The sequence below is a fragment of the Vibrio sp. ArtGut-C1 genome, from assembly GCF_002105475.1.
In the GTDB taxonomy this organism is placed as follows: Bacteria; Pseudomonadota; Gammaproteobacteria; order Enterobacterales; family Vibrionaceae; genus Vibrio; species Vibrio diabolicus.
The window spans coordinates 1-54453 of the sequence record NZ_NCTH01000031.1 but is presented as its reverse complement, the minus strand read 5'-3'; the positions used below and the strand labels follow the sequence as shown (position 1 = coordinate 54453).

Below are 54453 nucleotides of genomic sequence, written 5' to 3'. Positions count from 1 at the left end.
TTCGTATCATTGAAACCTAATTTGATACCGAGGTATCTAATTGGATTATCATCAACGAGTGCCCACACAGATTGATAGGTCTATATTTTTAAAGAACTTTTCTAACTTATCCAGCAACTCAGTTGCTCGTCGTTAGGGGTGCATATCTTACTCCGCACCGTGAGAGAGTCAAGCATTTTTTCAAATTTCTTTTTCTCTCACTTCCGACTCGCTGTGTGACTTTCGTCTCACTCCGTGTCGGTGGATGCGCAGTATAGGGAGTTGAGAAATTAGTACAAGCGTTTTTTGCAAAAAAACTTTCAACAGGTCATTAGTTAGCCAAAAGCGTGATATTTGCATATTTCTTCGTCACATTTGAGACATATCACAGCAATTGGTTGGAAAAACACCAACCATATACGTAAGATTCATGTGTCTATTCTGTTAATGGACAATCGATCTCTTTATCACTATGTGTAGTAATTAAAATGACGTCTAAAAAAAATCTGATTTTATGTGCTGGGCTGGCCGTCGTTGGGGGAATCGTCTTCTCTCAAGTCACCATCCCACCAGCCTTGAGTTTTCTCATTGGTGTTATCGCTACTGCTTTTTTATTTTCATTTTCTAGCCAGACACCTTCTATTCAATCAACAGACTCGGATCCATCAACTAAAACTCTGTATGTCGGCAACCTTCCTTATAAGGCCAATGAGAGTCACGTTCGCGATTTGTTTGCTGAATATGGACAGGTCTATGCAGTACGCTTAATGAAAGATAAGCGCACTGGAAAAAGAAGAGGGTTTGGTTTTGTCGTGATGGCTGCGGCAGATGCCAAGCCAGCTATCGATAAACTTAATGAAAAGGAATATATGGAGAGAACGCTAAAAGTGAGAATTGCGAACGATCCTAAACACCCGGATGGTGGTAAACCAGAACAGGATTAAAACCTAGCTCCTTTAAACAAATGTTCAGTGCATCTTCCTGCCAAGGAGTTGCACTGGCATAAATCGACTTACTTCCCTCTTCCGTATCCTCAATTTCATCACTTAATAGTAATGCTTTTACTCGACGTGCAATGGCTGCACCCGAATCAATTAAAGTAACGTCCTCACCCAAAGCTTGATGAATTTCCTCTTTGATTAAAGGGAAGTGAGTACAACCGAGCACCGCAACGTCTACTTTATCGCGAAGCGGAAGCAGGATTTTTGTCAGTTCGTCTAGAGAAACGCTGTTGCCTCGCAACTTCTCTTCGGCCATATCCACCAAGCGAGTTGATCCCAACAGCTCAACTGGTTTGCCTTGCGCAAAGTCTCGTATTAACTCGTGAGTATATTGGCGTGTTACTGTCGCCGGAGTGGCGATCAGCCCTACCCCTTTTGATGCCAAAAGCGATGCGGGTTTAATCGCAGGGACAACACCAACAACGGGAATCGATAGATTTTCACGTAAGGAAGGAAGCACTATGGTGCTTGCCGTATTACAAGCAATGACAACAATGTCGACTTGGTGTTCTTCGACTAATGAAGAGACCAGTTGGTTAACTCGTGAAATGAGTACCGCCTGATCGAGTTCACCATAAGGGTAAGCCTGATTATCGAATAAGTATAAGTAGTCAAGATGCGGCAATAGGCGATGTATCTCTTGGAATACAGAAAGACCACCAACACCGGAGTCAAAAACTAGGACTTTTTTCTTACTTGCTACTCGCACGAGCCTTACCTAAAGAACAGAAACGTTGCGATCATACTGCTTAGATTTGTTTTGGCAATGCTTTAGCATGGTATCTTTGATGGCTGAATCTATCTCCAGATTCTACATCTCGCTTCGTTAGCTCGATATGCCCTTGAAAAGACGGCGAAGACGTGACCAGTGTGTGAAATTCACCATTTTCCCCACAGGGATCAATTTGACTTGGTAATGACTCTATTAGGACTTTGTCATACCAGCGACCACACCACTCTGGAGGGAGAACACTTCCGTCGATGGTGATCAACATCGTTTGAATACCACGCTCTATGATTTCCATCGCTAGTTTGTCGCTGCTCTCCCCTAATAGCGGAAAGACGCACTCCCAGCCAGCAGGTTCAATATAGCTGCGTCGGTACTCGGCAATGCCATTGCAAAACATATCGCCAAATGCGACAGCTTCTATATTCAGACCACTACTTTGTAATGCATTAACGATGGTCGATTGATAAATGTCGTTACTCGGAAAGACTTCAGGCAGTTCGATAGTAATGAGCGGAAGCGCAAGTAAGTCTGCTTGCATTTGTACAACCTCAAGCGGAGTTGCTTGGAAAGGGACTTCTTTCCCTACGTAAGTCGTGTACAAACCGACAACTTGATAATTTGGATTCTCGTTAAGGCGCTCAAGCGTTAATGTCGAATCTTTACCGCTGGACCAACTGATCACCACTTGCTTAGGTTTCGTCATTCGATTTTCCATCACAAAAATATTAAAAACCGCCCGAAGGCGGTTTGTGTTCATTCACGATTAGAATTCGTAGCCGACGTTTAGATAGTACGCTCGCTCCGCGGCAGGGTAACCTTTTGCCATCTCATACTCTTCATCAAATAGATTATCGATACGAGCGCTAATAGAGGTCGACTCATTCGGATAGTAAGTCACAGCCGTATCAACCAACGAGTAAGAAGAAAGCGTGATATCTTGTGAAGGCCAAGTGCTGTAATCCACATCTGGACGCTTACCTACATACTGATAGCTAACCGACCAGTCCACTTTATCGAAGCTCACTAAAGCGTTCCACTTATACATTTCTTTAGCGCGGCGCTGCAATTGATGCCCTTTATCGTCTTCAGCATCTTTGTAATCCGCACTCAACTGGTGCTGCACAATCCCTGTATCAAACTCAGCAACAAGCTCCACACCTTGGATATGTGTTTCACCATCGACATTCAAATATTTGTATGTGGTTGGATGGTAATCGATAAGATTCGTGATTTTATAGTCATAACCCGTTACGGACCAAAAAACTCCTTGGACATCACCGCTGAATGCTAGCTCCCAAGCATCTGACTCTTCCGGCTTAAGATCTTTCTCACCGTACGTTGGGTCATACTGTTGATATAGGTTTGGAGCCTTAAACGCAGTACCAAAAGAAGCTTTAACCCCAAACTCTGGCACAAACTGGTAACCAGCCGCTAAACTGTAAGTGAACTCACTACCGTATTCTTCGTTATCATCCAAGCGAGCACTGCCCTCAAGCATTGCTTTATCAATACTAGTTGTTGCCATACCAAACAGAGCGCCATTGGTACGATCAAACGTTTTATTCGCACTCTTGTCTTTATAAGACTCATTACGCCAGTCAATACCACCAGCCAACGTCGTATTGTTGTTTAGCAAGTAACTGTTGGTCCACTGGACATTTTGCTGCTCAAGTTCATCTTCAGTACCTGAGTGTTTGCCTTTTGCTTGCTCATAGTTCCAAGACTTCTGTTTCTGTGCCGTTACTTGTAGTTCTGACATCACATTGTCAGACTGATACTTACCGCCCAGAGTGGCAGAAAGGTCGTCTTTTTCTGCTTCGTAATAACCGCGACGGCCGTAGCTGCTGTCATATTGATAAACATTTTCGTAAGCACGTAGGTTACCAAATACAGACCACTGGTCATTGAAGTTATGCACGTAACCTAGCAGACCATTCTTTGTATCAAAGCCATGGCGATCGCCGTCATTAACTCCCGGTACAGGGCGAACGTTATAACCATCATCACTTTCACTACCAAGCGCGATATTCAGCTGGCCGCTCTCTGTGACTTTAATGCCAGATGCCACACTCAATTCTTGGTAATCTAAGCTACCTAAACCTGCGCTTAACTTCGTTCCTTCTTCGTCAGCACGTGCAATGGTGATGATGTTGATCACGCCACCAATCGCTTCTGAACCATAAAGTGACGCACGCGCACCACGCACGTACTCAATCCGTTGAACGTAAGTCAGTGGGATTTGGTTAAAGTCCACAGCGCCCTTAGCTGCACGCGCAAAACGTACGCCATCAACCAGTACTAGAACTTGGTCGGAACTGGTACCACGAACAAATAAAGACGCTAACTGACCACGACCACCATTTTGTGAAACTTGAATACCCGTAAGACGGCGCAACACATCTGGTAGGGTTTTCGCTTGAATGCGATCAATGTCTTGTCGAGTAACCACTTCGACATCTGCCAACGTACGGCTTTCGGCTTGCTCAAAACGGTTTGCAGTAACAACGATGGTTTCGTCAGTGGAGGTTTCTTGGGCCTGTAGATAAGAGACAGGTGAAAGCAGCGATGCCAAAGTGATCGCCAGTGCGGATTTTCTCATTGTATTGTCCTAAATCGCGTAATTCCTTCCGAGCCCTGTCGTCATGACAGTCCAGTGCTGTGGCTCAGTTGTTGGCAGGTATTCGGACTCAAGAGCACGGGTGTACCGCCTACTTGCTCGACTTCCCACATAAACTAATGCAGTGTCTGATGAGCGTTCGTTCTCTTTTACCGCTGCGCGTCAGTTCTGGATTCACACCAGATTCCCATTTCAGCCATCTAGATTGCTAGATAGCACCAACTTGAGGCAAATATTATTCAGCTATTGATTATTTGTCCAGCCAATATTGTCCTTAGAAGTTGTAACGTTTTGATTGATTTTGCTTTCTACTCTGTCTGTACGCACTATCTTTAAATCAATTCCAGTACAAAACTGGACATCCTATTGAGATTGAATAAAATCTGCGCTCTTAAATTGAATGCACCATAAAAGGTAAGATCATGGCTACTCTTGATGTAAACCCACAACGCTACCAAGAACAACTGGCTGAAAAAGTCGAACGTCTCACGGATATGTTCGCGCCATACAACATGCCAGAACTGGAAGTGTTTGAATCACCAGAGCAGCACTACCGCATGCGTGCTGAGTTCCGTGTTTGGCATGAAGGCGAAGATCTTTACTACATCATGTTCAACCAAGAAACTCGTGAGAAATACCGAGTTGACCAATTCCCTGCAGCAAGCCGTCTGATCAACGACCTGATGCCGCTATTAGTTGAAGCGATGAAAGACAACGACTCGCTACGTCGTAAACTGTTCCAGGTGGATTTCCTATCGACGCTAAGTGGTGAGATTCTGGTTTCACTGCTTTACCATCGCCAACTTGATGAAGAGTGGATTGAAAACGCGAAAGCCCTTAAACAGCGTTTAAATGATGAAGGCTTCAATCTAAACATCATTGGTCGTGCTCGTAAGATGAAGATTGTCCTAGACCGCGACTACGTGATCGAGAAGCTCGATGTAAATGGTCAAAGCTACATCTACCAACAAGTAGAGAACAGCTTCACTCAGCCGAACGGCAAAGTCGCAGAGAAGATGCTGGAATGGGCTGTCGACTGTACCCAAGAAAGCACTGGTGACCTACTAGAACTTTACTGTGGTAACGGTAACTTCTCGCTGGCCTTGGCACAGAATTTCGACCGCGTCCTGGCAACTGAGCTAGCCAAACCATCGGTTGTATCTGCACAGTACAACATCGCCGCCAATAAGATTGATAACGTACAAATCTTACGTCTATCAGCAGAGGAGTTTACTCAAGCGATCGAGGGTAAGCGTGAATTCCGTCGTCTACAAGATGCAGGTGTGGATCTGAAGAGCTACAACTGCAACACGATTTTTGTCGACCCACCACGTGCTGGGATGGATGTCGATACGTGCAAAATGGTGCAAGGTTACGAGCGCATCATGTACATCTCTTGTAACCCTGAGACTCTAAAAGAGAACTTGGACATTCTATGCGAAACACACAACGTGACGCGTTTTGCTCTGTTTGACCAATTCCCTTATACCCACCATATGGAAGCGGGCGTGCTATTGGAACGCAAAGCGTAACCCACGGCGTCAAATACAAAAAAGCGAGCTCAATGGCTCGCTTTTTTTGTATTTGATTCGTTTTGCTTATTCCGCAGAAGTCTTCTTGCTGACAAACCCTAGCTTCTTACCAATCCATGCGAGTAAGATCATTGAAACCATGATCGCAAAGAAGTTTGAGCCTGCTTCTGGGTATTGCGCTTTAATAAACGCAGAGTGGCCAAACGCACCTACGAAGAAACACGCCAAGCCAACTAATGGGATATCTTCTGATACCGGATTATTTAGGTACTCTTGGTAAAGAGCTTGTACAGCCAGTACGAGTGCAATCAATGGGAAGATTGAAAACGATACTTCACTCATGGTCAACCATGACAACAAAGCATCACCACACATACCTGCAACCAGTGCCAAAATCAGCGTTTTCTTTTCAGATTTATTTCCATTCGACATTATTCTATCCCGCCTTTTAATCGGTTACGTTCACGTTCTTTGCGATACCAATAGGCCCCTTTGGCTATCATTCGCAATTGCATGATCAATCGCTCGGCGAGTTCATCGCGCTCACGTCGATCTAAATCTAAAGCTTCAGCCCCCGAACTGAAAACCAAAGTCACAGACGCTTCTGCTTGAGTATACGCCTCTTCTCTGGTCACGCCGGTGCTCATTAAATACTCGGTTAATTCTGCCGCAAAATGCTGGATTTCTCGAGCAACAGCGGTACGAAATTCAGCAGAAGTGCCGGAGCGCTCACGCAACAACAAACGAAAAACGTTCGGACTACTTTCAATGAATTCCATAAAGGTTTCGACCGAGGTACGAATTACGCTACCTTCTTTCACAATACGTTGACGCGCCTGACGCATCAGTTGACGTAGTAGCAAACCGCCTTCATCAACCATGGTTAAGCCTAGCTCATCCATATCTTTGAAGTGACGGTAAAAAGAAGTCGGTGCAATCCCTGCCTCTCGGGCGACTTCTCGCAAGCTAAGGCTGGAAAAGCTGCGATCCGCACTTAATTGACTAAATGCCGCATCGATCAATGATCGACGTGTCTTCTCTTTTTGCTGTGCGCGGATTCCCATCGATTTCATTCTTAACTTGCTCTTTTTCTGTAGGGTACAAGAGCCTCAATATAACGCAATTTGCTCCTACGGAGAAAGATATGTTACTTCGCTCGCTCTGAGCGCGGAGAACGTTACTATTGGCATGCATCTAATTGCAATGTTCTCGATGCAATTTATAGACATACAACATACCAAATCATCCTTTTGTTCGATTCTGCGTGATCACTTCCACTCTCTAACAGGCATTACGTGTACCAATAGAGTAAATGAGTTAAAATCGCGCTAAAGCAATGTTAAGCAAATATAACAAGGAAGGCATAATGGCGCATGTTAATCACTATGACGTGATCGTAATCGGTAGTGGCCCTGGCGGAGAAGGGGCTGCAATGGGATTAACCAAAGCGGGACTGAATGTTGCCATTGTCGAGAAAGAAAGCAGTGTCGGCGGCGGTTGTACTCACTGGGGTACCATTCCATCAAAAGCTCTGCGTCATGCCGTTAGCCGCATCATCGAATTTAATAGCAACCCGCTATTTTGTCGAAACAACACCAGCGTTCATGCAACATTTTCTGACATTTTAGGTCATGCTAAATCGGTCATTGATAAGCAAACTCGACTTCGTCAGGGCTTTTATGACCGTAACTCATGCACACTTTTGTTCGGGACCGCACGATTTATCGATAACTACTCTATTGCAGTGATGCAAAGCGATGGTACAGAAGAAATCTATTCTGCGGATAAGTTTGTCATCGCGACGGGTTCTCGTCCGTATCAGCCTAACGACGTAGATTTCTTGCATGAGCGCATCTACGACAGTGATTCCATTTTGAGCCTGAAGCACGATCCTCGCCATATCATCATTTACGGTGCGGGCGTTATCGGTTGTGAATACGCTTCTATCTTCCGCGGACTTGGAGTGAAGACAGACCTTATCAATACCCGCGACCGCTTGTTGGAGTTTTTGGATAACGAAGTGTCAGATGCACTGTCTTACCACTTCTGGAACAGCGGTGTGGTAATTCGTAATGATGAAACCTATGAAAAAATCGAAGGCACAGAAGATGGCGTGATTATTCACCTACAATCTGGCAAGAAGATGAAGGCGGACTGTTTGTTGTATGCGAATGGTCGAACAGGTAACACCGATAAGTTGAATTTGGGTGCAGTGGGTCTGGAAGCGGATTCTCGCGGACAACTAAAAGTAAACCGTAACTACCAAACCGATATTGAGCACATTTACGCTGTAGGCGATGTCATCGGTTACCCTAGCCTTGCAAGCGCCGCTTATGACCAAGGGCGATTTGTCGCACAAGCCATTACGAAAGGTCAGGCAGAAAACTATCTGATTGATGATATTCCAACAGGTATCTACACCATCCCAGAGATTAGCTCTGTGGGTAAAACCGAGCAAGAGCTAACAGCTGCGAAAGTACCGTATGAAGTAGGACGCTCTTCGTTCAAGCATCTAGCTCGTGCACAGATCGCAGGGAAAGACATCGGCAGCTTGAAGATATTGTTCCATCGTGAAACCAAAGAAATTTTAGGGATTCACTGCTTTGGCGAACGTGCCGCGGAAATTATCCACATCGGTCAAGCCATTATGGAGCAAAAAGGCTCAGCGAATACCATCGAGTATTTCGTCAATACCACCTTCAACTATCCGACGATGGCCGAAGCGTATCGTGTCGCTGCATTGAATGGTTTGAACCGCTTGTTCTAATCTATGCTTCTTGATAGCAGACGGAAAAACAGCAGGCTTGGACCTGCTGTTTTTATATCAACATTGTGCGAGGAAGGTATCCTTGCGCCATTGGTAGAGAAAGATAACCCCTAAACCAACCCCCCGCATCAACATAAAGCTCGTCATTGCAAACCACAGCGCGTGATTTTCCCACTCGGCGAATAAGTAAAAGACGACGAAGAAACTGCTGGTCGCGACAAACATACTATTGCGCATGTCTTTGCCTTTGGTTGCACCGACAAAAATGCCATCCAATAGAAAGCACCACATCGACGCAAGTGGCATCACCACCAGCCACGGTAGATACACCGCAGCTTGCTGTTGTACTGCCTCAATTGAAGTGATCATGGCGATCAACTGCGATCCCGCCAAACCAAAGAGCGCGGTCAGCCCCAAACAAATAACCAAACTCCAAAAGAAAGTGCCGACAAGCGATGCACTCAATTGTTGCCTATCTTTGGCACCAATCGCCTTCCCGACCATGGCCTCCATTGCGTAAGCAAAGCCATCCATGCCATACGAGATAATCATCAGGAAGCTCATCAGAACCGCATTTGCAGCGACAACCTCATCACCAAAGCTCGCACCTTGGAACGTCATAAAGCTAAAAGCCGCTTGCAGACACAAAGAGCGCAAGAAAATATCGCGATTCAATTTCACGAAGCGCCCTAAACCGTGATGAGTGCTGGCTAGCAACTTTTGAGGTGATGGTAATTGTCTCTCTCGCCAGGTTTTCCAGACACACATGAGACCAAAGCCCATGCCTGAGTAGTCAGCAATCACCGATGCCAACGCAGCGCCTTCTACTTTCCACCCCAAACCCATCACAAACAACAAATCGAGGGCAATATTAGTCACGTTGGTGATGATCACCATCCACATTGGTGCTTTGGAATTTTGCGTTCCGAGCAGCCACCCCAACAACACAAAGTTCATTAGCGCTGCGGGGGCACTCCACACTCGGATAGAGAAATATTGCATGCCGTAGTGCTTCACTTCAGCACTGGCGTCACTCCAACCAAAGATCAAATCAGCAATCGGGTTATGGGCAATAAGAAAGACTAACGCAAACAGTAGCGCCATGAGTGAGCCTTGCATAAACACCAAGGCAAGTTGTTTTCGGTCTTCACCGCCATAGGACTGCGCCGCCAACCCAGTAGTCGACATACGCAAAAAACCAAGCAGCCAAAATGTCACGCTGATCATGGTACTGCCCAACGCAACACCGCCCAAATACCAAGCGTGGTCTAGATGACCAATCACCGCAGCATCGACCAAACCGAGCAATGGAACAGTAATATTCGACAGCACCATAGGTATCGCTAAAGCTAAGACTTGGCGATGAACTTTTGGGTTAGATAAAGGAGAGAAGATTGAATTTGTCACAGGCACCTCATCAGTAAGATCGACGAGTGTACCTGAGCGCTTAACGACTAGCCAATTACCACTTGATGTGAACGAGGACTGGCGTGAGGCGATGCTTCAACATTGGAATCTTATTAAGCCAACGCTGCCAAGCTTTCCAACGAGAACAGAATCGATCGAATGGCGAAAAAGCTTTCACCCACTGTGCCCATGGTAACCATTGCAATATCTGTTCTGCGGGCGCTTCAAAGCCATGTGCATAGCGATCAGAGCCAAGCTTTTGTCCCCACTTGGTTTCCGTTAAATCTCCTGCCAGCACCATACACAGTTCAGCAGAGACAAAATGTCGACCCAAGGTTTGAATAAATTTCGCGACTTGGCGCTCTGTGCAATCGAGCAGTGCCATTTCACATAAAATGAGTACTGGTGCTTGCTCTGGAATGGCTAACGTCTCTAGCCACGACATTTCATCCACACTGCCACAGCGATGTTCATAACGTTCATTTTTGTGGAACAAGCGCTGACGCCATACCAAATTTTCCGTCACATCCAGCTCTATCCAATGGCAGCGTCCATTATCCAAACGATAAAAGCGGGTATCCAGCCCAGATCCAACATTGATTATCCAAGCATCGGGATACTGCTGTAAGAAGTGACTAACCTGCTGGTCACAAAGCTGAGTCAGCGTCACGTGCAGCAATTGCTTCTGCGCAATATCACCACTCAAACAATCCGGCGCCATCTTACAACTCAAACACGCTTTAGCAGCTATCGGATCGTACACCAAGCCATTGTCGACCATGCTTTCACGGCTACGCAATAACAGTGGCTTTAATAGATGGTTAGGAACTTGATGTTTAGACTGAGACATGGGCATTTCCTGCGCCAGAGAGAAAACATAGACATTAATAAAGATGATAATGAATATCAATTACATTATCAAGCTTATAAATTGCTCAAAACAAACAAGGTCAAGATGATAAGCAAGCTTTTTGGAGGAAGTAGAAAAAGAGAAGAGAAAAGAAAAGAAGAGAAAAGACAAAACAGCCCAGATGAACTGGGCTGCTTAAACACACTTACATCCAATCGGTATTGCGAATAATACCAACGGCTAAGCCTTCAATCGTAAGATGCTGAGACGTTAAGTCCACTTGAATTGGGGCAAACTCTTCATTCTCAGCATGAAGTAATATGGTTGAACCTTTGCGCTCCAAACGCTTCACAGTCACATCATCATCAACGCGCGCAACGACAACTTGACCATCTCTCACGTCTTGGGTCTTATGCACCGCGAGCAAGTCACCATCCATAATCCCGATGTCTTTCATACTTTCGCCATTTACACGAAGTAAGAAATCCGCTTGCGGTTTGAACATCGCAGGATCGACTTGGTAATGCGCTTCTACGTGTTCCTGAGCCAATATGGGCTCACCCGCAGCAACTTGACCAATCAAAGGCAAGCCCTGTTCGTCATTAGCGGCAGAGTCATCAAGTAGGATACGAATCCCACGCGATGCACCTGGGATAATTTCAATTGCTTGCTTACGAGCAAGCGCTTTTAGGTGTTCCTCTGCGGCATTCGCAGAGCGGAAGCCAAGCTCACGCGCAATCTCTGCACGAGTTGGTGGCATTCCGGTGTCATCGATTTTACTTTTGATCAAATCGAAGACTTGTTGTTGGCGTGGCGTTAACGGCTTCATGTCTCACCTGTCTTTTTATACAGTTAACTGTGAGTATATCCAGTAAATGCTCAAATGAAAACCCAATTGGTTGTTTTTTAATTTATTTGTGGAGTGCACTTCGTTTGCTGACTAAGTTCATTATTCATGCGTTTAAAACACCGCCTTTTCAGTTAATCAAAGTAAAGCAACAACTTAGGAGTTCGACCAATTTACAGCCAATAAAATTAAAAGGTTTGACCAGTTTCTGGTATCCTTGCTGCGCTTAAATTTTATCGCCTAGGCTTATTTCTTTTGCCGTACTCATTTCTTTTTCTATAGAAGACATGCAAAGCGGACACTGAAATAAGGTTAGGCCTGTTTGAATACCTATTGAGGCTGTGAACTTTATGTCTTCTGGACAATCATTTTCACGTTCATTACTAAAACTACCTTTATCGGTACTGGTAAAGGGCACCACAATCCCGTCGAACCCGATTGAAGATCTGAATATCGACCTCGCTAAGCCGATTGTATATGCCCTACCGTTCCGCTCGAACGTGGATTTGCTGACACTGCAAAAACAAGCCATGAGCCTTGGTCTACCCGACCCGCTCAGTCCGCTGGAAATCAATGGCAAAACGCTGAACCGTTTCGTCTTTATCGCTGCGCGTCCAACTGTGATGAACAACGATAATGATGTCCCAACCGACTCTGTCTCTCTGTTCACAGACTTGCTGGAACTGCATAAACTGGACAGTGAATTGGACGTTCAAATGATCCCTGCAACCGTGCTTTGGGGTCGTAAACCAGGTAAAGAAGAAAACCAAAAGCCTTACCTTCAGCCAATGAATGGCCCGCAAAAGGCGAAAGCGGTAATGGCGGCAGGACGCGACTGCTTGGTTCGCTTTAGTCCCGTGGTATCTCTGCGTTATATGGCAGACTCTCACGGTACCGACAGCGCAATTGCGCACAAATTGGCTCGCGTGGCGCGTATCCACTTCTCTCGCCAAAAACTTGCGGCTTCAGGCCCAAACCTGCCACAACGCCAAGTGTTGTTTGCTCGTTTATTAAAATCCCCAGCTATTGAACTGGCGATCGCTGACGAAGCCAAAAGCAAAAACATCTCGATTGATAAGGCACGTAAAGAAGCCCATGACATCATGGATGAAATCGCCGCCGACTTCTCCTACGGTCTAGTGAAAAACGGCGACCGCATCCTGAGTTGGCTATGGACAAAGCTGTACCAAGGGTTGCACATCAATAACGCCTCAACGGTGCGCCGTTTAGCTCAAGACGGCCACGAAATTGTGTACGTTCCGTGTCACCGTAGTCACATGGACTACCTACTATTGTCTTATGTTTTATACCATGAAGGCATGGTGCCTCCGCACATTGCGGCAGGCATTAACCTGAACTTCTTCCCGGCCGGTCCTCTTTTCCGTCGTGGTGGGGCTTTCTTTATTCGTCGTAGTTTTAAAGGCAACAAGCTGTACTCAACCATTTTCCGTGAGTATCTAGCCGAGCTGTTTGCCAAAGGCTATTCAGTCGAGTACTTCAGTGAGGGGGGGCGTTCACGTACAGGTCGCTTGCTGCAAGCGAAAACGGGTATGCTGGCTATGACCATCCAAGCAATGCTACGTGGTCTAAACCGCCCAGTAACGCTAGTGCCGGTCTACATCGGCTACGAGCACGTGATGGAAGTGGGCACTTACGCGAAAGAGCTGCGTGGCAAACGCAAAGAGAAAGAAAACGCAGGGCTTGTACTGCGTACTCTGCGTAAACTGCGTAACTTTGGTTTGGGCTATGTGAACTTCGGTGAGCCAATTCAGCTCAACCAATACTTGAACGAGCACGCTCCTGAATGGACGAAAGACATCGACAGCATGGGTGGTAACAAACCACAATGGATGAATCCTGTGGTCAATGACCTTGCTAACAAGATGATGACGCACATCAACGATGCGGCGGCGGCAAACGCGTTGACCTTATGTGCAACCGCACTGCTTGCCTCTCGTCAACGTGCACTTTCTCGTGACTCGCTGATCAACCAGATTGAGTGTTACTTAAAGCTACTCAAAAACAATCCTTACTCAAGCACCTCCACTATCCCTACCGAAAGTGCCGAGGAGTTGGTCGATCATGCGATTTCACTTGATAAGTTCGTGATTGAAACCGATAGCATGGGTGACATCATTTCGCTGGATCGTAGCCAATCGATCCTGATGACCTACTACCGCAACAACATCATCCACTTGTTTGCTCTGCCATCATTAATTGCTCAGATGATCATTCGTCAGCGCAACCTTTCGGTAGAAAAGATTCAAGCGAATGTGGCGCAAATCTACCCATTCTTGAAGAAAGAGTTGTTCTTAAGCTATCAAGAAGACGAGTTGGATGAATTGGTCGTTAAAACACTGCATGAGTTTGCCGATCAGAAAATGATTAGCCTCGATGGTGATAAGCTGGAGATCAATCAGTCGAACAACCAGCCTTTGGTTCTGTTAGGTCGTACAATCACGGAAACACTGCAGCGCTACTCTATCGCGATGAACTTGCTTGTTGCTTACCCTGAGCTCGGTAAATCGGACCTAGAACAGAAGAGCCAAGATATTGCTCAACGTTTAGGACGCTTACACGGTATTAATGCGCCAGAATTCTTCGATAAAGGTGTGTTTACCGCTATGTTCAATACGCTCAAACAGCAAAAATACCTCGATAACGATGGTAACTGTGACACGAAGAAAACGCAGCAATTTGCACGATTACTATTCACTCTGCTTTATCCAGAAGTGAAACTGACGATCGAAGAGAGTATTCATCAACTTCAGTCGTAACCGTTTTACCTTCTTCCAAAATAAGAAAAAAGGCATCCAATCGGATGCCTTTTTGCTATTTCTTCGCTTACCAAAATGCGACCAATAACCCTATCGCTATCACCATGCCAACATAGTTGTTGTTGAGGAAAGCCTTAAAGCACAACTCCCGCTCACGGTGACGAATTAAGTGCTGCTGATAAACAAACAACGACGCTGCAATCAAAAGGGTCCAGTAGTAACTTTGCCCCAATTGGTAGAACTGCCCTAACCAAACCAACATCGCGAGCGTAATCAGTTGCAACACACCAATAATAAGCTTGTCATGACGACCAAACAAAATTGCCGTCGATTTAATGCCAATCTTTAAATCATCATCGCGATCGACCATCGCATACTGAGTATCATAAGCAATGGTCCATAAAGCGTTAATCAGAAACACAAACCAAACTATCAGTGGTAGCTCCCCGGTTTGTGCAGCCCACGCCATTGGAATTGCCCAGCTAAAAGCTAAGCCTAAAAAGAGTTGTGGAATATGAGTATAACGCTTCATAAATGGATAAATGAACGCCAACACGATGCCAGCGAAGGATAGCTGAATCGTCAACGGGTTCATGGTCAGCACTAACAAGAATGAGCTGATACCCAAAACCAAAAATAATCCAATCGCTTCTTTTGCTGTCACTTTCCCTGATGGCAGTGGGCGTTGTTTGGTACGTTTTACATGGCCGTCGACTTTGCGGTCAGCAAAATCATTAATCACGCACCCCGCGCTACGCATTAGGAATACACCCAATACAAACACGATAAATACATCCCAACTCGGCATCCCTTGGGCTGAGATAATTAGCGCCCAAATCGTTGGCCACATAAGTAACAGTGAACCAATCGGGCGATCCATGCGCATCAGTTGCCAATATGCTTTGGCTTTTTCTGCGGACATTTACACTGTCTCCTTAGCGTAAACTGGTGAATTAGATAAGAATAACTCGGCGACCAGCATCGGTTTGTGATTCATCCACAACCTTGAGCGTCGCGCTAACAAACGTCCTTCTGGTACGGCTACCCATCCCATTTGCAAAGAGTCTCGCTCAACGTTGTCTGCGCTGAACACTGTTAGTCCTAATGGGATATCCCCTTGTTGAGCCAAATCATACTGCTGATCAACTAAGGTTGAGCGAGGAATTAATGTCCGTCCGATAACCCAGTTATCATTGTCACCACACAAAATTACCTCTCGCAGTAAGCAATCTTGTTCGGACAATAACTGGCTTTCGTCCTGTTTTAACGTCGCCGCAGTGACGATCTGATTTTGTAGCAATTCTACCGTTAATGCTTGGCAGTGTTGCTTTAAACGACGTGACAAAGACCCTTGCTCTTCAAGCCAGTGCTTGGCAAATTCATTTGGAAATTCGAATTCGTCGGGGTTTTGCCACTCTACTTCCAATAAAGAAGCAAGATAGAGTGATGTTGGCTGATTCATACTAGTATTCAATTGGAGGCTTTATGCGTACAATAAAGCAACAACTTACCGTCCATAGTAATGTATGTAACCGTAAGTTCCGTTATTTGTTATAGACGGCCCATTGTATCAAGACTGAAGCGATTCGAATATCGCGATCCAGAGAAAGAAAAGTTAGAAATATGTACAAACGTTATATAGCCCAAATTATTTTTGCGTTAACCATACTGTTCGCCGCACCAAGTTGGGCTGAAACGGAAGAAGCTGGACCTAAGTTGGCATACTTTACCCTTGAGCCTGATCTGACTACTAACTTTTACACCAAAGGCAAAAAGTTAGGTTATGTGCAAGTGCGCATCGACATCATGGTAATGAGCCAACAAGATTTATCGATTGTTGAGCATCACCAACCTTTGATTCGCGATGCAGTGATTGAATTACTGGGTAAGCAAACAGAAGATACTATTAAGTCCCTTTCTGGCCGAGAAGATCTGCGCAAAACCTTAGTGACGACCCTCAACGAAACACTTTTGCCCGAAACAGGTAAAACCATCATTGCCGATTTGTTGTTTACAAAATACCTTTACCAATAAACCCAAATCGTTTTGAACATAAAAAAGACCGCTCTTGAGCGGTCTTTTCATTTCAGCTTTAGGCTTGCTGTTGGTATTTCATCTTGCCTGAATCAAACAGCGCAATCGCCATCCCCGACAGTAAACCCACTAAGTGAGCGGTGTTTGCAATCGCCATGAACGGCTGCACAAAACCAAGAACTAACCATACCAACATAAAAACGATGATTGGCTTGGGTAGCGTAAGGCCTAAATGTGGCAAGCGGTACCCCAATATCCACAAATAGCCAAGCAGTGCATAGACCACGCCAGACAAGCCACCGAAGTTTGCCCCTTCAACATAGAATTGGCCAGCCCCAGAAAGCGCTGCCGACACCACAAAGAGTTGCAATAGCTTACCGGAACCGAGACGACGTTCGATGTCGCCCCCCAACTGCCACCACCATAGTAAGTTGAACACGATGTGAGTCACTGAAAAGTGCAGTAACGCATGGCTTAGCCATCGCCACACTTGCCATTGTTGTCCCTCAAAGGCTGGGAAGTGCAACAACTTAAACACGCCATTGCCAAAGCCAAACATTTGTAACAAGTAGATGATGGTACACACCGTCATGATCAGCAAAGTCATTGGGCCGGCTTTTGCTTTGACCATGCTCATGATACTCGGGCTAGAATAATGAAAGGTGCTCTTGCGAGTATCGGCAACGTCCCACGAGGCGGCGCTGTATTTTGAATCAGACGGGTTAGCAAGGAACTGCTTAAGTTCGGCTTCCGCTTCTATTTCATGCTGGCTATCAGTCAGCCACAGCGCAAATTGCCCGTCTCCTTCTGGCATCATTTCGATGTCAATTTGGCGAGAGGCCATATAATCAATAAAGGCTTGCGCCATACGTGGATTATTTAACGTTACCAATCTCTTCATTAACTTCTCACTATCGGTAGTTCTGCTCGATGCCAGGCTTCAAAGCCACCATCCACACTGTACACCTGTTCAAAGCCTTGGTTAACTAAATATTGCGCCGCACCTTGGCTACTAATGCCGTGGTAACACATCACCAGAATGGGTTGTTCGAACTCCACTTCATCCATAAACGCAACGATCGTATCGTTAGTTAAATGATACGCGGACTCCGCATGCGCAACGGCAAACGATTGAGGGTCACGGATATCTACAAGCTTCGCATCACCCTGCTCGAGCAGCGCTTGCGCACCTTGTACATCGATATGCTTAAACTGATCCATTTACTTTCTCATTCTCTTATTAATATACCCAAGCAACCTCGAACCTAACGTGCTAATCAGCACCCGTGGTACAGCATAAAATCTATATTTGAAGCCGCTTGGGTATACTGCCGCTATTGTAACCTATCCAACGGCAAACTTAGACACATGGATAATCAGGGTTTTCAAAAGTGTACACATTCCAACCATTTGTGGATAAAGCTGTGAATTGCGTTGATAAAGTGTATTTGGATCTTTTGATCCACAATATGTAGTGATGATCCTGATCTAACTGTGTGTATATCTATAACTATCCCCAGATGGAAAAGTGCTTGAATCCCTTATTTTGTCCGGGTTTCGAACAGTTGATAAATAATTACTTCACAGAGTTATACACAGGTAGCACATAAAATCCGGATCGCAAACGCTATCGATTTTCGATCGACAATAAAAAAGCCGAGATCACATGATCTCGGCTTTCTATGAAAATCTTACTTTCAATTAGCAGTGGAAATTAAAATTCACCCACGGCCAATTTTAGTTTCTTCATTGCGTTTTTTTCTAGCTGACGAATACGCTCGGCAGAAACACCGAACTCATCAGCTAAGTCTTGCAATGTTGCTTTCTCATCATCTAACCAACGAGAACGCACGATGCGCTGACTACGCTCATCCAAACTCGCTAATGCATGACCCAAGCGGTTGTTGGTGTGCATTTCCCAGTTTGCAGCTTCGATGTTGTCAGCCACATCAGACGATTTGTCTTCTAGGTACAGCATTGGCGCTGTGTAAGCGTTTGAGCTGTCGTCTTCGTCAGTTGGCATATCAAAGGTCGAATCCACCGCCGCTAAGCGTGATTCCATCTCGCGAACTTCAGAAGGTTCAACACCTAACTCACGCGCAACGGTTTCGACTTCACCGTTGTTAAACCAACCCAAGCGCTTTTTCGACTTACGCAAGTTGAAGAACAACTTACGTTGCGCTTTCGTGGTCGCAATTTTCACGATACGCCAGTTACGTAGCACGTATTCGTGGATCTCTGCTTTGATCCAGTGGACAGCGAAAGACACCAAGCGAACCCCTACTTCTGGGTTAAAACGCTTAACGGCTTTCATTAGACCGATGTTACCCTCTTGCACAAGGTCCGCCATTGGCAAACCGTAGCCAGAGTAACCACGAGCAACGTGAACAACGAATCGTAGGTGCGAAAGAATTAGACCTTTTGCAGCCTCAATCTCACCTTTGTAGTGTAATCGTTCTGCCAGCTCACGCTCTTCGTCTGCAGTCAGCATTGGGTAGCTGTTTACTGAGCGAATATAGCTATCAAGGCTATCTTGCGTGACTAGAGCCATCGGATACGCTTCTTTTGTCATTCAATTCCTCATCAATCTCTGATCTGGAGCATTACATTGCAAATTTAGCTTCGATATCTTGAACTCAAAATGAACAAGTTTCAAGAAGGGGAAGCAATTATCCATAAACATTCGGTCTAAACAAGGGATCCAGATTAGCTAGTGCTAATAAAATCCAAGTAGTAAGACCTTCATCACTTAAACTGGTTCAATTTCTTTTAAATGTCGTTGCGCAGAAAAGCGCGCCGCAATGCATCCCAAAAGACTACCAATGATGATTAATAGCAAAGATTCATCCCAGCTTAGACCAATCAGGCGAAACTGGCTGTCGTACAACGCAGCAAGATCTTCCACCGCACTATTCATAACAATGGTCACTAAAGCCGTTACCAACCACGCGATGGTGGCACCTAATACGCCAAACCACATACCCGTGTACAAATAAGGGCGCAGAATAAAACTGTCCGTCGCACCGATCAGTTTCATGGTTTGAATCTCTTCTTTATTCGCCAGCACATTAAATCGCAACGTGTTGCCAACGATTAAAAATACCGCACCGAGCATCAACACTGTCAGAGTAATGACAATAATACTCGCGAGAGTTTTGATCGCATCAAGACGCGCCAGCCAGTCTTCGTCAAGTCTCACATCGGTCACATCTTGTTGCTCTCGAACGTTTTTGGCTAATGACTGAATATCACTTTTTAGCTCCGAGTCTGGCGTAATCACCAACACACCGGGTAGCGCATAGCCACTTAAAAGGCTGATAGCCTGATCGAATCCTGCATATTGGCTCAAATCAGACAAACCTTGCTGTGGAGAAATATATTCTACTTCTTTTACCAAAGGCCAAGTTTCAATTTGATCTTTGAGAACCATCACACGTGCATCCGGCATGCCTTCTACTAAGTAAGCACTAACTTGCGAGGGAGATGCCACATCTTCCGCGGCACCCGCGACGTTTTTCCCCAGTAGATACAAACAAGCTGGCATAGCGAGAGCCATTGAAATCACGGCTAGGGTCAGGATATTACCTAAAGGTCGTTGCCATAAGGCGCTAAAAGAGGATTTTGCTTGTTTTGCGTGGACAGAGAAAAAACCATCGGTATTTGCACGCTTGGCACTGCGGCCCTTCTTTTGGGAGTGCTTGTTACCTGCCATAGTCTTCTACCTCACTTAGGAAGCCCTGGTTTAATTCAAAATGACGATACTGTGGGCGAGTGTTTACTAACCCCACATCGTGCGTGGCGAGTAAGATGGTCACTCCCGCACGATTAAATTCTTCGAACAAACGCAATACACGATTGGATAGTTCGGGATCGAGGTTACCTGTCGGCTCATCAGCCACCAGCAACGTTGGTCGATTGACCACAGCACGGGCAATACCGACGCGTTGTTGCTCACCACCAGAGAGTTGGCTCGGCAGGCAACGAGCCTTATCAAGCAAGCCCGTTTTATCTAACGCCGCAGAAACGCGGCGTTTGATTTCGTTTTCAGAAATCGATTCGATACGCATTGGCAGAGCGACATTGTCGTACACACTGCGATCCATCAACAGGCGATGATCTTGAAAAACAATCCCAATATTGCGGCGCAAAAAAGGGATGTCTTTGCTTGGAATACGCGTGATGTCGTGGCCATTAAAATGGATTTTCCCATCGGTCGGGCGCTCTATCGCACAAATCAATTTCAGCAAGGTACTTTTACCAGCCCCGGAATGCCCGCCTAAAAACGCCATTTCACCGCGCCTCAGGTGAAAATCGACTTTTTGCAGTGCTTGTCGACCACCTCGGTAAGCTTTGCTCACTTGCTGAAATTTGATCACCGTTGATTTCCTCTAACTCTTTTTATTCTTCACGACTAAACAGTGCGTCAATAAACTCTTGAGTTTCAAATGGACGCAAGTCTTCGATACCTTCACCCACACCAATGTAACGAATTGGAATACCGAACTGATCAGCAATAGCGAAAATTACTCCGCCCTTGGCTGTACCATCCAGCTTAGTCAAGGTAATCCCGGTTAGAGGGGCAACATCACTGAAAAGTTTCGCTTGGCTAATGGCATTTTGCCCTGTACCTGCGTCTAGCGTTAGCATGATCTCGTGTGGTGCTGAGTCATCAATTTTCTTCATCACACGTACAATCTTACGCAGCTCTTCCATTAGGTTCGCTTTGTTCTGTAGACGACCCGCTGTATCAGCAATCACAACATCCACACCACGTGCTTTTGCCGCTTCAATCGCATCATAGATAACAGAAGCACTGTCTGCGCCAGTATGTTGAGCAATCACAGGAACATTATTACGTTCACCCCACACTTGTAGCTGCTCAACCGCTGCGGCACGGAAAGTATCGCCCGCTGCAAGCATCACTTTTTTACCTTGAGTTTGGAACTGCTTGGCAAGCTTACCGATGGTCGTGGTTTTACCCACGCCATTTACACCCACCATTAAGATAACGTAAGGCGTTTTGTTGCTATCGATTTCTAGTGGCTGCTCGACTTTAGAAAGAATCTCAGCCATTTCTTCTTTCAACAAACCATAAAGGGCTTCGCCGTCTTTTAGATCGCCACGTGTGGCTTTTTCTGTCAGGTTGTTGATGATTTTTGTTGTGGTATTCATGCCCACATCAGCAATAAGCAGTTGCTCTTCTAGCTCTTCAAATAAGTCCTCATCGATTTTCTTACCGCTGAATAGACCGAAGAAGCCAGCACCAATATTTGCTTTTGTTCGGCTTAGGCTACGTTTAAGACGAGCAAAAAAGCTTTCTGTTGGCTTTTCTTGTTCTTGAACACGAGGCGCGGCCGATACGACTTCTGGCTCCTCTGCTTCTGCTTCTGCTTCTGCTTCTGCTTCTGCTTCTGCTGGGGCAGCCTCCGCTTTTTTCGATTCTTCTTCAAGTTCTGGCGTTGCTTCCGCTTGCTCAGCAGCCGCGTCGGTTTGCTGCTCTTCAGAAGGCGCTTCCACTGCTTCTTCTTTTACTGTTTCTTCAGTTTTTGGTTTTGGGCTTTGTTCTTCGTCACCAAAACCTAGCCACGAAAGTAATCCGCGCTTCTTTTTTTCCGTCATCTGGGGCTATCCTAGATTGTTCTTTTATCTATTAATGACTCTTTTTTGACAAGATTATTATCTGTCTAAAAAAGGCTAATGACAAAGTTCTGAAAACTTTCCGATTAGGTAATTCTAATCTTATTAGTGTTACACTCTGTCATCTTGAATATTCTGGGCTGTATCCAAGCTCCAAGCTCACTGCTTGGGCGATTAGATATAGTATCACTTTATTAGCGGTCAAAAAATCTATGGTAAGACGTCGCCAGCAAAACTCATCACAAAAAAAGCCAACAACGGGCTTTGTTCGCATTATTAGTGGCTTATGGAGAGGCAGAAAACTTCCTGTACACGATGCTGAAGGCTTACGCCCCACGACAGATCGCGTCAAAGAAACGCTATTTAACTGGTTGGCACAAGATGTGCCGCAGGCAAAATGTCTCGACTTATTTGCCGGCTCCGGCGGCTTAGGCTTTGAGTCGGCTTCGCGCCAAGCAGAGCAAGTGACCATGGTCGAGCTGAACCCACAAGCTTTCCAACAGTTACAGAAGAATGTGGCGTCTCTTAACGCGAACAACATCCAAGTAGTGAATACCGACGCACTGAGCTTTTTAAAACAGCCGGGTACTACGCACCATGTGGTGTTTATTGACCCACCGTTTCGTAAGGGACTATTGGATGAAACAGTGGCTCTGCTAGAACAAAATGGCTGGCTCGCGGAAGACGCGATGATTTATATTGAAACAGAAAAAGAACTCAATATTGCCGACTTACCAGAAAACTGGCAGTTACATCGAGAAAAAACAGCAGGCCAAGTGAGTTACCGTCTGTATGAACGTACCTCCGCATAACGCCTCGATTTAAAAGGACACTTAAATGAAAGCATTAATTCTGCTGGCCAAAGCGGCTATCGCCTTTGTTTGGTTAGTATTGATCCTCAATATCTTTATGCCGTTTCCCGGTAATGCCGCAATTGCGCTGTACATCATGACCGCTTTTTTGTTCATCATGCACGGTTTACAAATGGCCATCTTCATTGGCGCATTTGGCGACAAAATTAAAATGAGCAGTTGGGAAAAATATTCAATCCTGATCTTTGGTATTTTTGCCCTGCTCGATATTCGTCGAAAACACATGATGTAATCGCCCAAATACTAAAAAGCCGCTCACAAGAGCGGCTTTTTTATTACGTTTATTCCATCACCCAAGATAGCTCTTAACACCATCCAAAAACATTTGAGTAGAGATCATCACCAGCAACAAGCCCATTAAACGCTCTACCGCTTTTAAGCCACGCTCGCCCAACAAACGATTAAAGAAGCCATAAAACATTAGAATAAAAAATGTTGCGCCCCACGCAATCACAACTGATGCGGACATTTCCAACATTTTTTCTGGATGCTGTGAAGATAGCAAAAGCAATGCTGCAATCACGGAAGGGCCGGCGATCATAGGAATGGCCACCGGAACAATAAAGGGCTCCTCGCCTGCCGCCAGTCCAGTGATGCTGCCAGCGCTCGGAAAAATCATCTTAATCGCGATAATGAAGAGAATAATGCCACCTGAAATACTGAGCGTTTCTGGCTGGACATGCAAAAAACTTAAGATGCTTTGTCCTGCAAACAGAAACAACATTAAGATTAGTAAGGCAAACAGTAGTTCACGAATCAATACCTTACGGCGACGCTTAGGATCGATGTGCTTGAGAATAGACAACACAATCGGCAAATTACCGAGAGGGTCCATGATTAGAAACAGCATGGTCGCTGCAGAAAGAATGTCCATATTCTGGCCTCACCTAAAAAATGGCGGCCAGTGTATAGCAAACTGACAACGTGAGTACATGGCTGAGGGCGAAAACAGCATATTCACCCTCGCATTATAGCCGCCGCTTAGTGATTGCAGACACGCGCCATATTGACCACAAACTTACCTTCAAGCTCACGGATTTTGTCGCGCTTGAGCAAAAATGCTAGCAATGCATCTAAGTCTAGATCATTCAGTTTACAGGTGTGAAAGCGAACGGTGTTGCCAAAGTGCTGTGCCAGCGCTTCGCGATCCATTGGCGTTTCTCGAAGTAGGTTTAGCAGCTCGTGGGCATGGATTTCACTCATTATTGACTCCAGTCATCAAGAACAATACGTCCAGTTTACTGAAATCTTCGTGAGCTGCTTTGACTTAAATTAGTAAATGATAGAGGCAACAATGAGGGCGTGGGCAAAGAAGTAGCTGCCACTTACCCACAGATAGGCGTGTTTCATCGGTTTTCGGTAACCGTGTATCGCATACGCCAACGCCGAATAGATCAAAACTAGGGTTCCGCTGAAACCGATAGCATTGGCATAGCTCGGGGCCTGCAACCAAACTTCACCCGCCGCCCAAGCAAGCTGAACCAGCATCATCCCCATGATCACAACGGGAAACACCAGAGAGTCGAGTTGAGGTAGCAACAAAAAGAACGCCACGATACTCGCTGCGAGCAGTAGGGCCAACAGCCACCAGACAATCTCACCATTAAGCTGTACCCAAAATGACTTGCTGTAGCACACCTGAGCAAGCAAATACGCAGCAAAGTAAATTAGCTTGCGAGTTTTAAACGAGTGCAGCGTATCTGCCACCATAGACACAATAAGTCCACCCGCAATCCAGTAGGTATATGTTGCGGATGCGCCTTGAGTTAACACCAACACAAGAAGAAGTAGCAGAGTAAAGATTTTAAACACGAGGGATTGTGTCGGGTTAGCTTGTTTTGCTCCCAACACGGAATACACACCTGATAGCCCTATCGCCAGCCAACTCCACATGCCGTATACACCTTTTACTTAAACTCGCCGCTAGTCTAGGTAGACCAGTTTTGATGTAAAGACACAATCTGCGAAAGTTGGATCTCGCTAGCGATTCGAAACATTTTGTAACCCTCAGTCTGCACAACAATTAAGTCGATGAGCCTTAATGACGGCCATAAATATGGGGCAGAGCCCTATCCCATGAGCCAAGGTCATCAAATCACACGGCACAATAACCCGCGCTAAGTCAGGCCATTTAACTAAAAAGCAGCCCAATGGCCTTGGTAACCCATCACGTCAAAAACTGATGACTAAACCATCAGACTGTATACATCACAGGCAACAAGAATAAATAACAGACACAAAACAGAAAATCGTCTTGGTAGCGAGCTAAGATAGTAGAAACCACCGATGAACAGATTAGAACAACATGAAAAATCAAACTTAACTCAATAACAAAAACATCAAATAACGAACGTAAGCTAATGATAAATAAAGCCACATTTTCAATAACCATCGAAAACACCGACTTCATAAACCATCAAATTACTAAACACTTTTTAAGCCCATATTTTCTCATTAGATAAGAAAATTCTCCTTCCACACCTCAACTCAATGATACACCTCCATAGCACATCTTTTTATTTTCTCAATTTTTGAGAAACACAGACAAAATCGGCAATCAACATACCAACCGAAACAAAAAACAATTTCCAAGCCAACAACAAACCAATATTGACACTTTAAAATCATACACTTAAATAAAATACGAACAACAATCACACAATGCGGGCATTTTAAATACAACACAAAAAACACAGTTTTATTAGTCAAAAACACGTAAAAAAAGACAAGTTAAGTGTATTTTTTGAAAAGATTATCGAGCATATGTTGATCAAACCCCAAAAACAGTGCTATATTAAATTCATCGAGTTCATCAAAGATTAAGGGGTAGTGTTATGATTTCATCTTCTCAAAAACAAGGGCTGGTAATGATTGCAGTGGTTGTGGGTTTAATGACACTGCCAATGATGTACTAACCTACTGATTAAAAATAAAAAAGGACGCAAATGCGTCCTTTTTTATTTATCTGTGCTTTTCTACTGTATGTGTTTGGACAAGATATCCCAATGCATATAGTAGAAACCAAGAGCGGCGAGCGTAATCAACGTCATTAGCAAAATTGCTGCACGCCAAATAAAACGAGAGCTTCTTGGCGTTAGCTCTTTTTCACAAGCGTCACATGCCGCCATAAAGCCTTTCCGATCATCCAGCTTATAATCGTCTTCGTGAACCACTTTATTGCGCACAGTAGCGATAAAACGAAGTTTCGCTATCACGTCATGTGGTAAACGTTCTTCACAACTATTAATAAGTTGGTGTAACCCTTTCCCTTCTGCATGGTACTGAGTACGCAAAAGTTTTTCGATCGTTCGGGTACGCATGACTACTTTTTCAATATCTGACATCGTAACCCTCCTTACTAGACCCTTCCCGTGTTCGTTATTTTTATTCTTCTATAAATTTAGAGCTTTTTCGAGCCGTTAAGTGCAATTTTACTTTCAATTTGTGCCCTTGAGCGCATATAGCCAGACAAGTGAAAGCTACTTAGTTCAGCTTTAGTGACATAGCTTGCAGATGAAGCAACGATTTCATCGCGCCCCCATTGAGGTAAACCGTGAAGTGCGCCGAATAAAATTCATGTCCCTTTCATTAGATTATGAATAAGTTATCTCAACTCATCGTTTCATCAATGAGTTCTGTAGAATAGAGCTCAATGAAACATCGGAGGTTAACATGCCAATCTCACTTATTGTCGCCCTGTTCGCCCTTATTGCTTTGGGCGCATGGGTATTTTTTCGTTTCTATAGCAAGCACTATGTGGGCGAAGACGCTCCAGAACAAAGTGCACAGGTAACTATTTTAGATAAGCAAGCTATCGACATCCCAGATGCACCACCAGGCCAAGACGACCAAGAATATTGGATTTATGTCCAGCGCGGTTCTATTGGCCCTAAACGAGAGTTCCAAATTGGAGTGCACTACTACCATGCACTCAACCCTGGAGATAAAGGAACGCTAACCTATCGTGGTAACAAATTCCTTCACTTCGCCATCAAACGTTAAGGCAGTAACCAACGAGTCTTGGCAGAGCGAGAAAAGAGATAGCTCATCGCCAAGGCTCCAGCTCCACTGATAATGATCCAGACTGGAATCACCCATGCGGGATGTCCGGTGTACCAACCAAACGCTTTCATCGGCCATAAGAAAATTGGGTGAAGTAAGTAAATCCCCAAGCTGTGCTGACTGATCACACTCACCACTTTTTGTACTTTTGGTGACAAGCCTTCCCCAAAGTAACGACCGATCATAAAAATCATCGAAGCTGCTAGAATGACATTCAGTGTTTTGTAAGATAGCCAGCGTCCAACCGTGTACTTCTCAGCCTCTAGACTGTTTGTCACGACCATAGTAAATGTCACAGCCAACGCGACGAGACCAAACCCTGTAAATAAGGTCACCATAGAGCGGTTCAAAGGCACCTTTTGAAATAAAACATACCCCAGAGGAAGGTAACCCATGTAGAGCCACATTTGGTTACTCCACGGACCATCAATCTTGAACAAAAACAGCGTGCTGGTGAAAATCCAAAATGCGAGATAGGTATACAACACATTGTCATCAACGTTGCGTACCATCCATTGGAACAACGGAATCACAAAATACAGCGGTATAAAGTAATAGAAAAAACCGAGGTGATAATACGTTGCGTGAAATGGGCTATTGCTTAACACCTCTTTTACGGTTTCAAAGTCAAACCCTTGAGCCGTCCAGCCAGAGAGGTATGCATAAAACATCGACCAAATAAGAAATGGGACTAAGACTTTGCCTAAACGCCTTTTGATATAATACTTACCGTCAAATGGTCGAGTGTCACTGAGCATCAACGCTCCGGTGATCAGAATGAAAACTGGCACCGCCCAGCGGGTAACGCTATTAACGCCTACCGCCGTCAACCATTGGTCAAACGGGATCACTCCTAACTCATTTCGATAAGGGGCCAAGACGTGAATGGCGATCACTGCCACCGCAGCAAAGCAGCGCAATAAATCAAAAAACAGAACCCTTTCTCTCATACCTTTCCCTACTTTGAGTCGCTTATCGTTTATAGCATAGGGTAAATCTCAGCCAGTGAAATGGTTAACAATCTGTTTTTGCTTATTTTTAACGCAACAATGACCTACAACGGGGATTTCATCACCACTCTAATCAATTAACGAGAACCAAACATCAGCATTCACTCTCGATGCCAAACCCACACAGTTTGATTACATCAACGGCGCATAAGAAACAAAAATGGCTCCGATTTGGAGCCATTTATACCATCTACAGATAGCAATACTGGGAATAGTTACGCAGTAGCAACGCTAGCTTTTGGCAGCTTAATCGAAATCAACGTCGTCAGCGCCAAGAAAGCAAAGGAGACCCATAAGCACGCCGCAAGACCAGCCTCTTGGTAGATCCAACCCGATAATACCGTGCCAATCAAACGTCCCATCGCATTGGCCATGTAATAGAAGCCAACATCCAGAGACACACCATCGCCTTTGGCATAGCTCACAATCAGATACGAGTGAAGTGAAGAGTTAATGGCAAACACAGCACCAAAAATCATTAACCCCACAACAATTACCAACTCAGGCTGCCAGCCGATTTGCACACCATAAGCAATACCGCCCGTAATTAACGCTAGGACTCCTGCCCACACCAATGCTGCACTACCATCAGGCACACGACCTTGCGCTTTGCCAGTAATACGCGGCGCAAAGCCTTGCACAAACCCATAAGCAATGACCCACGTAGCGAGAAAGCTACCAACCCACAAGTGATCCCAGCCAAACACGCTACCAAGATAAATAGGCAAAGCAACGACAAACCACACATCACGAGCACCAAACAAGAACATGCGTGCTGCGGATAAAATGTTTATCGATTCAGACTTGGAGAATATTTGGCGAAACTTAGGTTTACTCTTTGCTTTACCCATGTCCGCTTCTAGCCAGATCATGCTGCAAACAAACACTAATGTAAGTACACCCGCCATAATAAACATCGAGTTTTGAAAACCCACCCAAGACAGCAGCAAGCCACCAACAAAAAAGCCCGCTCCTTTGAGTGCATTCTTCGAGCCAGTCAAAATCGCTACCCATTTGTAGAGCGCACCTTGCTGTTCGTCTGGTACTAGCGTTTTAATCGCGCTCTTAGCACTCATTTTGTTCAGATCTTTGGCAATCCCCGACAGAGCTTGCGCTGCCATCACCCAAGGAATGGTCAGCCATGCATTTGGTACTGCGAGCATCAGCAACGCAAACACTTGCATCGCTAAACCAATGTTCATGGTTTTGTTCAGGCCTAACCTTGCGCCCAACCACCCACCAATCAAATTAGTCACCACACCAAAAAATTCATAGAAAAGGAACAGTGAGGCAATAGCTAACGTGGAATAACCCAAGTCGTGAAAATAGAGCACCACCAGCATACGCAGCGCTCCGTCGGTCACGGTAAAGTTCCAATAGTTAAACGTCACTAACATGTACTGACGAATACTTTTGCTCAATTGAGAAATCATATTGACCTCTTATGTACAGCGATAGAAGCATTTAGATCATCATGTGCCAAATGCTTATTAACCTGTACACCAACCATAAGGCGATACAACCTTAGTTCGAATTCACAAACACACCGAAATTTACAAATGGACAAATATAACCAATAAAAACAAAAATTTAGACTAAAATCTTTAGTTTTACTGCTGACCTATTTTCCATTATATAAACTGGAAAATAGCTTTTGGATCATGATGTTCCAAAAGCTATTTAAGCTGATCAAGCGTCTTGCGCCACGCGTTCGATGTACTCAAGCTGCACCGGTTTTGTAAACGCACCAGGGCGAAGAGCCTGCACTTCTCGCACGATATCTTCTAACTGCCATTTCTTCTCTAGCAGCAAGTGAGCCGCAAACAAACCTGTGCGACCCGAGCCGCCCATGCAGTGCATCGCGACTTTGCCACCTTGAGCAAGAATCGCATGCAGTTCCGGACTGGCTTGGTGCCACTTCGCCGCAAATTCGTCACTTGGTGCGCAGTCATCTTCAATCTCGATCTGGAACCATTTCATGCCCAGTTGCTGAGTGGTGTCACCCAAAGCCGCAACGTCTTTCGCTGCTAGCTCAGCATTGTCCAATGCCGTAACCACGGCTTGAACACCCAGCTCTTTTAATTGCTGTAAAGACGTTTGCAAATCGACGCCTTTCGTACCCGGGCACGGTGTTAGGACTAATGCACCAGAGTCCAAATCTAATTGCCATGTAGGATGAGACATTGTGAACTCCGGTTATGCCAGACCAACGTTACGAACCAATTCTGCGGTGCGCGTTGCGTAACCCATTTCATTGTCGTACCAGGCGTAAATCTTCACCATTCGTGAGCCAACCACCATGGTGGATTGTGCATCAACGATGGTTGAGCGTTGGTCGCCTTTGTAATCGATCGACACTAACGGACGTTCCTCAAAGCCAAGAATGCCTTTTAACTCCCCTTCCGACGCCTCTTTCAGCAAAGCGTTCACTTCTTCTGCTGTGGTATCGCGTTTTACATCGAAGATGATGTCGGTCAATGACGCATTCGCCAATGGTACACGTACCGCGTGGCCGTTAATCTTGCCTTTTAAATCTGGGAAAATTTCCACAATCGCAGTCGCACTACCAGTAGTGGTCGGGATAAGACTCATGCCGCACGCACGAGCACGGCGCAGATCTTTGTGCGGTGCATCCAAAATGGTTTGCGTATTGGTCAAATCGTGAATTGTCGTGAAAGAGGATTGCTCAATGCCCAACTTCTCATGAATGACTTTCACAACAGGCGCAATACAGTTTGTTGTGCACGAAGCGGCTGTCACGATACGATGTTTTTCAGGGTCGAAAATATGATCGTTCACGCCAACAACAATGTTCGCAATGCCTTCTTCTTTCACTGGCGCACTCACCACCACGCGCTTCACACCTTGATCGAGGTATTGGTCTAGGTACGAGGTTTTGCGGTGTACACCTGTCGCTTCAATCACAACATCGCAGCCAGACCAGTTCACGGCGTCGATATCACGTTGCTGAGTCGTGGCGATGCGCTTGCCGTTGATGACGAGTTCATTGCCCTCAACCTGCACTTCATGGTGCCAACGACCTTGCACTGAATCGAACTCTAATAAATGGCCAAGCGTCGCTGCATCACCTGCGACATCGTTGATTTTCACAAACTCTAACTCTGGCCAGTCGAATGCCGCTCGCAGTGCTAAACGACCAATTCGACCAAAGCCATTAATTCCTACTTTAATTGTCATAGTTTTACCCTTTAATCTTCTACCTTGAATCTCTGTGTGCTATTAACAGCAAGCCTCACGACTTTTATCGTGCAAGCGTGTGATGTCGTCTTGGTACTCTTGCTTCAAACAGTTTGATGCCACTAAGTCTTCAATCAGCTTACGCATCCAACCTGGTAATTGCTGCGATAACTCGTAGTACACCCATTGCCCTCGGCGTTTATCCACCAAGATGCCACTGGAGCGTAACTGAGCAAGATGACGAGAAACTTTCGGCTGACTCTCTTGCAACGCAAACGCCAAATCACCCACGCAAGTTTCGCCTTCACGGGCCACCAGCATTAAACAACGTACGCGCGTTTCATCGGATAACAGCTTGAAAAACTGATGTGGAAGCATAATAAACATACCTATATATGGATATGCGTATATATTTATTTAACTCTGAAATGTCGTCAAGAGTGATCCCAGAATCGTCATAAAAGTTTCACATCGAAACAGCCAATAAAGATTGAGAGAAGAACGGTTAGAGAGAATAAAGATACGGCAGAAATTTACGCGGTTGCGACGTTTTGACTCCAGCGAACCGCTTCGCCTAACGAGAGCTTGACCTCTTCCAAAGACAATCCCAACTGCATCGTAATTTTTTCAACGCCTGACCAGTCGGCACGCTCGTAACACTCTTCGAGAGAAATCAGCGCACCATAAACCCCCTTGCGATGTAATAAGGCTTGTTGTACAGATTCGCTAAGTGGCAATTGCTTGACTAAAGATTCCACCGACAAATCAAGCATCGCATCTAAAATCGATAATAAACCGACCATAAACCCTTGTTCGTTAAGGTGAGAAAATGGCTGATAACGCGACATTAATTGGCAGAACTGCGCTCGTTGTAATGAAAGGTGATACAGCTCTCGAGGCTTGTTACTAGAGATATACGACGCCACGACCAAGGAGACAAACTGCTTAAGATTATCCTGACCAAGGTAGATCAAGGCCTGACGAAACGAGCTGATTTCGACAGCGAGGTTTGGCGCTTGCGTATTTACAAAGCGCAATAATTTGTACGACAACGCGACATCTTGCGTAATGATGGTTTCAATACGAGTAAAGTCTGGCTCTGGTGAGCAGACTTCACGAAAAAGCTGTAGCGCTAACACTTGCTCAGGGCTCACGTATTTTGTTTGCGAAACTAATGGCTTACTAAAAAAGTAGCCTTGGAAAAACTTAAAGCCAGCCGCTTTGGCTTGCTCAAACTCTTCTGCGGTTTCAACACGTTCCGCCAAAAAGTGGTATTTGACGCGTTTAGCAAGGTGAGCTTTGACCAACGCACACGCTTTTTCCAGCCCCATTGCCATGATATCGAGTTTAACGATGTGCACGTAAGGTAAGAAGCGACGCCACTCCGGCGTTAAGGTGAAATCATCCAGCGCGATCAAATAACCTTCTCGATACAACTCGCGAATCGCATCGAGAAGATCATCGGTCGGCTGGCAAGTTTCCAGTACTTCGACGACGATTTTGTTTTTTGGCAAGCTGCGCGGTAAGCGGCGCACCAAGCTTTGATGAGGAAAATTGATAAAGCATCGCGAAGAAGCAATCACTGGGTTAGTACCCAGAGATAGGAAATTCTCGACAATTAATCGGTATGTTGCTCGGTTTGACTCAATATGCGAAGGGTATGCATTACTCTCCCCATCTCGAAACAACAATTCATAACCCAGCGTCTGTCTTTTGCGGTTAAAGATCGGCTGGCGAGCAACATACGTTGTATTCATGCTAAAGAAGGACCTATAAATGGCTTATGACTTTGCAGCTGCTAATAATGCACCACAACCCATAAACATTGAACCGAAGACTTTGTTTATTTTCCCCATGATTTTATCAGAGCGAATAAAACGTCCCATTTGCGCCGCCAAGGTGGTGTAACCCAACATCACACACGCGTCGATCACAACAGTCGTAACACCAAGCACCAACAGTTGTGTCAGTTGGTCTTGTGCCGGGTCAATAAACTGTGGAAACAACGCCACCAGAAAAACAATCGATTTAGGGTTCGTCAGGTTAATCAAAATAGCTTTGTACAAGAGTGCCATGCCAGACATGTCTTTGTGGCTCTCAGCCGCCACCAAGCTAGAGGTGTCTCGCCATTTCTGGATACCCAACCAAACCAAATAAGCCGCGCCAACCCATTTAATGACAGAAAATGCCGTTGCCGACTGTGCGACCAGCGCACCAATTCCCGCCCCAACTAACGCAATGTGAATGGCCAAACCAATTTGGAGACCGATCACAGCCCCCAAAGATTTGCGAGTACCGTAACTCAAACCATTGCTGATTGAGTTCACCGTGCCAGACCCCGGAGCCAAACTAAAAACGATTGCAGTTACTACATAAGCTAACCAGACGTGGGTATCCATTGCATTTCCTCACTAATTCTTCGATGATACATCGCGTAAACAACGTATCTTCAGGTAATCGACTAATGGCTACTAACCATTCACCTTTGACTTATACTCAAGAGTCATTATTTGAGCAAGCAATTGGTGGTCCGATCGCGGCACTTTGGCAAACTCGCCAAGAAGGCTTTGTTAAAGGAACTGAGAAAAAGAACATCTACTGGTGCAAACTGACCAACCCAGAACATAAAAAAGCCGTGCTCATCGTTAATGGGCGCATTGAATCTTCCTGGAAATACCAAGAACTGTTTTACGATCTCTATCGCCAAGGCTTCGACGTCTATTCCTTTGACCACCGCGGACAAGGTTTATCAGATCGTCTATTGTCTGACTCAGATATGGGTCACGTCTATGACTTTACTGATTATATTGACGATATGGACATGGTCGTAAACAAACACGACCTTAGCGACTATCAGCAATGTTTCATCATTGCCCACTCCATGGGCGGCGCAATCGCTACACGTTATCTGCAAACTCACCCAGGACATCCCTTTACCGGCTTGATTCTTAGTGCGCCTATGTTTGGTATTAATCTGCCATGGTACTTATCGCCAATAGCGATTCCTGTGACACAAATTATGTCAGCGGTATCCACTTTGCCACGTTATGCGCCAGGACATCAGGCCTACTTTCCTAAACCCTTTGAAGATAACCCGCTCAGCCAAAGCTATGGTCGCTACCAATGGTTCCGAAATCTCTATACGGAAAAACCGGAACTGCAAGTCGGTGGACCGAGCACACGATGGGTATGGCAAGGGCTAATGGCAGCAAAACAATGCTTTTTATTGACTCGCCAAGTCAAAGTACCGGTGCTCCTGATTCAAGCTGGGAACGATCGTATTGTCAGCAATCTGGCACAGAAACGTTTCATCGATAAATTGCGTAAAACCAACCCACATGCGGAGCTACTTTCTATCGAAGGCGCACAGCATGAGATCTTATTCGAGACCGACCAGTATCGTAATCAAGCACTCGATGCGATATTCCGCTTTATGAATGACCCGAAATCATCGCCAAACGAAAAAACATAATAAGAACTCTAGGCGACCATTTCACGGCCATGATTAAAGAGGAAATGTCTGCACATTGATTTACCCTCTTTTTCATCCTCATTTTGACGTACACTGCTTGGGTCTGGCTGCGTTTAACCACGTAGATGCAACCGACCAAAATTCCCCCGCATTCGGAGCAGCATGATCTAGTCAGTCTGCTGTACTCCGTTTGCAATTCACCTGTTCCACACTATCCAAACCGTTTACGAGGACTTCATGAGCACATCGCTACCTTGCAAAGAGATCACTAAAATCGTTGCCTCTGATCTGGATGGCACGTTACTCGCACCAAACCATCAGCTCAGTGCTTACTCAAAAGAGACGCTAAAAGCGCTGCATGAAAAGGGTTACACCTTTGTCTTTGCAACAGGCCGTCACCACGTAGACGTTGCGAGCATCCGTCGTCAGGTCGGTATTCCGGCTTACATGATCACCTCGAACGGTGCCCGTGTGCATGACCAGGAAGATCAGCTGATGTACAGCGAGAATGTCCCTGCAGAACTGGTTCAAGGCGTGATCGACACGATCAAGCACGATCAAGAAATACTTATCCACATGTATCAAAATGACAGTTGGTTGATGAACAAAGACGACGAAACATTGCGTGATTTCCATGACGAATTCACATACGTCTTATTCGATGAAGACCAAGCGCCAACTGACGGTATTGCGAAAATCTTCTTCACTCACCCAGCACAAGACCACGAACGCTTGGTGGTGTTTGAAAACAAACTACGTGAACAATTTGGCGATAAGCTGAATATTGCGTTTTCAACACCATGGTGCTTGGAAGTAATGAGTGCAGGTGTGTCTAAAGGCCATGCTCTTGAAGCGGTAGCGAAAAAACTCGGCCTCACGTTAGAAAATTGCGTGGCATTTGGTGATGGCATGAATGACGTAGAAATGCTGTCGATGGCAGGTAAAGGATTGGTCATGGGTACATCACACGAGAAAGTGATGAAAGCATTGCCAAATAACGAAGTGATTGGCAGCAATGCAGAAGATGCGGTTGCACACTACCTACAAGATCACTTGCTGTAAGCTGCAATACTCCAAACAATAACAAAGGGCTGCACATTCGCAGCCCTTTTCTTTTATCGCTGACTTGGCAACTTCTCTTTGCCAAGGATCGCTTCCCACTCTTCTCCTGTCACAGGCATGATCGACAAGCGATTTCCACGTTTCACCAATGGCATGTTCTCAAGTTCTGGCATCGCTTTCATCACCGATAACGGAATCACTCGCGTCGTTTTACGCACGAATTCGACATCCACCATAATCCAACGCGGGTTGTCTGGGTCTGACTTTGGATCGTAATAATCACTTTCAGGATCGAACTGGAAATGATCGGGATAGGCTTCTCTCACGACTTTAGCAATACCGGCAACGCCAACATTCTTGCAAGAAGAGTGATAAATCAGGACGAAATCGCCCACCTTCACTTGGTCACGCATCATATTACGCGCCTGATAATTACGAACTCCCTCCCAACATGAAACCTTTTGGGTTCGAAGCGTGTCAATAGAAAAGGTATCTGGTTCAGTTTTAAATAACCAATATGCCATAATGCCATCCGATGCCGATTGAGTAACAATAATGAGGAAGATATAACATGAAGGCTTTGAAAAACCCAGTGACGCTTGTCACTCTGCTGGTTCTGCAAGCATGTAGTTCGCAGCCGCCACAATCTGGTGCTGCTGACCCAACCTCTCCACCAGCCACCTTAGATAAGCCTGACACCATTCAACCTCAAACCTTTATGCTACGTGGAAAAGTGATCGTCGGTCACGAGAGCCAATACATCATGCCTTGTGGCAGCGACAAGCAATATTGGTTACAACTGTCACCACAGCAAATGCAACGAGCAATTCAGTTAAATAACGAGCCTTACCAGACCATGTATGGCGAGGTTATCGGCCATCTCAACCCACCGGGCATCGATGGGTTTTCTGCTGATTTCGATGCTAACTTTGTCGTGGAACAAGTGAACTTCCTCACAACGGAAAGTCCAAACCGTTGTCAGCAACCAAACAAACCAACTCGCGTGTTTGGCAATGAGCCTTCTTGGTCGGCAAGCTTTGAGGCTAATGGACTGACATTCCAGCCAATCGGCAAACAAACCACAAAATTAGCGATTAAGAGCAGTCAACTTCAACCTCGCCAGCGCACATATCAACTACAAGATGGTGAACTTCGCCTAACAGAAAACCTCTGCTCAGATACGATGAGTGATTCTTTGTATGGCTGGAAAGCGACGCTAAAACATGATGGCGACACTTATCAAGGTTGTGGTACAGCTGCAAACGTGGACGCTACGCTTGGCTGGGCCAATACCTATGTCGCGACTTCAACCCAATCACAAGGTTTTGAGGTGCAAATGACCTTAAACCCAGACCACAGCGCCACAACAAAATACAGTTACGCCAATGGGCAAGCACCGTTAATCGAGCGTGGGTACTGGCAACAATTAAGTCCGTCTCAGGTTCAAGTCGTCATGACGCATCATCAACAACAAAGACTGATGTCAGAGCGACTGTTTACGCGAGAAGGCAATCAGCTCAAAGCGACCAAAGAAAAAGTCGGCAATTTGGTTTATCCGATTGCCGATGGCGGCTTAGTGCTTTATCCAGCCACCATTCGTGATGAGGGCATGATGCAACCAGCCGAGAAACGCGCCAACAAGCCCATCAGCAGTGCAGACGTGCCTTCTAGTGCGGAGTTTGACTCCAAAGTAGATGCCGCCGTGCGCAACTACTTCTTCATTCACCAAACCAACCCCAACAACAACCAGTACCGTTGGCTAACTTACGACCTCAGCGGCGATGGTAACGAAGAGCTATTAGTACAGCTGGATTGGTGTGGTTCCGGTGGCTGTACATTGCTGATCTTTGAACATCACGAAAAAGAGTGGCGCTTCAATAGCCGCATCACACTGGTACAAAGCCCGATTATGCTCGGCCAACAAACCTCTCATGGCTGGCGAGATCTTATTTTTAATGTCAGCGGTGGCGGATCTAAGGCAGCCCAACACGTGATGCAATACAGTGGGGTTAGCTACCCACTCAACCCAAGCATGGCACCAACGACAACGCCAAACCAAATCAGTGGCGTGCGTCTGTTCTCGGATGGGGTTAGCCCTGTGCGCGAAGGAGTTCGTCTGTAATGTCGCAACCGTGCCCAAATTGTGGTTTTCAATTCAACTGTATGTGCTCACTGGTGCCGAAACTTACCAGCGAGCACAACATCTTGCTGTTGATGCATCCGAATGAACTGACGCGTGATACTAATACCGGCCAGCTACTAGAGCAGTGCCAACTCAATATTGAGCGAGTAATCTGGGACCGAAAACAACCACCAGCAGAATTGCTCGCTCGATTAGCTGATCCGTCGCTGTATCCAGTGCTTCTATTCCCAAGTGAAGAAAGCGTCACACTCGAACATGTGGCGCTCCAAAGCCAGCAACAAACCAAAAATCCGCTGTTTATTATTTTGGATTCCACCTGGCAAGAGGCGCGCAAGATGATCAACAAGAGCCGTTGGTTAGAAAGTATCCCTACTATGGCGCTGTCTGCATCGGCAGACTCGCAATATCAGCTGCGACGCAACCAACAACAAGGCAACTTGTGCACGTTTGAAGTCGCCGCACATTTACTCGGACAACTAGGCGAGCAAAATAACCAGCAAAAAATGCTCACATTCTTTGCTCACTACCTTGCACTATTTCAAGCCGAAAAAAGTGGACACGCCCTCAAGCAATCACCGAGCTAACTCAACTAAAACCGAATGGCTCAAAATAAAAAAACGCAGCCAAGGCTGCGTTTTTTATTGGAATGGTTTCACGTGAAACACAACTAAAACAAACGCGTAGGTTCACCCAAGTAGTAGCCTTGCAGATAGTCGACGCCCATATCCTGCGCGATTTTGCACACCTCTCGATTGTGGACAAACTCCGCCACCGTCTCCGCGTTAAACACCTGACATAAACGCACCAACTGAGAAGCTATTTTGCGCTGCTTTAAGTCTTTATCGATATCACGGATCAAGCTGCCATCGAGCTTTATGACTTCCGGCTCCAGCTTTAGGATTTCATCAATATTGGAATAGCCTGAGCCAAAATCATCAACAATGATACGCGCTCCTAAGCTTCTGAAATGACTGCATACTTCGATCATTCGACCGTAGTCTTTGATTTGCTCAGATTCCAACACTTCCAAACCAATTCGCCTAGGGTCATTGAGCTGACAAATTTCATGCTCTAAAAGCATTAAAGTTTTATCACTAAGCAAATCTTGCGGCGACAAGTTAATAGAAAAGTCACCTTGCTTATCTCGCATGTAATGTAACGTAGAATGGATCATGTGCCGACTCAATCGAGTATAAAGATGCGTATCGGAAATAATAGGCAGGAAGCGCCCTGGCGCAATCACCGTTCCATCCTCCTCCAAAATGCGAACCAAACATTCTTGGCTTGCCAATTTATGGCTATCCGCATGCACTATCGGCTGGCTATAGGTGATGATGTTCTGTTTGAGAATGGCTTTACTGACGCAACTCAACCATCCAAGTTGCTCTTTACGTACATCCTCACTGACTTCGATGTCTTTCGCATTGCAGATATGGGTATTACTGCGCACACCGGAACGCCTCGCTTCAATGCCTTTGAGCAATAGCTCATCCGCAGAAGCTGATGGAAAATCTCGACGACTCACTAAGCCACCGCACAGCGAGATAGAAAGATAATCTATTTCGCGCAGACCAATTGGCTCAAAATTAGTTTGCTCTACCGCGTCGGCAAAACGAGTAAAGTGCTGTTTGATGGTTTCGCTGCTTTGGTCAGCTTTAAATATGAACGCCCACTCACCAACTCCAATACTATAAAGCTGCAAAGCCGTTGGCATGCCAAAACGCTTTCGCAGTCGATTCGTAAAATGCATTGAGAGGTCTTTAAGTAGCTGATCCCCTACTCTATAACCGTATTTTTCATTGATATGGCTGAAGTTAAGTAGCTTTAGAGTCAGCAAGTGCTCATCCAAATCAATGCTACTCAGCCGCTCTTGCAGCGCGACTCGGTTTTGTAATCCAGTGCGACTATCTCGCCGATAGCTTTCTTGTAACTTGCGCGTTTGGCGATCGAGTTGATACCCCATATGCGCGTTCATATGGTTGAGGTCGCCAATCGCATTTCGAATCAAGCTAAACAATGGTGAAATAGAGGAGCTAACGGGCGACTTAGGCAAGTTCAATGCTTGTACTTCGTCTCCCTCTCGCATCGCTAAATACGTCAGACTGTGATGAAGAATTTCTGGCTGTCCAATACCGCCATGCAGTTCCCCCATACAATAACTACCAAACGTCGTCGCGATATCTTTGAAGGCTTGGACTTCGTCGCTGCTGTCAATAAAGTCTAACCGTGACGCGCAGTTAAAAATCATCACGACTTCAGGTTGGTGCATGGCTAACTCAACCACACCATGTCGCACCTGTTCGAGCGTTAATGAGGGGTGGTTATAGCAAAATTGTACTTCGTCACCAAGACACCAAGGCCTGTCGAAACTCATACTGCCATCAGCGTGCAGCTCCGTTACCGTGCAAACTTCCTTGCGCCCCAAACTTTCTCGATACAAAGGAAAGCTGAGCAACTGACTCAGCGTCACATCATGGCCATCCGCCAAGTAACGCTTGTATACGTCCAACGCTTTCTGTTCACCTAAGCAATACAAGCGCGTTCCTTTTGCATGGGTGACTTTATGTGGCATGCCAATCGGGTTCCATTCCGAATACGCATCCGTCCATAACTTCAATGTATCACTGTGCAAAGCTACGGCGACCACAGCGTTATCGTAAACTCGGTTTTGATATAGCACCCAACAGCCATCATCAATACTTTGCGCCAACCCTCCAGAGATCACGACTTCTTCACTGGCGAAGGTTTGAAACAAGGGATAGTCACGTCGTTCAATTTGCACAGCAAAGCTGAGGATCACTTGCGAATTATGCTGCAACAGAAGCGAGCGTTTGAGCTCTCCACCATCAATATCGGGGGAGTAAGAGTAGGTTTGGACGGCAGAAGTAAGCGTGGTTTGTTCGAACTCAGTCACACTGATCAGGCAACCAGAGGTAAATATCTCCCCCTCCAGAATGACATTACGCGTACTATGCCCCATGACATGAGCATTCGGCAGCAACAATAAAACAGCGTCCGAAAGTGTGGTCGCAAAGTCGCGTGATTGAGTCGACAATATTTGCACCAAATATTGTTTACTTGAAGAGAACTGAGAAGTGACTAAAAAGTCATTTAACTGACTGACATCATAAACCAGTTTTGAAAAAGCTCGCATGCGCCTACCACTGCCGTAACACTATCTTCACCACGACGTGTGGCGTTACTCTTTTTACTTAATAGTGAATAATTTACGTGGCTTTACGCTGATTTTCTAGACACAAAATGAGATTAGAATGGATTAATGCGAAAGCAATTAAAAAAGTGTGAGTAACGGCTGCAAACTATTGATTTCAATATCAGGTAAAGTACGTGTTTTTGAATGGTTAATGACATTTTTATTCATATCATTGAACCAACAAGCCGCAAAACCAGCCGACTTTGCACCATGCACATCCGTGGTTAGGTGATCACCGACATGCAGAATATTCTCTGCTGGAATATCCAAGAACCGTTTCGCCTTAGTAAACATATCGGTGGCGGGTTTCGCTAACCCATCAGGCCCCGCTTTGAGCACACATTGAAAATACGGCGTTAAGCCAATTTTATCTAAATCGACGTTGCCGTTTGTGATCGCCACGAGCGGAACTCGCTCTCCCAATTGTGTCAAAACATCTAAGCTTGATTGGGGCACTTCAAACTGACTGCGCCAATCCAAAGCGAGCTGAACACCCTCTTCAGCTGCGGCTTGAGCTTGCGCTTCATCATAGCCAACTGAAAGAAAACCATGCTTTAGCTGCACTAAACGCCAAAGCGTCACATCGCTTCTGAGACCCGGTCTCTGCTGGAGCACATGTTTTTTTACCTGCATCCAATCAGCCTTATCCATGTGCGCCACGGCAGGATGTGTTTGCTGCAACCAAGCCAACAACTCACGCTCCATACGGATAATCACCGGGTAATTGTCATACAGCGTGTCATCAAGATCGAAGGTCATGGCCTTAATAGGCTCGATACGGCGATAAAATTTCATACTTCGGCTCACTCCCCGCTCTTTTTACGTGCGCGTGGGTGGGCTTGGTCGTAGGCTTGCGCTAAATGTTGGAAATCCAAGTGCGTGTAGATTTGGGTCGTCGAAATGTTCTCGTGCCCTAAAAGCTCTTGCACCGCACGTAAGTTATTGCTGGATTCGAGCATATGTGTCGCAAACGAGTGACGCAATTTATGCGGACTAATATGGCTCGCCACAGACTGTTTCTGTCCCCATTCTGCCATACGTTTTTGCACGCTACGGTGCGAAATACGCGTTCCGAGTTTAGACACAAACAAGGCGGGTTCACCTGGCGCAGCAAGATCGCCCCTGACTTTCAACCACTTGGCAACCCATTCAGTTGCCATGCCAGAGAATGGAACTTTACGTTCTTTGTCGCCTTTACCGATAACACGAAGCTCGCCACTGCGCAGTTGTACATCACGTACATCCACACTCACCAACTCAGCCAAACGCAAGCCAGCACCGTACATCAGCTCCATCATGGCACGATCACGCACAGCCAACGGGTCGTCTTCGTTGACCTCAAGCAGTTGGCTCACTTCATCAACATCGAGGTTTTTCGGCAACGGGCGCTTTTTACGTGGCGCTGAAACCCCTTTGGCAGGATTAGCTGACATCTCGCCACGCAGAATAAGGAAATCGAAAAAGCTACGCAGCGATGAGAGGCGCGTCGCTAAACTGCTGGCTTTCATGCCTTCCCGCATGCCCTTACCTGCTAATTGGCGCACCCAGCCTGCATCCACTTGAGACCAATCTTTAAGTCCCATTTCAGCCAAGTGCTGCGCCATGGTTTCTAGCTGCTGTTTGTAATTGCGTTGAGTATGTAGGCTGAGCCCCTTTTCGCTTCGTAAGAATTCATAGAAGCGCTCAAGAGGCTTTTGCAGACTATTTGGCAGAGGAGTGTTGGGAGTTGTCGTCATCGTAACTTTGCCATACCAATGTTTGAGCGAGATGTGCCACTACTAATGATAGGTGACGCAAAAACAAGGTATCCATATCTGGTTGAAAATGACCGCCATCCTCACTAGAGAACGCTAGCACGCCCAGTGTTTGCTGTTTCACGAGCGGTAGTACCACATAGGACCCCATTTCCGGCACATCCATATTGCCAAACAAAGCTTCACGATCCACTTTGCGAAGACGTCCTAAGTACGCGTCTTTGCCATTTAGGTGGGTGGTCGCAAAACGTTGATAACTTTCCTTACTCAATTGAATAGATGCGTCGCATTGACTAAACAATCGAACAAACGCGCGTAAGCCAAGTGCTTTAGCTTTCTCTTCAATAGAATGAATGACTTGTTTAAAGTCACCACACTTTAGAATCTGCCCCTGCAAATCCATAAATTCGTAAAAGGTGCGATCGTTGTTCGCCGCAAGCGACATCAGTGTGGTGATCTCTTCTTCTAACTCTTCAATGCGCTGACGTTGGCGATTCATTTGTATGTGCACCAAAGACACCGCACCCAAGTCTGAGTGTGGGAAAGATAGACGATCCACAAGCTCTGGACGCTGCACAAAAAAATCGGGATGATCTTTGAGGTACTCGGCCACCACTTCAGCCGTTAAGGCATCTGCTTCTACTTGAGACAAACCGTTTCCTTTTTCTTCTACTAGCAAGACAATTGACCATCAAATACATGCGTTGTAGGTCCGGTCATAAACAACGGCTTACCCGGACCTTGCCACGCAATTCGCAGTTCACCACCTGGTAGAGAAACCTTAACGTTTTCATCCAACAGACCCTGAAGAATCCCTACCGCTACCGCCGCGCATGCGCCACTACCACAAGCTTGTGTTTCACCTGCGCCTCGCTCGTAAACTCGAAGACGAATATGGTCACGACTCACCACCTGCATAAAGCCAGCGTTGACGCGCTCTGGAAAACGCTCGTGCGACTCAAGCAGCGGGCCTAATGTATCGACATCAGCAGTATCCACGTCATCGACCACCGTCACCACATGCGGGTTACCCATGCTTACCGCGCCACAGAACAGCGTTTTTTCACCAGCGCGCATGATATAGGTTTTCTCTTTTTGCTTGGCTTTGAAAGGAATTTTGTTTGGCTCAAACTCTGGCACACCCATGTTGACCGTCACTTCTCCATCATCTTCGATGTTGAGAATCATCTTTCCTTTTTTGGTGCTCACGCTGATACTGTATTTATTGGTCAACCCTTTCAAGCGAACAAAGCGCGCGAAGCAGCGCGCGCCATTCCCGCACTGCTCGACTTCACTACCATCGGCATTGAAAATCCGATAATGGAAATCAGTTTCAGGGTCGTAAGGGGCTTCTACCACGAGCAATTGGTCAAAACCAACGCCGGTATGACGATCCGCCAAACGGCGGATCAGGTCTTGCGAGAAAAACACGTTCTGGGTAATACAGTCGACGACCATGAAGTCGTTGCCCAAACCGTGCATTTTGGAAAAGTGGAAATGCATTTGTTGTGTGTTACTCCGGTAGAATCTGTTCCAGCTGCCACAAACTGGTCAGCTCCTCACGCTGGCGAACTAAGTGGCTTTGTTTACCATCCACCATTACTTCTGCCGCTCGGGTACGAGTATTGTAGTTCGAAGACATTACAAAACCATAGGCACCTGCTGAACGAACCGCGAGTAGATCACCTTCTTGCAAAACGAGTGCGCGATCTTTACCCAAGAAGTCGCCGGTTTCACAAATAGGGCCAACCAAATCGTAAGTCTGTGCTTCACCCGTGCGCGGCGAAACTGGCACGATATCTTGCCATGCTTGGTATAGTGCAGGACGCATCAAGTCGTTCATTGCCGCATCGATGATGGCAAAGTTCTTGTGCTCAGTATGTTTTAAAAACTCAACACGCGTTAGCAAGATACCTGCATTCGCAGCAATTGCTCGGCCCGGCTCAAAAATCAGCTCCAAGTCTTGGTGATTTTCAAGACGACCAAGTAACGCTTTGGCGTAATCTGAAGGCTGAGGTGGTAACTCATCACGATAGACCACCCCCAAACCGCCGCCGACATCAAGGTGACGAATGTTAATGCCTTGCGCTTTTAAATCATCAATCAGGGCTAATAAACGGTCTGTCGCGTCGATAAATGGGTCGATATTGGTGAGCTGAGAACCAATGTGGCAGTCGATGCCTTGCACATTCAAGTTCGGCAGGCTTTGCGCGAATTTATAAACATCTGGCGCACGATCAAATGCAATGCCGAATTTATTGTCGCGAAGACCAGTCGAAATGTAAGGGTGTGTTTTCGCGTCGACATCTGGATTGATACGCAGAGAAATTGGCGCAATCACACCAAGCTCACCCGCAACCTTATTCAAACGTTCTAGCTCAGGCTCAGATTCAACGTTGAAACATTTGATACCTAGCTCAAGAGCACGCTTCATTTCTGCAGGTGTTTTCCCAACACCAGAGAAGACGACTTTCTTCGGATCACCGCCTGCGGCAATCACACGCTCAAGTTCACCACCTGATACGATATCAAAGCCCGAACCCAAACGCGCCAGTGCGTTCAATACGCCTAAGTTTGAGTTCGCTTTCACCGCGTAGCAAACTAGATGAGGATGTTGACCCACAGCACTATCAAACGCCTTCCAGTGGCGCTCTAGCGTGGCTCGAGAATATACGTAAAGAGGAGTGCCATATTGCTCTGCAAGAGCTTGAAGTGGGACGTCTTCGGCCCAAAGCTGGCCATCATCCTGATAGTTGAAGTAATCCAAAATTCGCTTCCCTTATTTTATTCGACTGCTGAACCCTAATTTCACCCTAAGGCGCGGTTATTTATTGTGATTGCTCATTCTGTTGAGTGTCATCTGGAATGTATAGTGAGCCAGACTGGCCACATCCCGCTAACGTCGCGGCAACCATCACAAACAACACAGTAACTAATTTTTTCATTTCGCATATCGTGATTATTGAATCAATGCCCCCTATAATCGCACCACACTCAGGAAAAGCAATAGGATAGACGGATGAACGATACTGAATTTCATCAACTGGTGGATGCGCAGATGCAAATCATCGAAGAATCCATCGATGATTCAGGCGCAGACATTGATTACGAAGTCACTGGCAACGTAATGACATTGGAATTTGAAGACCGCAGCCAAATCATCATTAACCGCCAAGAGCCGATGCATGAGATCTGGCTAGCGTCCAAATCTGGTGGTTTCCACTTCAAGCTTATTGAAGATAAATGGACCTGCTCAAAAACGGGCATGGAGCTATTTGAAATGGTGAAGCAAGAGTGTGAAAAGCACGCGGGCGAAGCCATTGATTGGGCATAATGTCCGTCAATCGTCACCAAAACAAAAAGAGCACCGAAGTGCTCTTTTTGTTTATTGATACGGGTTTAATTACGCGTTCACCGCTTTCGTCGGACGATGCGGCGAGCAACCATCATTACGATAAGGGATGATATAAGCATTGCCCTCTTCAGGATGGATAATCTGGTAGTACTGCGGCAGGTTAAAGTTGATAAATTTCGACGCAACACGACTGTCATCTTTTACGGATGTGTAAAAGCTGTTCACAGACGAAATCATCTCGTCTTTGGAGCCACTGAACTGGTGATACACTTCAACTTGGTTTGACTCATCCAACACATAAATATTGAAGCCATCTTCATTATCTTCAAAGAAGAATTGCACCAGACCTTCACTGGCAAAACCATCCACCGCTTCTGGCATTTGATACTCTTGCTCACGATCGAGCATTAATAGAGGCGAGCCTTTAAGTTTGTTAGTAGAAATGCTGCGATAGAAATCAATGGAGTTTTCTAACTTCTGCACCGACACACCACGACGTTCAAAGAACAGCCCGTAAGTTTGGTTACCAAGGCGCATCGCTTTAAAGCGGCGACGTTTTTCTTGCTCTACTGGCTTCAAGCGTAAGTCGATGCATTCCACTAAAAGCTGGTAGACCATATTACGCATCACACCACGCATGTTCTTCGCATAACAGAACACATCCACCGATTCTGGTGGCAACGCGTCTTGGTGCATTTTGCCCAGAATGGTTTTCAGTGCGTCCAGCATCGCCGTTTCCCCTTTGAAATGCAGCGTACGCACTTCATGCCAGGAGTTACGGTAAACCAAGTCGACACTGCCGACTAAATTTTTATGTTCCGGACCAAAACTGAAGATATCGGTATTTTTCACATCCACTTTCAGTGAACGGCCCGAAAGCTCTGACGTAGGATCATTTTCAAAGTTGATGAACATCGCTAACTGGCTGATCTCACATGGGCTCGCTAATGCCTGCATCGTCGGACGGCGCTTACGCAGCGCAAAGGTATTTCGTAAGTCGCTCACCATTTGGTAGAACTTATCGATATCCAGTTGCGCTTCACGCACCACCGCGTGCAAACGAGTCGACTCGGTGATTAAACCATTAAAGAATGCCCAAGAGACTAACTTGCTCAAGTATTCATGATGTTCTAAGTATGGCTGCCCCAAAATGCGGTGCGCGATCAGAGGTTGTTTATAGAGATACCAACCAGACTTGTTCACACCACCATCTTTCACTTCGATGAAGCTTAAATCCGGTTCATGCAAATCAGGGGAAATCTGTGGGTTGAGCAACGTCACTTTGCCCGGCAATACTTCAAAAGCGGCGTAAAGCTTACGCGCCAAAATACTGATGTCTTGCGGGCTGATAGCGGAGGTAATGTCGTTGCGACGCGCAAATTGAATCAAATTACGGTAGCTCTGCATCAACGCATCCAGCAACGCATGATGCACCACTTTTACCTGTTCAACTTTCCAGTTGCGGCGATCATCGAGCTCAGCAACAACGCTGGCATCCCAATCCCATTTTGCAATCATGTCGCTCAGCGCTTCACGGCGCCAAGCCACTGAACCGACATCCGGTTCACGCGACAACTTTTCATGGGTTTTGAGATAGAAGCAACGGCGCACCAAGTCCAAACGAGTGTCGTCTTGGATTCGTTCTAAATAGCGAGTCACTTTTTCCAGCATTAAGTAGTACGCATCCATACCGTAGAGATCTGGCTCATGGGCAAAGAAACGACGTTTGGTGTCGATGCTTAGCAGTTGCGTATGCGGGTATTCCCACGAATAAGCTTCAAGCAGAATGGCTTTTAATACCGATTTGTAGGGAGAATCGATACTTTTGTATAGCTGCCACAAGTTCGAGCCGAAGTACTCTTCAGCAGGAATGCGGTTCAATTTGCCAAAGTCGATCCATTCACTACAGTCAATGTAACCTTCACTGCACAATTGAGAAACGTACTCGTCGTAACACTCTTCCATTTCTGGCGGCACTATTTGCCATAATAAACGCTGTCCAGCAATACGCACCGCGCTGCGATAGAATTCATCAAGCAAAAGTAAGTGCTGAGATGAGCCACAGTTATCACCCGTCATCTCTTCAGAATGGTTGCTTCTAAAGCGTTCTTCATCCATTAAGAAGAAGTTCGCCTCCACCCCTTGGCTTTGTGCCCAGTCGGTGATCAGCAAGCATTTATTGGTCAGCAATTCTCGCTCGTCACAATCCATATCTGGCGAAATACACACCCAAATATCTAAATCACTAGAAGTACTTTGACCAATTGATGAGGTACTGCCCATGGTGTATAAGCCCAAGATAGCCGGCTTCTCAGCCGTCTTAAGTGGCTGACCAATCGCAAGTTGAATGTCATCAATGAATTGCTGCTGAATGCTATTTAGCGCCAGCCCATGCACACCAAACGGGACATCGGCATCGTAATAGCCAGGAATCACAGGGTGGTTGTAGTTCAACAAGGCAGGAATCAAGTGGAAGACTTGCTGGCTTTGCGAATCCATAAGCGCCAGCGCGCGATCAACTCGCTGCTGATTCAAATTATCTAGTCGCTGAATGATTTTTTGGGTGTAAGCCTGCAAGGGGAATTCCTTGGTTGAACAATCACGAAAATCTGCTGACGTTTTAAACCAAAACGGCCTAAAAACGTGATCAATTTAACACTTTTATTGGTGCGGGTAAAGTTTCACGCCCACGCACCACTCAGGGTGCAAAACCATACTTTAGTCACAAAATTAATCGCGCGGTAGTGTCGCTCTTATTACCTATTACTAATAATAGTCCTTAGTCTAATTGAGAATCCAGTCACACTATTTTCATAACGTCATGTAATTCCATTCATAGCTCTCAGAGATAACGAACTAACAGTAAGCATTTCTTGATGAGAATGGTAGGATAAACCCAAATCCAAACAGCATTGAGAAGATCATGACACAATCCACACCTATTCGCATTGCAACTCGAAAAAGCCCTCTTGCTTTATGGCAAGCTTACTTTGTCAAAGACGCCCTTCAAGCCGCTCACCCTGGTTTGGAAGTCGAGTTAGTAACTATGGTGACCAAAGGTGACGTGATTTTAGATACACCGCTAGCAAAAGTTGGCGGCAAAGGCTTATTCGTAAAAGAGCTTGAAGTCGCAATGCTAGAAGGCCGTGCAGACCTTGCCGTTCACTCAATGAAGGACGTGCCCGTCGATTTCCCGGAAGGTCTTGGCCTCGTGACCATTTGTGAACGTGAAGACCCTCGTGATGCTTTCGTTTCCAATACCTATAGCAACATTGATGAACTCCCTCAAGGTGCAGTGGTTGGTACTTGCAGTTTGCGCCGTCAATGCCAACTGAAAGAATATCGTCCAGATATCATCATTAAAGAGCTTCGCGGTAATGTGGGCACTCGCCTTGGTAAACTAGATGCGGGTGAATACGATGCGATCATTCTTGCTGCGGCAGGCCTTAAACGATTGAAGCTTGAAGAGCGCATTCGTAGCTTTATCGAGCCAGAGCAATCATTACCTGCGGTTGGCCAAGGTGCTGTCGGTATTGAGTGCCGCCTTGACGATGAAAGGCTGCTTAAGCTACTTGAGCCACTTAACCACCAAGACACCGTAGACCGCGTTTTGTGTGAGCGCGCAATGAACCTGACGCTAGAAGGCGGCTGTCAGGTACCTATCGGCAGCTATGCCCTGCTAGATGGCGATAACATTTGGCTACGCGCATTAGTTGGCGAACCAGATGGCAGCGAAATTGTTCGTGGTGAAATCCGTGGCCATCGTAAAGACGGCGAAACGTTAGGAGTGCAGTTAGCCAATGAACTACTGGATAACGGCGCTCGTGAAATCCTAACTAAGCTGTACGCAGATCACGAATAATCATGGCAGTGTTGGTCACTCGGCCGGGAGAGCAAGGCAACGCGCTTTGCTCTCTGCTCGAAAGGCACGGCATTTCCGCATATCACCATCCTCTGATCGACATTGTCGCCGATCTCACGGACACGCACCTCTCTAAACACCTGCATCAAGCTCAAATTGTTATCGCTGTTAGTCGACATGCCGTGCAATGTGCACAGCAAATCTTAGCCAGCAACGAGACATCATGGCCGAAACAAGCCATTTACCTTGCCGTTGGTCAAAAAACAGCACACTATTTAAGCAAATGTACCCAACAGAAAGTACACTATCCCCAAGTCAGTGATAGTGAACATTTATTGCGACTGCCAGAGCTCAATAATGTGGCCCAACAACAGGTTCTTATCCTTCGTGGGAACGGTGGAAGAGAGCTGATCAAAGATGCATTGGTGAGACGTGGCGCAAAAGTTCACTATAGTGAGACTTACAAGAGAGAATTCATCCCATTCGATCCAGTAAGCTGTGTCTCACTATGGAAAACCCTACAAATTGACCAGATCATCGTCACCAGTGGTGAGCAACTGGATTATTTGTGCAGCCAATTGACGTCAGAGCAATTGACTTGGCTTAATCAACAAGAGTTGTATATCCCCAGTCAGCGTATCGCTGACATCGCACTTCACAGGGGGTTCACTCGGGTGAGATGCACGGGAAGCGCATCCAACCAAGAATTACTGGCGGCTCTCCAGCCCTAGCTACACAGGATATAGGCATGACAAGTAAAAATAACGACCAAAAAAATAACGATAAAAACCTTTCCGAAGAAACCTCATCGGCACCGATAGCCGAAAAAAGCACATCGCAGCAGGATGCGGCCCCTAAAAAAGAACAGCCAAAAGTGGCCGAGCCCCCAAAAACAGCCGAGCCAGCCAAAGTCGAATTTGAAGAAAAACAAGGCAAGCGCGGAGTTAAACTAGGCACAGTAGCTATCATCTTATCGATTATTTTTGGCGGTGGCCTCGCATACAAGCTGCATCAGCAGCAAGCCGATTACCAAGCGCAGATCGCCCAACTAAAAAGTCAGCTAGAAAGCACTCAAGCTTCCATGAAGCAAGAGCTCAGCCGGATACAAGAAGAAACCATCGAGAAAGCAACGACCGTTACACACAAAGCGGAAGTGGTACTTGGACAGCAACAGAAGAGCATTGAAAGCTTACAGCTTGCCGTTGCCGATGTGAAAGGTCGCCGACCAAACGACTGGCTACTTGCTGAAGCCGATTACCTCGTCAAATTAGCAGGTCGTAAACTGTTCTTAGAACATGACGTAGAAAGCGCAACTCAACTAATGGAAAGTGCTGATCAACGCATTGCAGCACTGAATGACCCTAGCCTCGTCAAACTACGTAAAGCAATGGCGAACGATATCACCAAACTTCGTACTATCCCGCTGATTGACCGTGATGGATTGGTACTACGCTTAACTGCTCTGCAACAGCAAGTAGACAAGCTACCTCTCGCCAATGCACTACTCCCAGAAGCAGAAGCCGTAGAGAACACTGAAGTGTCAGAAGATATTGCAAACTGGCAAGATAACTTAATGACATCTCTGAAAGACTTTTCAGAAAACTTCATTACCTTCCGCACGCGCGATGGTAACGTCATTCCACTGCTTTCTCCTGAGCAACACTTTTACCTAAAAGAAAACATCAAAGCCAAATTGGAGACCGCAATAAAAGCGGTGTACCAAGAGCAAGGTGAAATTTACACCACGTCTCTAAAAACGGCCGACAAATGGGCATTAGCTTTCTTCAACCAAGACGATAATTCCGTTAAAGAGTTCAACAAAACTGTTAACCAGTTAAGCCAGCAAAACATTCAAGTGGAATACCCAACGAAACTGCAAAGTCAGTCTCAACTATCAGATGTCATCCGTGAGCGCCTACGTCGCGAAGTCACAACGATGACAGGTATGGAGGATAAGTAATGTTTCGTCTTATTTTCCTATTTGTTGTACTAGGTGCAGGACTATTTGTTGGCACTCAATTTTCTGGTCAGCAAGGCTATGTACTCATCTCCATCGCTGAGAAAACGATCGAGATGAGCGTAACGACATTGGTCGTATTCGTTATCGCAGCACTCGCAGGTCTTTTTCTACTTGAGTACCTAATTAAAAAGCTAGTTTACGCAAGTTCTACAACATGGAACTACTTCAGTGTGCGCAAAATGCGCCATTCCCGTCGATACACCAATGAAGGCATTATTAAACTCCTTGAAGGAGACTGGAAAGGTGCCGAGAAAAAAGTGACTCGTTGGGCAAATCATCACGATATGCCGCTACTTTGTTACTTAGTTGCGTCTGAAGCTGCTCAAGGTCAAGGTGATAAAGCAAAACGTGATCACTACCTAGAGCTAGCAAGCCAGCAAGAGAATGCTCATCTCGCAGTGGAGCTGACTCGAGCGAAACAATTTATCCGCGACAACGAGTTCGAGGCTGCTTTCGATACTTTGCAATCGTTAAAAGGTCAGTATGCGAGTAATTCGATTGTATTGAACTTGCTGAAAACAACGTACATGCAGCTAAAATTGTGGCAACCTCTTATTGACCTCTTGCCACAATTAACCAAAGCAAAACTCATCACGGAAGAAGAACATGCAGAGCTGATTCAAAAGGCGCAGTGCGGCTTACTCAATGAAGTAGCGCAACAACAGGGTAGCGAAGGGCTTATCTCTCATTGGAATGGCCTTGCACGCAAAGTAAAACAAGACACACACCTAGTCGCCTGTTTTGCTCGTGAGTTGATAGCCCGGAAAGCAGATGCTGAAGCCTTTACTGTGCTAAAAGAAGCATTGAAAAAACAACCGGCTCCTGAGCTTTATCAACTACTGCCAGATCTAAACCTGCCAGATATCCACCCTGTCGTGGTTTTCTTAGAGGGAGTAGTGAAGAAAGAGCCAGATAACGCCGCAGCGCATAGCGCATTAGCGCACTTCTATTTCCGTCAAGAGAAGTGGCAAGAAGCCCAAGACCACTTTGAGATCGCCTTAAAGCTTCGCTCTGACGTCTCTGATTATGCATTCCTAGCAGATACACTAGAGAAGCAGAATCTAACTAAAGCCGCTCACGAAGTCTCTCGTAAAGCTCTCACGCTCGTCCAGAACGACTAAGTAGCAGTCATCTAACCAAGCCGGCAGTTTACTGTCGGCTTTTTATTGCCTGTCACTCATCAACACTCCACAAACCTGCAATATCCACTAGAGCTAATGCCCTGCAATCGCCTGAACTTCATTGGGAAGCCCTAGCAAAGCTTCCTTAATTCGTTCCAAGCAGCACTCCATTAAGCCCAATAAAATCCTCTAAAAAAATAGCTTGCACACTTTCTTCAAGGCGAACAACCAAATATAAGTTTCTAGGAAGGAGCTCTACTAACAAAATACAGGTAACTTGAAATAGTGCAGAAAGCAAAAATAGGTACATAAGCTCCGATACTCTCCATTCTCTTCAATGAAGGACTGTCTCCTATACAATACTTAGACCGTGTTTATTGTACCAACTAGAGCAAGATAGCGAATAGCTATTAGGTAACACTAAGAGCGCTAACGCACGTAATATAGAGTAAAGGCAAGTCTCTTGTTAACAGAAACACTTCACCCTTAGAGGTAGGAATGCCAATACTCAGACTTGATGGCTCTCGTTAGAAGATAAAGTTATGAACTTCTGTCGCTGCACAACCTGTGGATAGCGAGAACGCGCTTAAAGCAAGGCTTCTCAAGTGACATAGTGCAGGGATACCTAGTCCGGGGATACGATCAGCTAAGGGATTGATTCCAGTCCCTAACGAATTTCCAAGCGTCAGAAACGAAGAAAGCCTCGCTATTTCTAGCGAGGCTTCTGAATAGTGGCGGAGAGATAGGGATTTGAACCCTAGATACGCTATTAACGTATGCCGGTTTTCAAGACCGGTGCTTTCAACCACTCAGCCATCTCTCCACAAATTGTCATCAACAGATTAGTACACTGATGATATTGTTACTTGTCTATGCAAATAACGAAATTTAAAGCCTGGCGATGTCCTACTCTCACATGGGGAAGCCCCACACTACCATCGGCGCTATTTCGTTTCACTTCTGAGTTCGGCATGGAAATCAGGTGGGTCCAAAACGCTATGGTCGCCAAGCAAATTCTTTAATCTGGAAAGCTGCTTCTTAATTCTCGTTCTTACACATTCAATGTTCTTTCATTGAGTCCATCAAAACCCCTTGGGTGTTGTATGGTTAAGCCTCACGGGCAATTAGTA

General features: G+C 45.8%; 52 protein-coding genes, 1 tRNA gene, 1 rRNA gene, 1 pseudogene and 1 riboswitch. Of the genes and pseudogenes, 17 read left to right on the top strand and 38 right to left on the bottom strand.

The window, feature by feature from the left end; all coding sequences use genetic code 11:
• Positions 1-467 precede the first annotated feature (467 nt).
• On the top strand, positions 468-923 hold the full coding sequence (locus tag B7360_RS20555) for an RNA-binding protein (protein ID WP_046874612.1): 456 nt from the start codon (positions 468-470) through the stop codon (positions 921-923).
• Here B7360_RS20555 and murI read toward each other — a convergent pair.
• Genes murI through btuB form a run of 3 tightly spaced genes read right to left on the bottom strand, consistent with a single transcriptional unit; the run spans position 886 to position 4309 of the window.
• Complete coding sequence (gene murI / locus B7360_RS20550; protein ID WP_085344495.1) at positions 886-1689, bottom strand: glutamate racemase; 804 nt, start codon at positions 1687-1689, stop codon at positions 886-888. The genes B7360_RS20555 and murI overlap by 38 nt on opposite strands.
• Before the next feature lie 40 nt (positions 1690-1729).
• On the bottom strand, positions 1730-2413 hold the full coding sequence (locus tag B7360_RS20545) for an ATPase (RefSeq protein ID WP_085344494.1): 684 nt from the start codon (positions 2411-2413) through the stop codon (positions 1730-1732).
• Positions 2414-2473: 60 nt separating this feature from the next.
• A complete protein-coding gene (btuB, locus tag B7360_RS20540; protein ID WP_085344493.1) occupies positions 2474-4309 on the bottom strand; it encodes a TonB-dependent vitamin B12 receptor in 1836 nt (611 codons plus the stop codon).
• A 55-nt stretch (positions 4310-4364) separates the two neighbouring features.
• A riboswitch (cobalamin riboswitch) is annotated at positions 4365-4565 on the bottom strand.
• 184 nt (positions 4566-4749) lie between these two features.
• On the opposite strand from btuB, the gene trmA reads away from it, so the two are divergent.
• Entirely contained in the window at positions 4750-5859 is a 1110-nt protein-coding gene (gene trmA, locus B7360_RS20535; RefSeq protein ID WP_033907263.1) for a tRNA (uridine(54)-C5)-methyltransferase TrmA, read from the top strand.
• A 66-nt stretch (positions 5860-5925) separates the two neighbouring features.
• Here the strand turns inward: trmA and B7360_RS20530 are convergent, their stop codons facing one another.
• Both B7360_RS20530 and fabR read right to left on the bottom strand, forming a co-directional pair.
• Positions 5926-6291: a YijD family membrane protein gene (locus B7360_RS20530; protein ID WP_005378634.1), complete on the bottom strand. Its 366-nt coding sequence runs from the start codon at positions 6289-6291 to the stop codon at positions 5926-5928.
• Positions 6291-6932 carry an HTH-type transcriptional repressor FabR gene (gene fabR / locus B7360_RS20525; RefSeq protein WP_005378632.1) on the bottom strand — a complete coding sequence of 214 codons (642 nt, stop codon included), beginning with the start codon at positions 6930-6932 and terminating at the stop codon, positions 6291-6293. The genes B7360_RS20530 and fabR overlap by 1 nt, the downstream gene beginning before the upstream one ends.
• A 263-nt stretch (positions 6933-7195) precedes the next feature.
• Between fabR and sthA the strand changes: the two genes are divergently transcribed.
• On the top strand, positions 7196-8626 hold the full coding sequence (sthA, locus tag B7360_RS20520) for a Si-specific NAD(P)(+) transhydrogenase (RefSeq protein WP_005389689.1): 1431 nt from the start codon (positions 7196-7198) through the stop codon (positions 8624-8626).
• 57 nt (positions 8627-8683) lie between these two features.
• Here sthA and dinF read toward each other — a convergent pair whose 3' ends face one another.
• The 3 genes from dinF to lexA all read right to left on the bottom strand — a co-directional run bounded on the left by dinF (position 8684) and on the right by lexA (position 11712).
• Positions 8684-10033 (bottom strand): MATE family efflux transporter DinF, encoded by a 1350-nt coding sequence (gene dinF, locus B7360_RS20515; RefSeq protein ID WP_085344492.1) that lies wholly within the window; start codon positions 10031-10033, stop codon positions 8684-8686.
• Between the two features lie 55 nt (positions 10034-10088).
• Positions 10089-10883, bottom strand: coding sequence for a class I SAM-dependent methyltransferase (locus B7360_RS20510; protein WP_085344491.1), 795 nt, complete (start codon positions 10881-10883; stop codon positions 10089-10091).
• Between the two features lie 205 nt (positions 10884-11088).
• Positions 11089-11712 (bottom strand): transcriptional repressor LexA, encoded by a 624-nt coding sequence (gene lexA / locus B7360_RS20500; RefSeq protein WP_005393778.1) that lies wholly within the window; start codon positions 11710-11712, stop codon positions 11089-11091.
• A gap of 368 nt (positions 11713-12080) precedes the next feature.
• Here lexA and plsB point away from each other — a divergent pair, with 368 nt between their 5' ends.
• Positions 12081-14507 (top strand): glycerol-3-phosphate 1-O-acyltransferase PlsB, encoded by a 2427-nt coding sequence (plsB, locus tag B7360_RS20495; RefSeq protein ID WP_047010238.1) that lies wholly within the window; start codon positions 12081-12083, stop codon positions 14505-14507.
• A gap of 67 nt (positions 14508-14574) precedes the next feature.
• Here plsB and ubiA read toward each other — a convergent pair whose 3' ends face one another.
• Together ubiA and B7360_RS20485 are read right to left on the bottom strand one after the other, a co-directional pair.
• Entirely contained in the window at positions 14575-15429 is an 855-nt protein-coding gene (ubiA, locus tag B7360_RS20490) for a 4-hydroxybenzoate octaprenyltransferase (RefSeq protein WP_005393780.1), read from the bottom strand.
• Positions 15430-15969, bottom strand: a complete 540-nt coding sequence (locus tag B7360_RS20485) for a chorismate lyase (RefSeq protein ID WP_080955994.1) — start codon at positions 15967-15969, stop codon at positions 15430-15432.
• Between the two features lie 161 nt (positions 15970-16130).
• On the opposite strand from B7360_RS20485, the gene B7360_RS20480 reads away from it, so the two are divergent.
• Entirely contained in the window at positions 16131-16541 is a 411-nt protein-coding gene (locus B7360_RS20480; protein WP_046874381.1) for a flagellar basal body-associated protein FliL, read from the top strand.
• 58 nt (positions 16542-16599) lie between these two features.
• Here the strand turns inward: B7360_RS20480 and glpG are convergent, their stop codons facing one another.
• The 6 genes from glpG to ftsY form a co-directional block, all read right to left on the bottom strand.
• Positions 16600-17442 carry a rhomboid family intramembrane serine protease GlpG gene (gene glpG / locus B7360_RS20475; protein ID WP_005393785.1) on the bottom strand — a complete coding sequence of 281 codons (843 nt, stop codon included), beginning with the start codon at positions 17440-17442 and terminating at the stop codon, positions 16600-16602.
• A complete protein-coding gene (glpE, locus tag B7360_RS20470; RefSeq protein ID WP_005378691.1) occupies positions 17442-17762 on the bottom strand; it encodes a thiosulfate sulfurtransferase GlpE in 321 nt (106 codons plus the stop codon). Before glpE ends, glpG begins: the two co-directional genes overlap by 1 nt.
• A 493-nt stretch (positions 17763-18255) precedes the next feature.
• Positions 18256-19113: an RNA polymerase sigma factor RpoH gene (gene rpoH / locus B7360_RS20460; RefSeq protein WP_005378693.1), complete on the bottom strand. Its 858-nt coding sequence runs from the start codon at positions 19111-19113 to the stop codon at positions 18256-18258.
• Between the two features lie 177 nt (positions 19114-19290).
• Complete coding sequence (ftsX, locus tag B7360_RS20455) at positions 19291-20253, bottom strand: permease-like cell division protein FtsX (RefSeq protein WP_085344489.1); 963 nt, start codon at positions 20251-20253, stop codon at positions 19291-19293.
• A complete protein-coding gene (ftsE, locus tag B7360_RS20450) occupies positions 20243-20917 on the bottom strand; it encodes a cell division ATP-binding protein FtsE (protein ID WP_005393800.1) in 675 nt (224 codons plus the stop codon). The genes ftsX and ftsE overlap by 11 nt, the downstream gene beginning before the upstream one ends.
• 22 nt (positions 20918-20939) lie before the next feature.
• The gene (ftsY, locus tag B7360_RS20445; protein WP_085344488.1) at positions 20940-22160 is read right to left on the bottom strand and encodes a signal recognition particle-docking protein FtsY; all 1221 of its coding nucleotides are present in this window, start codon (positions 22158-22160) and stop codon (positions 20940-20942) included.
• Between the two features lie 230 nt (positions 22161-22390).
• Here ftsY and rsmD point away from each other — a divergent pair, with 230 nt between their 5' ends.
• Together rsmD and B7360_RS20435 are read left to right on the top strand one after the other, a co-directional pair.
• The gene (gene rsmD, locus B7360_RS20440) at positions 22391-22990 is read left to right on the top strand and encodes a 16S rRNA (guanine(966)-N(2))-methyltransferase RsmD (RefSeq protein ID WP_085344487.1); all 600 of its coding nucleotides are present in this window, start codon (positions 22391-22393) and stop codon (positions 22988-22990) included.
• Between the two features lie 25 nt (positions 22991-23015).
• Positions 23016-23282, top strand: coding sequence for a DUF1145 domain-containing protein (locus tag B7360_RS20435; RefSeq protein WP_005393805.1), 267 nt, complete (start codon positions 23016-23018; stop codon positions 23280-23282).
• A 57-nt stretch (positions 23283-23339) separates the two neighbouring features.
• Here B7360_RS20435 and B7360_RS20430 read toward each other — a convergent pair whose 3' ends face one another.
• The 4 genes from B7360_RS20430 to B7360_RS20410 all read right to left on the bottom strand — a co-directional run bounded on the left by B7360_RS20430 (position 23340) and on the right by B7360_RS20410 (position 26394).
• Positions 23340-23924, bottom strand: coding sequence for a YhgN family NAAT transporter (locus B7360_RS20430; RefSeq protein WP_085344486.1), 585 nt, complete (start codon positions 23922-23924; stop codon positions 23340-23342).
• Between the two features lie 107 nt (positions 23925-24031).
• Positions 24032-24253 (bottom strand): YecH family metal-binding protein, encoded by a 222-nt coding sequence (locus B7360_RS20425; protein ID WP_005393809.1) that lies wholly within the window; start codon positions 24251-24253, stop codon positions 24032-24034.
• Between the two features lie 69 nt (positions 24254-24322).
• Positions 24323-24943, bottom strand: coding sequence for a lysoplasmalogenase (locus tag B7360_RS20420; RefSeq protein WP_005393811.1), 621 nt, complete (start codon positions 24941-24943; stop codon positions 24323-24325).
• A 1082-nt stretch (positions 24944-26025) separates the two neighbouring features.
• Complete coding sequence (locus B7360_RS20410; RefSeq protein WP_005393815.1) at positions 26026-26394, bottom strand: hypothetical protein; 369 nt, start codon at positions 26392-26394, stop codon at positions 26026-26028.
• A 328-nt stretch (positions 26395-26722) separates the two neighbouring features.
• On the opposite strand from B7360_RS20410, the gene B7360_RS20405 reads away from it, so the two are divergent.
• Positions 26723-27052: a DUF2500 domain-containing protein gene (locus B7360_RS20405; protein ID WP_005393817.1), complete on the top strand. Its 330-nt coding sequence runs from the start codon at positions 26723-26725 to the stop codon at positions 27050-27052.
• Here the strand turns inward: B7360_RS20405 and B7360_RS20400 are convergent.
• The 7 genes from B7360_RS20400 to rhtB form a co-directional block, all read right to left on the bottom strand.
• Positions 27049-28062, bottom strand: coding sequence for an acyltransferase (locus tag B7360_RS20400; protein ID WP_085344485.1), 1014 nt, complete (start codon positions 28060-28062; stop codon positions 27049-27051). The genes B7360_RS20405 and B7360_RS20400 overlap by 4 nt on opposite strands.
• Positions 28063-28337: 275 nt before the next feature.
• Complete coding sequence (gene arsJ, locus B7360_RS20395; protein ID WP_085344484.1) at positions 28338-29555, bottom strand: organoarsenical effux MFS transporter ArsJ; 1218 nt, start codon at positions 29553-29555, stop codon at positions 28338-28340.
• 256 nt (positions 29556-29811) lie between these two features.
• The gene (locus tag B7360_RS20390; protein WP_085344483.1) at positions 29812-30306 is read right to left on the bottom strand and encodes a cyclin-dependent kinase inhibitor 3 family protein; all 495 of its coding nucleotides are present in this window, start codon (positions 30304-30306) and stop codon (positions 29812-29814) included.
• Between the two features lie 12 nt (positions 30307-30318).
• Positions 30319-31320: an ArsJ-associated glyceraldehyde-3-phosphate dehydrogenase gene (locus B7360_RS20385; RefSeq protein ID WP_085344482.1), complete on the bottom strand. Its 1002-nt coding sequence runs from the start codon at positions 31318-31320 to the stop codon at positions 30319-30321.
• Positions 31321-31362: 42 nt separating this feature from the next.
• Positions 31363-31698, bottom strand: a complete 336-nt coding sequence (locus tag B7360_RS20380; RefSeq protein ID WP_005393826.1) for a metalloregulator ArsR/SmtB family transcription factor — start codon at positions 31696-31698, stop codon at positions 31363-31365.
• A gap of 155 nt (positions 31699-31853) precedes the next feature.
• Entirely contained in the window at positions 31854-33077 is a 1224-nt protein-coding gene (locus tag B7360_RS20375) for an EAL and HDOD domain-containing protein (RefSeq protein ID WP_085344481.1), read from the bottom strand.
• Between the two features lie 24 nt (positions 33078-33101).
• Entirely contained in the window at positions 33102-33719 is a 618-nt protein-coding gene (rhtB, locus tag B7360_RS20370) for a homoserine/homoserine lactone efflux protein (protein ID WP_005393828.1), read from the bottom strand.
• A gap of 65 nt (positions 33720-33784) precedes the next feature.
• Here rhtB and B7360_RS20365 point away from each other — a divergent pair, with 65 nt between their 5' ends.
• Both B7360_RS20365 and B7360_RS20360 read left to right on the top strand, forming a co-directional pair.
• A complete protein-coding gene (locus B7360_RS20365; RefSeq protein WP_085344480.1) occupies positions 33785-34792 on the top strand; it encodes an alpha/beta fold hydrolase in 1008 nt (335 codons plus the stop codon).
• A gap of 237 nt (positions 34793-35029) precedes the next feature.
• Positions 35030-35854 carry a Cof-type HAD-IIB family hydrolase gene (locus tag B7360_RS20360; RefSeq protein WP_005393831.1) on the top strand — a complete coding sequence of 275 codons (825 nt, stop codon included), beginning with the start codon at positions 35030-35032 and terminating at the stop codon, positions 35852-35854.
• A 53-nt stretch (positions 35855-35907) separates the two neighbouring features.
• On the opposite strand, the gene B7360_RS20355 is transcribed toward B7360_RS20360, so the two are convergent.
• Positions 35908-36378, bottom strand: coding sequence for an EVE domain-containing protein (locus tag B7360_RS20355; protein ID WP_085344479.1), 471 nt, complete (start codon positions 36376-36378; stop codon positions 35908-35910).
• A gap of 47 nt (positions 36379-36425) precedes the next feature.
• Here B7360_RS20355 and B7360_RS20350 point away from each other — a divergent pair, with 47 nt between their 5' ends.
• Positions 36426-37976, top strand: a complete 1551-nt coding sequence (locus tag B7360_RS20350; RefSeq protein ID WP_085344478.1) for a COG3650 family protein — start codon at positions 36426-36428, stop codon at positions 37974-37976.
• A complete protein-coding gene (locus tag B7360_RS20345) occupies positions 37976-38581 on the top strand; it encodes a tRNA-uridine aminocarboxypropyltransferase (protein ID WP_085344477.1) in 606 nt (201 codons plus the stop codon). Before B7360_RS20350 ends, B7360_RS20345 begins: the two co-directional genes overlap by 1 nt.
• A gap of 83 nt (positions 38582-38664) precedes the next feature.
• On the opposite strand, the gene B7360_RS20340 is transcribed toward B7360_RS20345, so the two are convergent.
• The 7 genes and pseudogenes from B7360_RS20340 to B7360_RS25050 form a co-directional block, all read right to left on the bottom strand.
• Positions 38665-41151, bottom strand: coding sequence for an EAL domain-containing protein (locus B7360_RS20340; protein WP_085344476.1), 2487 nt, complete (start codon positions 41149-41151; stop codon positions 38665-38667).
• A gap of 138 nt (positions 41152-41289) precedes the next feature.
• Entirely contained in the window at positions 41290-42006 is a 717-nt protein-coding gene (gene yigB / locus B7360_RS20335; protein ID WP_085344496.1) for a 5-amino-6-(5-phospho-D-ribitylamino)uracil phosphatase YigB, read from the bottom strand.
• 8 nt (positions 42007-42014) lie between these two features.
• Positions 42015-42947, bottom strand: a complete 933-nt coding sequence (gene xerC / locus B7360_RS20330) for a tyrosine recombinase XerC (protein WP_085344475.1) — start codon at positions 42945-42947, stop codon at positions 42015-42017.
• Entirely contained in the window at positions 42913-43644 is a 732-nt protein-coding gene (locus tag B7360_RS20325; protein ID WP_006743009.1) for a DUF484 family protein, read from the bottom strand. The genes xerC and B7360_RS20325 overlap by 35 nt, the downstream gene beginning before the upstream one ends.
• Positions 43638-44468, bottom strand: a complete 831-nt coding sequence (gene dapF, locus B7360_RS20320) for a diaminopimelate epimerase (protein WP_006743008.1) — start codon at positions 44466-44468, stop codon at positions 43638-43640. Before dapF ends, B7360_RS20325 begins: the two co-directional genes overlap by 7 nt.
• 10 nt (positions 44469-44478) lie before the next feature.
• On the bottom strand, positions 44479-45732 hold the full coding sequence (gene lysA / locus B7360_RS20315; RefSeq protein ID WP_006743007.1) for a diaminopimelate decarboxylase: 1254 nt from the start codon (positions 45730-45732) through the stop codon (positions 44479-44481).
• Positions 45733-45793: 61 nt separating this feature from the next.
• Positions 45794-46005: pseudogene (locus B7360_RS25050) on the bottom strand (lipoprotein).
• Between B7360_RS25050 and cyaY the strand changes: the two are divergent.
• A complete protein-coding gene (cyaY, locus tag B7360_RS20305) occupies positions 45985-46299 on the top strand; it encodes an iron donor protein CyaY (RefSeq protein WP_012841286.1) in 315 nt (104 codons plus the stop codon). The pseudogene B7360_RS25050 and the gene cyaY overlap by 21 nt on opposite strands.
• A 69-nt stretch (positions 46300-46368) precedes the next feature.
• Here the strand turns inward: cyaY and B7360_RS20300 are convergent, their stop codons facing one another.
• Positions 46369-48897, bottom strand: coding sequence for a class I adenylate cyclase (locus B7360_RS20300; RefSeq protein WP_085344474.1), 2529 nt, complete (start codon positions 48895-48897; stop codon positions 46369-46371).
• Positions 48898-49243: 346 nt separating this feature from the next.
• On the opposite strand from B7360_RS20300, the gene hemC reads away from it, so the two are divergent.
• Genes hemC through B7360_RS20280 form a run of 4 tightly spaced genes read left to right on the top strand, consistent with a single transcriptional unit; the run spans position 49244 to position 53323 of the window.
• Positions 49244-50182, top strand: coding sequence for a hydroxymethylbilane synthase (gene hemC, locus B7360_RS20295; RefSeq protein ID WP_005393847.1), 939 nt, complete (start codon positions 49244-49246; stop codon positions 50180-50182).
• A gap of 2 nt (positions 50183-50184) precedes the next feature.
• Positions 50185-50913 (top strand): uroporphyrinogen-III synthase, encoded by a 729-nt coding sequence (locus B7360_RS20290; protein ID WP_085344473.1) that lies wholly within the window; start codon positions 50185-50187, stop codon positions 50911-50913.
• Between the two features lie 17 nt (positions 50914-50930).
• On the top strand, positions 50931-52142 hold the full coding sequence (locus tag B7360_RS20285) for a uroporphyrinogen-III C-methyltransferase (RefSeq protein ID WP_085344472.1): 1212 nt from the start codon (positions 50931-50933) through the stop codon (positions 52140-52142).
• On the top strand, positions 52142-53323 hold the full coding sequence (locus B7360_RS20280; protein ID WP_085344471.1) for a heme biosynthesis protein HemY: 1182 nt from the start codon (positions 52142-52144) through the stop codon (positions 53321-53323). The genes B7360_RS20285 and B7360_RS20280 overlap by 1 nt, the downstream gene beginning before the upstream one ends.
• A gap of 732 nt (positions 53324-54055) precedes the next feature.
• On the opposite strand, the gene B7360_RS20275 is transcribed toward B7360_RS20280, so the two are convergent.
• Positions 54056-54146, bottom strand: a tRNA-Ser gene (locus B7360_RS20275).
• 70 nt (positions 54147-54216) lie between these two features.
• Positions 54217-54333 (bottom strand): 5S ribosomal RNA (gene rrf, locus B7360_RS20270).
• Positions 54334-54453 lie beyond the last annotated feature (120 nt).

What these genes read in the sequence shown, in the direction of transcription:
- glpG (WP_005393785.1), bottom strand. Translation starts at nt 17,442, where the DNA reads ATGAAGAGATTGGTAACGTTAAATAATCCACGTATGGCGCAAGCCTTT.
- ubiA (WP_005393780.1), bottom strand. Translation starts at nt 15,429, where the DNA reads ATGTCCGCAGAAAAAGCCAAAGCATATTGGCAACTGATGCGCATGGAT.
- ftsX (WP_085344489.1), bottom strand. Translation starts at nt 20,253, where the DNA reads ATGGCAGGTAACAAGCACTCCCAAAAGAAGGGCCGCAGTGCCAAGCGT.
- ftsY (WP_085344488.1), bottom strand. Translation starts at nt 22,160, where the DNA reads ATGACGGAAAAAAAGAAGCGCGGATTACTTTCGTGGCTAGGTTTTGGT.
- B7360_RS20365 (WP_085344480.1), top strand. Translation starts at nt 33,785, where the DNA reads ATGGCTACTAACCATTCACCTTTGACTTATACTCAAGAGTCATTATTT.
- yigB (WP_085344496.1), bottom strand. Translation starts at nt 42,006, where the DNA reads ATGAAATTTTATCGCCGTATCGAGCCTATTAAGGCCATGACCTTCGAT.
- B7360_RS20390 (WP_085344483.1), bottom strand. Translation starts at nt 30,306, where the DNA reads ATGTCTCATCCTACATGGCAATTAGATTTGGACTCTGGTGCATTAGTC.
- B7360_RS20360 (WP_005393831.1), top strand. Translation starts at nt 35,030, where the DNA reads ATGAGCACATCGCTACCTTGCAAAGAGATCACTAAAATCGTTGCCTCT.
- B7360_RS20420 (WP_005393811.1), bottom strand. Translation starts at nt 24,943, where the DNA reads ATGTGGAGTTGGCTGGCGATAGGGCTATCAGGTGTGTATTCCGTGTTG.
- B7360_RS20510 (WP_085344491.1), bottom strand. Translation starts at nt 10,883, where the DNA reads ATGTCTCAGTCTAAACATCAAGTTCCTAACCATCTATTAAAGCCACTG.
- xerC (WP_085344475.1), bottom strand. Translation starts at nt 42,947, where the DNA reads ATGACGACAACTCCCAACACTCCTCTGCCAAATAGTCTGCAAAAGCCT.
- B7360_RS20285 (WP_085344472.1), top strand. Translation starts at nt 50,931, where the DNA reads ATGACAAGTAAAAATAACGACCAAAAAAATAACGATAAAAACCTTTCC.
- glpE (WP_005378691.1), bottom strand. Translation starts at nt 17,762, where the DNA reads ATGGATCAGTTTAAGCATATCGATGTACAAGGTGCGCAAGCGCTGCTC.
- cyaY (WP_012841286.1), top strand. Translation starts at nt 45,985, where the DNA reads ATGAACGATACTGAATTTCATCAACTGGTGGATGCGCAGATGCAAATC.
- B7360_RS20280 (WP_085344471.1), top strand. Translation starts at nt 52,142, where the DNA reads ATGTTTCGTCTTATTTTCCTATTTGTTGTACTAGGTGCAGGACTATTT.
- B7360_RS20345 (WP_085344477.1), top strand. Translation starts at nt 37,976, where the DNA reads ATGTCGCAACCGTGCCCAAATTGTGGTTTTCAATTCAACTGTATGTGC.
- arsJ (WP_085344484.1), bottom strand. Translation starts at nt 29,555, where the DNA reads ATGATTTCTCAATTGAGCAAAAGTATTCGTCAGTACATGTTAGTGACG.
- fabR (WP_005378632.1), bottom strand. Translation starts at nt 6,932, where the DNA reads ATGAAATCGATGGGAATCCGCGCACAGCAAAAAGAGAAGACACGTCGA.
- B7360_RS20485 (WP_080955994.1), bottom strand. Translation starts at nt 15,969, where the DNA reads ATGAATCAGCCAACATCACTCTATCTTGCTTCTTTATTGGAAGTAGAG.
- rsmD (WP_085344487.1), top strand. Translation starts at nt 22,391, where the DNA reads ATGGTAAGACGTCGCCAGCAAAACTCATCACAAAAAAAGCCAACAACG.
- B7360_RS20385 (WP_085344482.1), bottom strand. Translation starts at nt 31,320, where the DNA reads ATGACAATTAAAGTAGGAATTAATGGCTTTGGTCGAATTGGTCGTTTA.
- B7360_RS20405 (WP_005393817.1), top strand. Translation starts at nt 26,723, where the DNA reads ATGCCAATCTCACTTATTGTCGCCCTGTTCGCCCTTATTGCTTTGGGC.
- B7360_RS20555 (WP_046874612.1), top strand. Translation starts at nt 468, where the DNA reads ATGACGTCTAAAAAAAATCTGATTTTATGTGCTGGGCTGGCCGTCGTT.
- B7360_RS20375 (WP_085344481.1), bottom strand. Translation starts at nt 33,077, where the DNA reads ATGAATACAACGTATGTTGCTCGCCAGCCGATCTTTAACCGCAAAAGA.
- rpoH (WP_005378693.1), bottom strand. Translation starts at nt 19,113, where the DNA reads ATGACAAAAGAAGCGTATCCGATGGCTCTAGTCACGCAAGATAGCCTT.
- hemC (WP_005393847.1), top strand. Translation starts at nt 49,244, where the DNA reads ATGACACAATCCACACCTATTCGCATTGCAACTCGAAAAAGCCCTCTT.
- rhtB (WP_005393828.1), bottom strand. Translation starts at nt 33,719, where the DNA reads ATGGATACCCACGTCTGGTTAGCTTATGTAGTAACTGCAATCGTTTTT.
- btuB (WP_085344493.1), bottom strand. Translation starts at nt 4,309, where the DNA reads ATGAGAAAATCCGCACTGGCGATCACTTTGGCATCGCTGCTTTCACCT.
- sthA (WP_005389689.1), top strand. Translation starts at nt 7,196, where the DNA reads ATGTTAAGCAAATATAACAAGGAAGGCATAATGGCGCATGTTAATCAC.
- B7360_RS20430 (WP_085344486.1), bottom strand. Translation starts at nt 23,924, where the DNA reads ATGGACATTCTTTCTGCAGCGACCATGCTGTTTCTAATCATGGACCCT.
- B7360_RS20355 (WP_085344479.1), bottom strand. Translation starts at nt 36,378, where the DNA reads ATGGCATATTGGTTATTTAAAACTGAACCAGATACCTTTTCTATTGAC.
- B7360_RS20545 (WP_085344494.1), bottom strand. Translation starts at nt 2,413, where the DNA reads ATGACGAAACCTAAGCAAGTGGTGATCAGTTGGTCCAGCGGTAAAGAT.
- B7360_RS20435 (WP_005393805.1), top strand. Translation starts at nt 23,016, where the DNA reads ATGAAAGCATTAATTCTGCTGGCCAAAGCGGCTATCGCCTTTGTTTGG.
- B7360_RS20290 (WP_085344473.1), top strand. Translation starts at nt 50,185, where the DNA reads ATGGCAGTGTTGGTCACTCGGCCGGGAGAGCAAGGCAACGCGCTTTGC.
- B7360_RS20400 (WP_085344485.1), bottom strand. Translation starts at nt 28,062, where the DNA reads ATGAGAGAAAGGGTTCTGTTTTTTGATTTATTGCGCTGCTTTGCTGCG.
- B7360_RS20380 (WP_005393826.1), bottom strand. Translation starts at nt 31,698, where the DNA reads ATGCTTCCACATCAGTTTTTCAAGCTGTTATCCGATGAAACGCGCGTA.
- dapF (WP_006743008.1), bottom strand. Translation starts at nt 44,468, where the DNA reads ATGCATTTCCACTTTTCCAAAATGCACGGTTTGGGCAACGACTTCATG.
- B7360_RS20340 (WP_085344476.1), bottom strand. Translation starts at nt 41,151, where the DNA reads ATGCGAGCTTTTTCAAAACTGGTTTATGATGTCAGTCAGTTAAATGAC.
- B7360_RS20480 (WP_046874381.1), top strand. Translation starts at nt 16,131, where the DNA reads ATGTACAAACGTTATATAGCCCAAATTATTTTTGCGTTAACCATACTG.
- trmA (WP_033907263.1), top strand. Translation starts at nt 4,750, where the DNA reads ATGGCTACTCTTGATGTAAACCCACAACGCTACCAAGAACAACTGGCT.
- B7360_RS20350 (WP_085344478.1), top strand. Translation starts at nt 36,426, where the DNA reads ATGAAGGCTTTGAAAAACCCAGTGACGCTTGTCACTCTGCTGGTTCTG.
- B7360_RS20425 (WP_005393809.1), bottom strand. Translation starts at nt 24,253, where the DNA reads ATGAGTGAAATCCATGCCCACGAGCTGCTAAACCTACTTCGAGAAACG.
- lexA (WP_005393778.1), bottom strand. Translation starts at nt 11,712, where the DNA reads ATGAAGCCGTTAACGCCACGCCAACAACAAGTCTTCGATTTGATCAAA.
- plsB (WP_047010238.1), top strand. Translation starts at nt 12,081, where the DNA reads ATGTCTTCTGGACAATCATTTTCACGTTCATTACTAAAACTACCTTTA.
- B7360_RS20530 (WP_005378634.1), bottom strand. Translation starts at nt 6,291, where the DNA reads ATGTCGAATGGAAATAAATCTGAAAAGAAAACGCTGATTTTGGCACTG.
- B7360_RS20410 (WP_005393815.1), bottom strand. Translation starts at nt 26,394, where the DNA reads ATGTCAGATATTGAAAAAGTAGTCATGCGTACCCGAACGATCGAAAAA.